This window comes from Kangiella sp. M94, from assembly GCF_054926195.1.
In genome coordinates, this window is the sequence record NZ_CM142903.1 from 916,158 (window position 1) to 973,828 (window position 57,671).

47 protein-coding genes and 1 tRNA gene (2 of these 48 cut by a window edge) are annotated in these 57,671 nt (G+C 44.0%); 26 read left to right on the plus strand and 22 right to left on the minus strand.

Annotated features, from left to right (window positions below; all coding sequences use genetic code 11):
- The 3 genes in view from ACYTXU_RS04235 to ACYTXU_RS04245 are tightly spaced (at most 11 nt apart) and all read left to right on the plus strand, a layout consistent with a single transcriptional unit that may run on beyond the window.
- Positions 1–113: the 3' portion of an RNA polymerase sigma factor gene (locus ACYTXU_RS04235; RefSeq protein WP_462208600.1), read on the plus strand. Its footprint begins 454 nt before the window's first position; only the last 113 of its 567 coding nucleotides appear in the window; the start codon falls outside the window, past its left edge; the stop codon is at positions 111–113.
- A complete protein-coding gene (locus ACYTXU_RS04240; RefSeq protein ID WP_462208601.1) occupies positions 106–642 on the plus strand; it encodes a hypothetical protein in 537 nt (178 codons plus the stop codon). Before ACYTXU_RS04235 ends, ACYTXU_RS04240 begins: the two co-directional genes overlap by 8 nt.
- A gap of 11 nt (positions 643–653) precedes the next feature.
- A complete protein-coding gene (locus tag ACYTXU_RS04245; protein ID WP_462208603.1) occupies positions 654–1,520 on the plus strand; it encodes a PDZ domain-containing protein in 867 nt (288 codons plus the stop codon).
- 33 nt (positions 1,521–1,553) lie between these two features.
- Here ACYTXU_RS04245 and hflD read toward each other — a convergent pair whose 3' ends face one another.
- Genes hflD through ACYTXU_RS04265 form a run of 4 tightly spaced genes read right to left on the minus strand, consistent with a single transcriptional unit; the run spans position 1,554 to position 4,440 of the window.
- The gene (hflD, locus tag ACYTXU_RS04250; RefSeq protein WP_462208604.1) at positions 1,554–2,168 is read right to left on the minus strand and encodes a high frequency lysogenization protein HflD; all 615 of its coding nucleotides are present in this window, start codon (positions 2,166–2,168) and stop codon (positions 1,554–1,556) included.
- 1 nt (position 2,169) lies between these two features.
- The gene (mnmA, locus tag ACYTXU_RS04255; RefSeq protein ID WP_462208605.1) at positions 2,170–3,273 is read right to left on the minus strand and encodes a tRNA 2-thiouridine(34) synthase MnmA; all 1,104 of its coding nucleotides are present in this window, start codon (positions 3,271–3,273) and stop codon (positions 2,170–2,172) included.
- A gap of 7 nt (positions 3,274–3,280) precedes the next feature.
- On the minus strand, positions 3,281–3,784 hold the full coding sequence (locus ACYTXU_RS04260; RefSeq protein ID WP_462208606.1) for an NUDIX hydrolase: 504 nt from the start codon (positions 3,782–3,784) through the stop codon (positions 3,281–3,283).
- A 44-nt stretch (positions 3,785–3,828) separates the two neighbouring features.
- Positions 3,829–4,440, minus strand: coding sequence for a pseudouridine synthase (locus tag ACYTXU_RS04265; RefSeq protein ID WP_462208608.1), 612 nt, complete (start codon positions 4,438–4,440; stop codon positions 3,829–3,831).
- Positions 4,441–4,702: 262 nt separating this feature from the next.
- On the opposite strand from ACYTXU_RS04265, the gene ACYTXU_RS04270 reads away from it, so the two are divergent.
- Positions 4,703–6,925: an NADP-dependent isocitrate dehydrogenase gene (locus tag ACYTXU_RS04270; protein WP_462208609.1), complete on the plus strand. Its 2,223-nt coding sequence runs from the start codon at positions 4,703–4,705 to the stop codon at positions 6,923–6,925.
- A gap of 83 nt (positions 6,926–7,008) precedes the next feature.
- Here ACYTXU_RS04270 and ACYTXU_RS04275 read toward each other — a convergent pair whose 3' ends face one another.
- Both ACYTXU_RS04275 and ACYTXU_RS04280 read right to left on the minus strand, forming a co-directional pair.
- The gene (locus ACYTXU_RS04275; protein WP_462208610.1) at positions 7,009–8,277 is read right to left on the minus strand and encodes a Y-family DNA polymerase; all 1,269 of its coding nucleotides are present in this window, start codon (positions 8,275–8,277) and stop codon (positions 7,009–7,011) included.
- A complete protein-coding gene (locus tag ACYTXU_RS04280; RefSeq protein ID WP_462208612.1) occupies positions 8,277–8,699 on the minus strand; it encodes a LexA family protein in 423 nt (140 codons plus the stop codon). The genes ACYTXU_RS04275 and ACYTXU_RS04280 overlap by 1 nt, the downstream gene beginning before the upstream one ends.
- Before the next feature lie 219 nt (positions 8,700–8,918).
- Between ACYTXU_RS04280 and ACYTXU_RS04285 the strand changes: the two genes are divergently transcribed.
- The 3 genes from ACYTXU_RS04285 (at position 8,919) to ltaE (ending at position 11,834) form a co-directional block, all read left to right on the plus strand.
- Positions 8,919–9,731 (plus strand): oxygen-binding di-iron domain-containing protein, encoded by an 813-nt coding sequence (locus tag ACYTXU_RS04285; RefSeq protein ID WP_462208613.1) that lies wholly within the window; start codon positions 8,919–8,921, stop codon positions 9,729–9,731.
- A 344-nt stretch (positions 9,732–10,075) separates the two neighbouring features.
- On the plus strand, positions 10,076–10,834 hold the full coding sequence (locus ACYTXU_RS04290; protein WP_462208615.1) for a hypothetical protein: 759 nt from the start codon (positions 10,076–10,078) through the stop codon (positions 10,832–10,834).
- A complete protein-coding gene (gene ltaE / locus ACYTXU_RS04295) occupies positions 10,827–11,834 on the plus strand; it encodes a low-specificity L-threonine aldolase (RefSeq protein WP_462208617.1) in 1,008 nt (335 codons plus the stop codon). Before ACYTXU_RS04290 ends, ltaE begins: the two co-directional genes overlap by 8 nt.
- A 64-nt stretch (positions 11,835–11,898) precedes the next feature.
- On the opposite strand, the gene fabR is transcribed toward ltaE, so the two are convergent.
- Positions 11,899–12,507 (minus strand): HTH-type transcriptional repressor FabR, encoded by a 609-nt coding sequence (gene fabR, locus ACYTXU_RS04300; protein ID WP_462208618.1) that lies wholly within the window; start codon positions 12,505–12,507, stop codon positions 11,899–11,901.
- Between the two features lie 148 nt (positions 12,508–12,655).
- Between fabR and ACYTXU_RS04305 the strand changes: the two genes are divergently transcribed.
- A complete protein-coding gene (locus ACYTXU_RS04305; protein ID WP_462208620.1) occupies positions 12,656–13,792 on the plus strand; it encodes a fatty acid desaturase in 1,137 nt (378 codons plus the stop codon).
- 86 nt (positions 13,793–13,878) lie between these two features.
- On the opposite strand, the gene trxB is transcribed toward ACYTXU_RS04305, so the two are convergent.
- The gene (gene trxB / locus ACYTXU_RS04310) at positions 13,879–14,826 is read right to left on the minus strand and encodes a thioredoxin-disulfide reductase (protein WP_462208621.1); all 948 of its coding nucleotides are present in this window, start codon (positions 14,824–14,826) and stop codon (positions 13,879–13,881) included.
- A 225-nt stretch (positions 14,827–15,051) separates the two neighbouring features.
- On the opposite strand from trxB, the gene ACYTXU_RS04315 reads away from it, so the two are divergent.
- The gene (locus ACYTXU_RS04315) at positions 15,052–15,222 is read left to right on the plus strand and encodes a hypothetical protein (protein WP_462208623.1); all 171 of its coding nucleotides are present in this window, start codon (positions 15,052–15,054) and stop codon (positions 15,220–15,222) included.
- Here ACYTXU_RS04315 and ACYTXU_RS04320 read toward each other — a convergent pair.
- Positions 15,219–15,647: a DUF1801 domain-containing protein gene (locus ACYTXU_RS04320; RefSeq protein ID WP_462208625.1), complete on the minus strand. Its 429-nt coding sequence runs from the start codon at positions 15,645–15,647 to the stop codon at positions 15,219–15,221. The two genes, ACYTXU_RS04315 and ACYTXU_RS04320, sit on opposite strands and share 4 nt — an antisense overlap.
- A gap of 340 nt (positions 15,648–15,987) precedes the next feature.
- Here ACYTXU_RS04320 and cspE point away from each other — a divergent pair, with 340 nt between their 5' ends.
- From cspE to ACYTXU_RS04335, 3 genes are all read left to right on the plus strand, one after another.
- Complete coding sequence (gene cspE, locus ACYTXU_RS04325) at positions 15,988–16,194, plus strand: transcription antiterminator/RNA stability regulator CspE (RefSeq protein WP_012801047.1); 207 nt, start codon at positions 15,988–15,990, stop codon at positions 16,192–16,194.
- 104 nt (positions 16,195–16,298) lie between these two features.
- A complete protein-coding gene (locus ACYTXU_RS04330) occupies positions 16,299–16,652 on the plus strand; it encodes a putative signal transducing protein (RefSeq protein WP_462208626.1) in 354 nt (117 codons plus the stop codon).
- 171 nt (positions 16,653–16,823) lie between these two features.
- Entirely contained in the window at positions 16,824–17,240 is a 417-nt protein-coding gene (locus tag ACYTXU_RS04335; protein WP_462208627.1) for a hypothetical protein, read from the plus strand.
- A 69-nt stretch (positions 17,241–17,309) separates the two neighbouring features.
- On the opposite strand, the gene ald is transcribed toward ACYTXU_RS04335, so the two are convergent.
- Positions 17,310–18,443: an alanine dehydrogenase gene (gene ald, locus ACYTXU_RS04340; protein WP_462208629.1), complete on the minus strand. Its 1,134-nt coding sequence runs from the start codon at positions 18,441–18,443 to the stop codon at positions 17,310–17,312.
- A 141-nt stretch (positions 18,444–18,584) separates the two neighbouring features.
- On the opposite strand from ald, the gene lrp reads away from it, so the two are divergent.
- From lrp to ACYTXU_RS04390, 10 genes are all read left to right on the plus strand, one after another.
- Positions 18,585–19,082: a leucine-responsive transcriptional regulator Lrp gene (gene lrp, locus ACYTXU_RS04345; protein WP_012801051.1), complete on the plus strand. Its 498-nt coding sequence runs from the start codon at positions 18,585–18,587 to the stop codon at positions 19,080–19,082.
- A gap of 94 nt (positions 19,083–19,176) precedes the next feature.
- Positions 19,177–21,513: a DNA translocase FtsK gene (locus tag ACYTXU_RS04350; protein ID WP_462208632.1), complete on the plus strand. Its 2,337-nt coding sequence runs from the start codon at positions 19,177–19,179 to the stop codon at positions 21,511–21,513.
- 211 nt (positions 21,514–21,724) lie between these two features.
- Positions 21,725–22,408, plus strand: a complete 684-nt coding sequence (lolA, locus tag ACYTXU_RS04355; protein ID WP_462208634.1) for an outer membrane lipoprotein chaperone LolA — start codon at positions 21,725–21,727, stop codon at positions 22,406–22,408.
- A 6-nt stretch (positions 22,409–22,414) separates the two neighbouring features.
- Entirely contained in the window at positions 22,415–23,758 is a 1,344-nt protein-coding gene (locus tag ACYTXU_RS04360) for a replication-associated recombination protein A (protein ID WP_462208635.1), read from the plus strand.
- Positions 23,755–24,138: a fluoride efflux transporter CrcB gene (crcB, locus tag ACYTXU_RS04365; RefSeq protein ID WP_462208637.1), complete on the plus strand. Its 384-nt coding sequence runs from the start codon at positions 23,755–23,757 to the stop codon at positions 24,136–24,138. Before ACYTXU_RS04360 ends, crcB begins: the two co-directional genes overlap by 4 nt.
- 37 nt (positions 24,139–24,175) lie before the next feature.
- Positions 24,176–25,444, plus strand: coding sequence for a serine--tRNA ligase (gene serS / locus ACYTXU_RS04370; protein ID WP_462208639.1), 1,269 nt, complete (start codon positions 24,176–24,178; stop codon positions 25,442–25,444).
- 297 nt (positions 25,445–25,741) lie between these two features.
- Complete coding sequence (locus ACYTXU_RS04375) at positions 25,742–28,618, plus strand: TonB-dependent receptor plug domain-containing protein (protein ID WP_462208641.1); 2,877 nt, start codon at positions 25,742–25,744, stop codon at positions 28,616–28,618.
- Positions 28,619–28,694: 76 nt separating this feature from the next.
- Positions 28,695–28,771, plus strand: a tRNA-Arg gene (locus ACYTXU_RS04380).
- A gap of 72 nt (positions 28,772–28,843) precedes the next feature.
- The gene (locus tag ACYTXU_RS04385) at positions 28,844–29,515 is read left to right on the plus strand and encodes a rhodanese-like domain-containing protein (protein WP_462208643.1); all 672 of its coding nucleotides are present in this window, start codon (positions 28,844–28,846) and stop codon (positions 29,513–29,515) included.
- A 2-nt stretch (positions 29,516–29,517) separates the two neighbouring features.
- Complete coding sequence (locus tag ACYTXU_RS04390; RefSeq protein WP_462208644.1) at positions 29,518–29,904, plus strand: VOC family protein; 387 nt, start codon at positions 29,518–29,520, stop codon at positions 29,902–29,904.
- Positions 29,905–29,977: 73 nt separating this feature from the next.
- On the opposite strand, the gene aguB is transcribed toward ACYTXU_RS04390, so the two are convergent.
- From aguB to speD, 5 genes are all read right to left on the minus strand, one after another.
- Positions 29,978–30,835 (minus strand): N-carbamoylputrescine amidase, encoded by an 858-nt coding sequence (gene aguB / locus ACYTXU_RS04395; RefSeq protein ID WP_462208645.1) that lies wholly within the window; start codon positions 30,833–30,835, stop codon positions 29,978–29,980.
- Positions 30,836–30,873: 38 nt separating this feature from the next.
- Positions 30,874–31,857 (minus strand): agmatine deiminase family protein, encoded by a 984-nt coding sequence (locus tag ACYTXU_RS04400; RefSeq protein WP_462208646.1) that lies wholly within the window; start codon positions 31,855–31,857, stop codon positions 30,874–30,876.
- A gap of 6 nt (positions 31,858–31,863) precedes the next feature.
- Entirely contained in the window at positions 31,864–33,798 is a 1,935-nt protein-coding gene (gene speA, locus ACYTXU_RS04405; RefSeq protein WP_462208647.1) for a biosynthetic arginine decarboxylase, read from the minus strand.
- Between the two features lie 157 nt (positions 33,799–33,955).
- The gene (gene speE / locus ACYTXU_RS04410; RefSeq protein ID WP_462208649.1) at positions 33,956–34,819 is read right to left on the minus strand and encodes a polyamine aminopropyltransferase; all 864 of its coding nucleotides are present in this window, start codon (positions 34,817–34,819) and stop codon (positions 33,956–33,958) included.
- A 21-nt stretch (positions 34,820–34,840) separates the two neighbouring features.
- Positions 34,841–35,314, minus strand: a complete 474-nt coding sequence (speD, locus tag ACYTXU_RS04415; protein ID WP_012801063.1) for an adenosylmethionine decarboxylase — start codon at positions 35,312–35,314, stop codon at positions 34,841–34,843.
- Positions 35,315–35,639: 325 nt separating this feature from the next.
- On the opposite strand from speD, the gene ACYTXU_RS04420 reads away from it, so the two are divergent.
- Together ACYTXU_RS04420 and ACYTXU_RS04425 are read left to right on the plus strand one after the other, a co-directional pair.
- Positions 35,640–36,512: a DMT family transporter gene (locus ACYTXU_RS04420; RefSeq protein WP_462208650.1), complete on the plus strand. Its 873-nt coding sequence runs from the start codon at positions 35,640–35,642 to the stop codon at positions 36,510–36,512.
- A 323-nt stretch (positions 36,513–36,835) separates the two neighbouring features.
- Positions 36,836–38,062, plus strand: a complete 1,227-nt coding sequence (locus ACYTXU_RS04425) for a hypothetical protein (RefSeq protein ID WP_462208652.1) — start codon at positions 36,836–36,838, stop codon at positions 38,060–38,062.
- A gap of 78 nt (positions 38,063–38,140) precedes the next feature.
- Here ACYTXU_RS04425 and ACYTXU_RS04430 read toward each other — a convergent pair whose 3' ends face one another.
- From ACYTXU_RS04430 to mfd, 7 genes are all read right to left on the minus strand, one after another.
- Positions 38,141–39,178: a Glu/Leu/Phe/Val family dehydrogenase gene (locus tag ACYTXU_RS04430; protein WP_462208654.1), complete on the minus strand. Its 1,038-nt coding sequence runs from the start codon at positions 39,176–39,178 to the stop codon at positions 38,141–38,143.
- Positions 39,179–39,248: 70 nt separating this feature from the next.
- On the minus strand, positions 39,249–40,769 hold the full coding sequence (amaB, locus tag ACYTXU_RS04435; protein WP_462208656.1) for an L-piperidine-6-carboxylate dehydrogenase: 1,521 nt from the start codon (positions 40,767–40,769) through the stop codon (positions 39,249–39,251).
- A 285-nt stretch (positions 40,770–41,054) separates the two neighbouring features.
- Positions 41,055–41,294 (minus strand): EF-hand domain-containing protein, encoded by a 240-nt coding sequence (locus tag ACYTXU_RS04440; protein ID WP_462208658.1) that lies wholly within the window; start codon positions 41,292–41,294, stop codon positions 41,055–41,057.
- A 48-nt stretch (positions 41,295–41,342) separates the two neighbouring features.
- Positions 41,343–41,918, minus strand: a complete 576-nt coding sequence (locus tag ACYTXU_RS04445) for a plasmid pRiA4b ORF-3 family protein (protein ID WP_462208659.1) — start codon at positions 41,916–41,918, stop codon at positions 41,343–41,345.
- Between the two features lie 33 nt (positions 41,919–41,951).
- Positions 41,952–43,094 carry a saccharopine dehydrogenase family protein gene (locus tag ACYTXU_RS04450; RefSeq protein ID WP_462208661.1) on the minus strand — a complete coding sequence of 381 codons (1,143 nt, stop codon included), beginning with the start codon at positions 43,092–43,094 and terminating at the stop codon, positions 41,952–41,954.
- A 40-nt stretch (positions 43,095–43,134) separates the two neighbouring features.
- Positions 43,135–43,830: a CsiV family protein gene (locus ACYTXU_RS04455; RefSeq protein WP_462208663.1), complete on the minus strand. Its 696-nt coding sequence runs from the start codon at positions 43,828–43,830 to the stop codon at positions 43,135–43,137.
- A 172-nt stretch (positions 43,831–44,002) separates the two neighbouring features.
- Positions 44,003–47,425 carry a transcription-repair coupling factor gene (gene mfd, locus ACYTXU_RS04460; protein WP_462208665.1) on the minus strand — a complete coding sequence of 1,141 codons (3,423 nt, stop codon included), beginning with the start codon at positions 47,423–47,425 and terminating at the stop codon, positions 44,003–44,005.
- Between the two features lie 528 nt (positions 47,426–47,953).
- Here mfd and ACYTXU_RS04465 point away from each other — a divergent pair.
- Complete coding sequence (locus ACYTXU_RS04465) at positions 47,954–49,282, plus strand: hypothetical protein (RefSeq protein ID WP_462208667.1); 1,329 nt, start codon at positions 47,954–47,956, stop codon at positions 49,280–49,282.
- Positions 49,283–49,557: 275 nt separating this feature from the next.
- Positions 49,558–57,671, plus strand: the 5' portion of a protein-coding gene (locus ACYTXU_RS04470; protein ID WP_462208669.1) for a fibronectin type III domain-containing protein. 3,661 nt of this gene lie beyond the right edge of the window; 8,114 of the gene's 11,775 nt are visible here — the first part of the coding sequence; it begins with the start codon at positions 49,558–49,560; the stop codon falls past the right edge of the window.

Genomic DNA, 57,671 nt, shown 5'->3' on the forward strand with positions numbered 1-57,671 from the left:
TGGATATCAGTGAGAGTAATTCCAAACAGATTTATAGTCGTTCATTACAAAAGTTATCCCAGTTGGCTCAATTAGAGCGTTACAGCGGTAACAAGGTTAATTCTTATGAGTAAAAATTCATCAACCGAACATCAATTTGTTTCTAAATGGCATCAGGCCAAGGAATTACCTTTGCCTGAGACTACTGATCAATCCATAGAGAAGTCCATCTTGGAGGCTTTTGACAAGCATCACTCCAATGCCGACTACGCTCAAGATAAAGCTAGTCATGGTTGGCTTTATGCTATTGCTGCTAGCCTGTTTATTGCGATTATGTCTTGGCAATTTGTATTCCAGGATCAGTTATCGAACAATGAGTTATCACAACCAAATAAGCTGTTGCTATCAGCTATTGCCGAGTCGAAACAGCTCGAAGCTTCGCTTGAAGAGCTGAAAAGTCAATCTCTTAGTGAGTTTGTCTATGTTCAAAAATTCCAATTGGAAAAAGAACTTTTGCTAATTAATCATAAGCTAGCTGAAGCCTATAACAGTCAAGATAATGTGCAAGACAAGTTGCAACTTTGGCATCAAAAAAACCAAAAGCTTTCTCAATTGAATGCACTTATGACAACTGTTAAGAATACAGCTGCCACTCATATATAGGAGTCTACTTAATGTTGATAAAATTTATTTTGATATCAATCTGCTTGTGCGGTTCTTTGAGTGCATTAGGCCAAGCTAATGAGCTTAAAAGTACTGAGGCCCAGATCCTCGCTGATGATCTGAAGCGAGAAATCAGTAGCACGCTTGCAGAAATTGGCCGCTTAGAAAAGCAGCAAAATCCCGACAGAAACTCTTTATCCATAGTGTTATCCCAGCCGGCCTATAATGTCATTAACTTCGGTGTGGTTATTGATCCCGACGTTGATACTGTCCTTTCTGTTACACCATATTCAAATGCTGAATCTCTAGGGCTCAAGGCTGGTGATGTTATTGCAAGATTGAGTGTTGATGGGACTGTTGTAACGAGTTTATCTGAAGGCCTTCAATTAAAACCTGGCAGTCTAATTGAAGCGCAGGTTAAAAGAGGGGACAACTCTTTAACATTAGATACTATCGCCCAAAGCAAAACGATTCCTGCTTGGAGTTTACAAGTTTCCTCCAATGGTTCAGCTCACACGGGACCTGAGTTGACTGGCTGCGGCTATATTTCTGTCTTCTTTAGTCCGCCAACCACTAAATACCAATATCCTGCTAAAGTATTTGAAGTGGACGGGGAAAGTGGCTTTCATTTAAGAGAGACTATAAAGCTGCCAGCAGGCTCTCATTCTCTTAAAGTTCATGAGTATATTCCTGACAACATGATGTCCCGTCGTAAGCCGAGTATTGAAAAAGCAAAAGAATTAGAATTGGTCGTAAAGCCGAACAAAACCTATCATATTGCGGCACAGTTCGAACCAGAAAAGCGGTTAAGCGTTATTAAGGAGGATTACTGGAAGCCAATTGTTTGGAAAGTGTCTGACTCAAAGTGTAAGCCGTAGCAAGCTAAACCCACGAAAGAGCAAAAAGCCTACTTATACTAAGTAGGCTTTTGCAGTTTCTAAGATCTTATTTTTGCTAAAAAGGAATTGTCTTTTTTTGCCACCAACCTGATCCCAAAGCACAGCGCTACGGATCGCTGCCAGCAATAAAGCACGAATTTTTGCTTGATTGGCAGCCTGTTCAAGGTAGCGTCCATTTCCGGTGACTTGAATTTTTGCTGAGTAGGTTGAAATGGTGTCTTTATAAATATTAGCCAACTGCTCAATCAAATCGTGGTTAATACTTTCGTGATACTCATGTAGTCGATTGGCTTGTTTAATTCTGGCCGCCATCACTTCCTGCATTTTGCTATCGGATAAAAAACGTTTTGCTAAATTAAGAACCCCAACCAAATAGCGTCCAAAATCAGCGTCTGCTTGATTGCCTGATAATTGCTCAGTAAGTACTTTAAACCCAGTATGTAAATATTTATGGTTTTTATAAATGTCTTCAGCATTGTCAGAGTTCGTTTTTAAAACACTTTCAAGCATGATTTCAAGGTCAGTTGGATCTACTTCACCTGTTCTAGCAATACTGCGGACACATTCTAACGCCTGGCAAATACCAGCCAGGGCTAGAACAATATTAGGGTAATTCGGTTGATTCATATTATCGTCTTATTTCTTTAATTATGCCGCCACCGAGACAGACTTCGTCCTGATAGAAGACTACTGATTGCCCAGGAGTTACTGCACGTTGTTTGTCGTCAAATTCTACCAGCCATTCGGTGTCATTCAAGCATTTAACCTGACATGGAACATCTTCTTGGCGATAGCGAGTTTTTGCCGTACATCTAAACTCATTAGAAGGCGCTTCTGTCGCAATCCAATCCAGCTTATCTGCAACTAAGCCGTGACTCATTAATAGCGGGTGCTCATGACCTTGGCCGACAATTAATACGTTACGTTCAAGATCTTTGTCTAAAGTAAACCAAGGCTCTTCAGATGCATCCTGTCTGCCACCAATACCTAAACCTTTACGCTGCCCAAGGGTGTGATACATCAGGCCATTATGCTTTCCAACAACTTCACCTTCAGGTGTTTCTATATTACCCGGTTGAGCAGGTAAATATTGCTGTAGAAAATCGGTAAACTTTCGCTCTCCGATAAAGCAGATTCCGGTGCTGTCTTTTTTCTTCGCTGTTACCAAACCTTGTTCTTCTGCAATCTTTCTGACTTCTGGTTTTTCAATATTGCCAACAGGGAACAGAGTCTTTGCTATTTTTTCATGGTTAACGGCATACAAGAAATAGGACTGATCTTTATTAGGATCAAGCCCTCTTAATAAGGTTGTCTTGCCATTGGCCTCACCGCGTCGCACATAGTGTCCAGTAGCGATATAGTTAGCACCTAATAACTGTGCGTAATCGAGAAAAGCTTTGAATTTAATTTCTTTGTTACACATGATGTCCGGATTTGGTGTACGCCCGGCCTTATATTCTTCTAAGAAATATTCGAAGACTCGATCCCAATACTCTGCTGCAAAATTGACTGTCCGTAACCTGATGCCAAGCTTATCACATACGGCTTGCGCGTCGGCTAAATCTTCTGCCGCAGAGCAATACTCATCAGAGTCATCTTCTTCCCAGTTTTTCATAAACAGGCCTTCTACCTGATAGCCCTGTTCTTGCAGAAGGTATGCCGAAACCGAAGAATCTACTCCGCCGGACATGCCGACGATAACGTGTGTGTTTTCTGGTGCTTTTTCAGTCATTATAAAATTACTTAGTTTGAAGCTGTTTTAAGAAGTTAATACCAGCTCTTTGCAAAGCCAACTCATTCTGGCTGCATAGTAGCGAATCAAGAGAGTACCTTTGGCCTTTGAGATAATCCTTCAGACACTGCACGATCAATCCAGTTCTATGTTGGGGCACAATGGCTAAAATATCGTCAATGGTCATCCAGTGCGCGGCAATAATATCATCATCCTCTGGAGCCAGCTCAAAGGGTTGTTCAAATGTTCCGGTAAAGCAGAAACGCTGATAATACTGATTATTAGAAGCTGGATTTAATGTATAGGTACCGACTAGCTCTGTCGGCTTGAACAGCAGGCCTGTCTCTTCTTTTACTTCTCGAATAATGGCGTCGACCAGGCTTTCGTCGGACTCTAAGTGCCCAGCAGGTTGATTAAAGACTATCTCGCCTCTAGAGGTTTTCTCTTCAACCATAAGAAAGCGATTATTATGCTCAATAACAGCTGCGACAGTGACGTGAACAGGTAGCATGCAAGCCTATTAAATACAGGATTGAAATGAGCGCGTATTTTAGCTTATTTATGGCGTTGGCTAAACCTTTTTGATCGAGCGGCCTTGTTTCTTGGTCCAACGGGGGCTTTAGGTGTAACTACTTCAGTGATGGCGTACTCACCTACATTGAGAGAGCCAAGTTGCCAGGGCCCGATTTGCACTCTGATAAGGCGTAAAGTGGGGTATCCAATGGTTGCCGTCATACGTCGCACCTGTCGATTTTTGCCTTCGCTGATAATGATTTCGAGCCATGAGGTGGGAATACTCTTGCGTTCACGTATTGGTGGGTTTCTAGGCCATACATCAGGTGTTTCCAGTAAGCGAACCTTCGCTGGCTTGGTTTTATAATTTTGTATGATAACTCCCTGCCTGAGCGGCTCAAGTTCCTTATCCTCCGGCGCACCTTCAACCTGCGCCCAGTAGGTTTTCTCCATTTTATGCTTGGGACTGGCTATTTGGTTCTGAAGTTGACCGTCATCAGTTAACAACAACAAACCTTCTGAGTCTTTGTCGAGCCTGCCAGCGGGGTAGACATTTGGGATGTCGATATAATCTGCCAGGGTGCTGTCACCAGCTTCTCCGGTAAACTGACATAGGGTATTAAAGGGTTTATTGAAAAGAACCAGTTTGCTCATAAATAGTACTGTGATTGTTTAAAATTTGTTCAAAGTTGAAGCTGCTGAATCAACCCTTGCTTGAATATCAATCGATTGTACCCATTATCTTGACCAATATCAGTATTGCCGTTGTTAAGTTTGTCGCCATTACATGCAGGCAATGAAATTTTCGCGTATAATTTGCGCCACCAACAGTTAGGGTGTACAGATAAATAGCGCCCAGGACTTTAATTCATCACGTGCTAGCTTTTGATCCGCAGCACATAAATTAGGATGCATCATGACAAGTTCAAAGATCATTTATACAAAAACTGATGAGGCCCCAGCATTAGCAACTTATTCTTTGCTACCCATTGTTGAGGCGTTTGCAAAAGCCGCTGGCATCGAAGTAGAAACCAGTGACATTTCTTTAGCAGGACGTGTAATAGCCAGTTTCCCTGAATATCTTAAAGAAGAACAGCGCATTCCTGATGCCTTAGCTCAATTAGGCGAATTAGTGAAAAAGCCTGAAGCTAACATTATCAAGCTGCCTAACATCAGCGCTTCAATTCCTCAGCTGAAAGCTACAATCAAAGAATTGCAAGAGAAGGGCTACGCACTTCCAGATTATCCGGACAGCCCATCTAATGATGAAGAAAAAGACATTCGCAACCGTTATGACAAAATTAAAGGTAGTGCGGTAAACCCAGTATTGCGTGAAGGTAACTCTGATCGTCGCGCGCCAAATGCCGTTAAAAATTACGCAAAGAAGAACCCACACTCAATGGGCGAATGGTCTAAGGATTCTAAATCACACGTTGCCAGTATGCAGTCCGGTGATTTCTTCTCCAACGAAAAATCAATTACTGTCGATGGTAACAATGATGTAAAAATTGAATTCATTGGTAATGACGGTAGCAAGCAGGTACTTAAAGAATCAACGCCTTTATTAGCGGGTGAAGTGATTGATGCCACGGTGTTGAATAAGAATGCATTGGTTAAGTTCCTGGAAGAGCAAGTTGAAGACGCGAAGAAGCAAGATGTTCTTTTCTCACTGCATATGAAAGCAACTATGATGAAGGTTTCTGACCCGATCATTTTTGGTCATGGTGTTAAGGTCTTCTTCAAAGAAGTGTTTGAAAAGCATGCCGATGCATTAGCACAGGTTGGTGCTAATCCTAATAATGGCTTTGGCAATGTTTTATCTGCTATTGAGTCTCTACCAGCAGAAAAGCGCGATGAAATTAAAGCAGATATTGAAGCGGTTTATGCTAAGAATCCAGAGCTGGCGATGGTCAACTCAGACAAAGGCATTACTAACCTGCACGTTCCAAGTGACGTGATTATTGACGCTTCAATGCCGGCAATGATTCGTACCTCAGGTAAAATGTGGGGGCCTGATGGCCAACCTAAAGACACTAAGGCGGTTATTCCCGATAGCAGCTATTCAGGTGTTTATAGTGCCACGATCGATTTCTGTAAAGAGCATGGTGCTTTCGACCCACGCACTATGGGGACGGTACCCAATGTTGGCTTGATGGCGCAAAAAGCCGAAGAGTATGGTTCACATGATAAGACTTTCGAAATGACTGGCAATGGTCATGTTCGCGTTACCGATAAAGACGGTAATGTGGTTCTTGAGCATGCCGTGGAAGAGGGCGATATCTGGCGCATGTGTCAGGTTAAAGACGCACCAATCCGTGATTGGGTCAAACTAGCGGTAACTCGCTCACGCTTAAGTGGCATGCCTGCAGTGTTCTGGTTAGATAAAAACCGTGCTCATGACGCGCAATTGATTCAGAAAGTAGAAACTTACCTGAAAGATCATGATACCAGCGGTCTTGAAATCCATATCATGTCTCCGGTTGAAGCGACCAAGTTTACGCTGCAACGCATGAAAGACGGTAAAGACACGATTTCAGTAACCGGTAACGTATTGCGTGATTATTTAACTGATTTATTCCCAATTCTTGAGTTAGGCACCAGTGCAAAAATGCTTTCGATTGTGCCACTAATGAATGGCGGTGGTCTGTTTGAAACCGGTGCCGGTGGTTCTGCGCCTAAGCATGTTCAGCAGTTTATGGAAGAGAATCACTTGCGTTGGGATTCGCTGGGTGAGTTTTTAGCATTGGCAGTTTCTTTCGAGCATATGGCTCAGACAACTAACAATAAGAAGGCTCAGGTTCTGGCCGATACGCTTGATCGTGCAACCGGTAAGTTCCTTGATAATGGCAAATCGCCATCACGTAAAGTTAACGAGCTTGATAATCGCGGAAGCCACTTCTATCTGGCAATGTATTGGGCACAGGAGCTTGCTAGCCAAACTGACGATGCTGAGTTGAAAGGGCTTTTTGCCAAAGTATCTGAAGCATTGACCAGCAATGAGGCAAAAATCGTAGAGGAGCTTAATGAGGTGCAAGGTCAGCCAATGGATATCGGTGGCTATTACAAGCCTGATGATAACCTCGGCTTTAAAGCGATGCGCCCAAGCGCAACATTGAATACAGCTTTAGAGTTGATTTAATCATCTAAGCTGCAACAAAAGCGAAAGGCGCCAATTGGCGCCTTTTTTATACCTGTAATACTTTCTATGACTACAGCAATAGGCTAACTGACTTTTAATATATCTTGCCAACGTGAAGTGTAGTGGGGTGAACAGGAGTTGGCGCGCATCGCCCAGTTTTTAGCGAATCCCAAACTGCCGAATTTTACGGTGTCTTGTCCATAGCGACGATTAATCTTATCAAGACTTTGCATCAGCTCTGGTCGTTGCGGTACGCCTTCAAAAATATCGGGTTGGAAACCATGACTATCGACAATGCCATTGAGCATGATGCCTGCCTTTTTATAAGATTCACCGGTCTTCACAATATGCCTCAAACCTTGCTCAACAGCCTGTAAGAAAATGCTGGTATCGTCGGTTGGCTCAGGTAGTTGAAGAGTGACGCTTGGTCGGTTGTGGTAAACCTGTTCTTTGCGTTGTCCGTAAAGAAAGACAGTGATGGAGGAAGCCAGCGATGATTGGTTGCGCAGTTTTTCGCAGCAACGACTGGTGTGGTGTGCAACAGCTTCTTTCAAATCAGAATAGGTGCTGAGAGGTTTGCCAAAGGAGCGTGAATTCAGAATTGATTTCTTGGGCTCGGGTAGCTCGGAAAATTTCAGACAGGGCTGGCCGCGTAATTCTAAAATAGTACGCTCCATATTGACCGAGAACATCCGTTGCAAGGTTTTATAGTCAGCGTTATGCAGATCCCAGGCAGTGTGAATTCCTTGCATGATTAGCTTCTTTGATAACTGTCGGCCAATGCCCCATATTTTAGGTATAGCAATTTTTTTTAAAACCCATTCGCGCATTTTAGGAATGGATAGATCGACTACACCATGAGATGTTGCTTTATGTTTTTTAGCAAAATGGTTGGCAACTTTGGCTAAGGTCTTGGTAGGGCCCAGGCCAACACAAATGGGCAGAGATAAGCTGTGCCAAAGTTCTGAGCGAATAGCTTGTGCGCGTTGCATTAGATCATTGGGAAAACCATCAAAACGCATAAAAGACTCATCCACCGAATAAGGTGAGACCTGATCGCAATGTTGCTCCAGTATCCAGTTAAAACGCTTGGATATATCACCATACAGGCCGTAGTTCGATGAAAAGCAGGTGACTTTGTGTTTTTGAATAATTGAGCGTGCTTCGTGATAGGGCGCTGCCATGGGAATGCCGAGTGCTTTGGCTTCATCGGACAGAGCAATAATACAGCCATCATTATTACTCAGAACAATGACAGGCTTGCCATAGAGGTCAGGTCGGAACATGCGCTCACATGACACGTAAAAGCTGTTAACGTCACATAGCGCGTAAGTCGCTTGAGCTTGACTCATTAGCGCAAGCTCCTCGCCAGGCCTGTGACCACGCCCCAAATTACCAGCTCACTTTCGCCGGTAATGGGAATATCCTTATAGGCGGGGTTTTCAGCTTGCAGACGCAAAGGGCCGCTGGTTCGTAATCGCTTTACCGTGAACTCATTATCCAGCATGGCTACCACCACATCTTTATCCTTGGCGGTCAAAGAACGATCGACAACCAAAATATCATTCTGAAAAATTCCAGCCCCCATCATGGAGTCGCCTTCTACTTTGGCAAAAAAGGTCGTGGCAGGGTTTTGAATTAACAGCTGATCGAGGCTGAGCGTATCTTCCATGTGCTCATCAACAACCCCAGGAAAGCCAGCAGAAATCTTGCCCGAATATAAAGGAATCTCAGAATATTGGCCGCTTGGTTTGAGGATGGAAACTTTGCTCATAATGACTCTTAGTGTTGATAATGATTAGACTGAAAACGCTGCTTATAACCCAATTAGATTAGCACACCAGGCTAACTTGAGTCAGCAGTAAATGGCCGTGCAAAATTCATACAAAAGATTACCTTAGTTATCATAGGCTTGATTCAGATCAAGTTTAAAAGTCTGTGCTCGATTATATTAAACCCACTTAAAGTATCGGGCAGAAGCAAGGTTGTTATCATGTTCAAGAGTAAGGCGATTGAGTTATACAATGACGGGCATCATAAGTGTTATGCCTTCAATAATCTGGTCACTGGTGAAGCGGTACAGGCTAACCAGTTTTTAATTATCGATGGCGACAAAACAGCCTTGCTCGATCCCGGTGGCGACCTGACTTATGCCAAGTTAAAGCTGGAAATTGAAAAGCTATCGCCAACCCATCAATTAAACTACATCATCGCGTCACATCAAGACCCGGACATTATCGCTTCGATTGGTCGCTGGATGATGCAAACGCCAGCAAAAGTCATATGCTCCAAGCTGTGGGAGCGTTTTCTGCCGCATTTTGCGTCGTCATTTTATAACCAGGTTAATGAAACTGAATTATCACAACGCATTATTGGTCTGGATGATGAGGGCGGTGCGATACGTTTGGGTGATAATCCTCTATACGCGGTTCCAGCGCACTTCTTACACTCTGTTGGTAACTTCCAGGTCTATGATCCTGTCAGCAAGATTTTATTCTCTGGTGATATGGGCGCCTCTATTGTTGATGACGATGATTTTAGCGGTGTTAAAGATTTCGCCGAACATATGAAATACATGAAGGGCTTCCACCAACGTTATATGGTCGCCAATAAAGCCTGTCGCCTGTGGGCTAATATGGTTGCAGAGATGGATGTCGAGATGATTGTGCCGCAACATGGCTCGCCGTTTAAGGGCAAGTTATGTATTCGACAATTCCTCGACTGGATTTCAAAGCTAGAGTGTGGCTTGGATTTATTTACCCAAAGAGACTACAGCGTCCGTATAGATAAAAGAGAAGTCGCATAGTTTTTATTTATGTTCAGAGTTTGAGAGTGATTGGTGCCTACGGGCGCCTTTTTTATATTTGACTCAGATTTGTGGTGGCAGCATACTTCAGCCTATTGAGTAATCATTGTTCATTTTCTTTGCGCAGCCAAAGAAAACGAACCAAAAGAAAGGCTGCCCCGATATTTAGGTTATGCTCCGCATAACTGCCTTCGCCTATACACGTTACTTAACGCACCATAAAATACATCACATCCCTGTGCTGAATTTTATTATTCAAATCATCCACGATTTGAATTGCTATAACGCTTAATAGGCTCAGCTAAATATAAGGGGATTTGGAAGTGTCTGTTGAAGGAGGAAGTATGGTTGAGAAAAATAAAGAAAAGTACTTTTCAAGATCTGAGATACTATTGGTAGTTATTGGAGTTCTTGGGTTCACCACTGTTGCTTTTAGTTATGTATTCAGTTTCTATGGAAATGTCTCTGGTGATATTAATGATTGGGCAAAGCTGGGTGACTTTTTTGGTGGTGTTCTTAATCCATTTGTAGCTTTTTTAGCGTTTATAGCAATCCTTATGACATTGAGGTACACAAGGGTTGCTTTAAGGCTAACAGAGCAAAGTAATAAGGCAACTATTGAGTCTTTGGATAAAGCCAATCAACTTAATGCTAAGCAATCCCTATTAGCAGAAGAGCAAATAAAGGAAGTTAAACTTAGCTCTTTGTTTAACCATATTACAAGGATAGACTCTGAGCAATCAGAACTTTTTATGAAAGAGTATCCGGAGCTAGGTGGGAATAATCTTAATGACTTGTTTTTTGAAGGTAAATTCTTTAAAAGTGATGTAGAGCTTAGCTCTAAATTTCATTGGGATAGAATCCAAGTCCTAATGAATATTGGCTTGATTTATGCCTCTTTGCTTGAGTATAAAAAATTACTTGGTAAGAAAGACAGTTTTTTCATGAGTATGGCAATGAAATACTTTAGACATATAAAAATTCCTCATGCATTATTCTCCGAAAAAAAAGAGCTTATTCCTGAGGGAATGTTTCAAACTATTGAAATATTGCATGATCTATATTTGAAAGTTGAACCAGAAGTGGGTAGCAACAATGATTGATTTACGAAGTGATACGGTGACTGTGCCGTCTGAGGATATGCGTCGTGCCATGTCGACGGCGGCGGTGGGTGATGATGTGTTTCATGATGATCCGACGGTGAATCGCTTGGAAGCCATGATGGCGGAGATGGCGGGTAAAGAAGCTGCGCTGTTTGTACCGTCCGGAACCATGTCGAATCTGGTTGCGCTAATGGCGCATTGCCAACGTGGGGAGGAATATATCGTTGGTCAGGGCTATCATACCTATCTGTATGAAGCGGGCGGGGCGCCTGTTTTGGGTAGCATCATTCCACAGCCGATTGCGGTTGAGCAGGATGGCACTTTAGATTTTGCCAAGATTGCGGCGGTGATTAAAAAAGATGATTATCATTTCGCGCGTAGCAAATTGCTGTGCCTGGAAAATACTCATAACGGTAAAGTGATTAGCCTTGAATATATGAAGTCTGCCTATGAGTTTGCTAAGTCTAAAAATTTGTCGGTGCACCTTGATGGTGCTCGCGCTTTCAATGCCATCACTGAGTTAAATTGTGAGCTTAAGGATCTGGCTCAATATGCAGATTCAATTTCAATCTGTTTATCTAAGGGGCTGGGTGCGCCGGTTGGCTCAGTTCTATGTGGCAGTAAAGAGCTGATTAAATGGGCTAGACGCTGGCGTAAGATGGTGGGTGGCGGTATGCGCCAAGCTGGCATCTTAGCCGCAGCGGGTATCTATGCCTTAGAGAACAATGTAAAGCGTTTAGCGGAAGATCATCGCCATGCCAAACAACTGGCGCAACGATTGCAGGGTATTGAAGAGTTGTCGATTAATCAGGACTTGGTACAAACCAATATGGTGTTTGTAAAAACGACAATGAATACTGCTGAAGCTCTAGCCAAATTTTTAAACGATAAAGGTATCACCGTTATCCCCGCAGAAACCATGCGTTGGGTGATGCACTTGAATGTTAGTGATTCAGATGTGGATTATATCGAAGAGCAGGTGAAGGCGTTTTTTGCCTAGTTATTGACTTGGTTGGATAGGGGGGGGCTTTTCTCAATGATTAACAGCTTGGCAGTGGTAGCTTTCAGGCTATCTCTTTTACACCAGCTGCACCGAAAGTGATAAAGCGCAATTGCAGAATAGTTCTCTCTTTGAGCTTTTCACGTTCTATGGGATTCAGATCCAGCGCTTCAGCACCTGCATTAAACACTAAGGTGACCAGGCCCTCTGCCAAGGTATAAGCAAATTCCTGCGAATACTCGGACTCGGTCATTAAGTATTCGGTAAGCTCTTCTTTGAAATGATTAATCTCTCGGGCTACTGCTTCGCGGAACTTAACCGAGGTTCCACTGCGTTCTCGCAGCAATAAACGAAAAATATTAGGATTGCGCTCGACAAACTCCATGAATGTTTCTACTGAGGTATTGATCACGCTGCCGTTTATCTCGATTCGCTGACGCGCTTTGCGCATTAATTCACGCAAAGTTAGACCCGACTCATCAACTAAAGTCAGACCTAGTTCATCCATGTCATTGAAATGTCGATAAAAAGAGGTAGGGGCAATACCTGCCTCGCGAGCCACCTCTCGTAAGCTCATGCTGGCGAAACTGTGTTCCGCAGACAGGTGCATTAGTGCCGCGTCAATAATGGCCTGACGGGTCTTTTCTTTCTGTAAAGCACGCGCTCCGGCCATGCTGCTCTCCTCAGTGGTTTCGCCTAGTATAGATAACAATAGATTAAGTGTACAGGTGTACGCTGGATTGCAATTGTCACAATCGGTAGTTATACTAGGCTAAGACTTAGCGTACAAGTGTACGCTATTTTATAGTTAGAGGCATTACATGACAGATTCCACCCAAACACATTCACAGCCCATCTGGACAAACATTATCTTTTTCGGGTTAAGTTTCCTGGCAGCCATTACCCTGGTTCCCTGGTATGGTTTTCAATACGGTTTTCATTTCTCAAGCTGGGCTTGGGGAGTAGGACTATGGTTATTCTCAAGCACAGCCATTTCAATGGGCTATCACCGCCTGTGGTCGCATCGTGCTTATGAAGCCAATCCCCTTTTACGCGTTATTCTTGCAATCGGCGGTTGCTTATCATTGCAAAACAGCGCTTTGCATTGGTCTTCTGATCACCGCATCCACCACAAACATGTTGACCATGAGGAAAAAGATCCTTATTCGGCCAGCTTAGGTTTTTGGCACTCACATATCGGTTGGTTATTAGTACGCCGTGATAATGGTCGTTATGACGAGCAGTATGATCGTTGCAAAGACTTGCAGCGTGATCCGATTGTAATGTTCCAGCATAAGCACTACTGGAAATTAAGTGTTGGTTTAAATGTTCTGGTTCCGGTTGTTTTAGGCTTAGCTTATGGCATCTTTTGGGAAATGATTCTGATCGCCGGTGTGCTACGCCTGGTTTGGTCGCATCATTTAACTTTCTTCATTAATTCGTTAGCCCACATGTGGGGCACGCGTCCTTATACAGAAGAAAACTCAGCGCGCGACAATCTTGTATTGGCAGTATTGACTGGCGGTGAAGGTTACCATAACTATCACCATAAGTTTCAGTATGACTACCGTAATGGTGTGCGCTGGTGGCACTTTGATCCATCAAAGTGGTGGATTAAATCATTGAGTTGGGTTGGCATTACTTCAAACTTGAAAAAAGTGCCGATCGAGAAGATAGAGAAAGCTAAAGCTGAAACCTTGTTGCTTAAAGCGCAAAACCGTGTTGCTAATATGCCTAATGCTGAAGAAATCATGCAGAAGCTACATGATGAGTATGAAAAACTCGTTCAACATTTAGCAGAGGTGTACGAAGCGCAAAAGCAGTGGTTAGAAGCTAAAAAGTGCGAACTAAAAGAAAGTTATGAGCGTTCAGCTTTGATGGAGAACTATCATCAGCTACGTAAGCGTTTTGAAGAGCAGAAGGCATCCTGGGTGACTTTGGCAAAACAGTATGCTTAGGTATTACTGAGTTTATAAGTAAGCAATAAAAAGGCCGTTCGATTGAACGGCCTTTTTTTTCGTGCTAAAAGCACTTCAGAACAGAGTTACTGATCAAGATACTTTTCAGCATCTAAGGCTGCCATACATCCTGTACCGGCAGAAGTGACAGCTTGGCGATAAACATGGTCAGAAACATCGCCTGCAGCAAAGACACCTTCAACTGACGTTGCTGTTGCATTGCCTGCCAGACCACTTTTAACCACGATATAGCCATCCTTCATTTCAAGCTGTCCTTCGAAGATATCGGTGTTTGGTTTATGACCGATGGCAATGAAGACACCTTGTAGCTCTAACTCTTCAATCGAGTCATCTTTAGTGCTTTTAATGCGGATACCGGTTACGCCCATATCATCGCCAACCACTTCTTCAAGAGTGCGGTGCCAATGTAAGACGACGTTGCCATTTTTGGCCTTCTCGAAAAGCTTGTCCTGAAGTATTTTTTCAGAGCGTAGCTCGTCACGACGGTGAACCAAATGAACTTCGCTAGCGATGTTGGATAAATATAGCGCTTCTTCAACCGCAGTGTTGCCACCGCCGATAACGGCGACTTTTTGTTCACGATAGAAAAAGCCATCGCAGGTTGCACAGGCTGATACACCTTTGCCCATGAAAGATTCTTCGGAAGGTAAGCCAAGATATTTGGCTGAGGCGCCAGTACAGATAATTAACGCGTCACAGGTATAGGTGCCGCTATCGCCAGTTAGAGTGAAAGGGCGGTTTTTCAGATCAACCGTATGAATATGATCGAATATCATTTCGGTGCCAAAGCGTTCTGCGTGCTTTTGCATACGGATCATAAGATCCGGACCTTGAACGCCTTCGTTATCTCCGGGCCAGTTATCAACATCAGTGGTGGTGGTTAATTGGCCACCTTGTTGTATTCCCGTGATAATAGCAGGGTTTAAATTGGCGCGTGCTGCATACACCGCAGCGCTGTATCCGGCTGGTCCAGAACCCAAAATCAGGCACTTAATATGGCGAGTTTCGCTCATCAGGTATCTCCGCTAAATTCTTGTCTATTAATAATTTTTAAGGGCAAATTGTAGGGATTTAAAGGCTAAAAATAAACCTTTATTCGATAATCTTAATCTATTGTTTCCATAGAGTCCGGGCCAGCTTGCTAGGCAAGATAAATATGCAGTCAATGCAAATATGCATTGATAATGAGTCAGATTGGCATTAGTCTAGGTAGTAGGCTTACTGCATTGGAGATTCTTATGAATGAAGAGCATCGTATTGAAGAAAAAGAGATTGATGCTGCGATCCAACAAATCGCTAGCGATGTGAATCTATATGGTTTAGACGCTGACAAAGTAAAGAAAATCTGGTTTTCAGCGCTGCTGCAACAAGTTGCCGACAACGAACTAGACAACCAGCAGGCGCATTAACAGCCTGACTGGTTTTCTTCTACGTAAGCTGCTGATAATTCGATCAGTTTCTCAAGTACCGCCACATCAACATCGGCCAGTTTATTGATATACAGGCAGGACTTGCCCGTCTTATATTTACCTAACTTACACATTAACTCCTCATACCGCTTAAAGCCAGCCATGATATAAAGGCTGATGTTTTGCTTGCGGGGAGCAAAGCCCGTTAAGAACCAATCGCCTTCACGGCCGCTGGCATACGTATAATGGTACTGACCAAAGCCTATGATGCTACCGCCCCACATTTTAGGTTCTGCTCCTGTGGCCTTTTGCATCATGCTAAGAATTTGCAGGCAGTCTTGTTGCTTTTGAGCTGGTTCAACTTGCTCTATAAAGCTGGCAACATCTTGCTCGTTTGGCTTGGCTTTGTTCTCAGATCCGGCCATGATTTATCCTTATTAAAGTAATGGGGAAGTAGCTAGGTTTCTGAAACTATTGCATATTTCTGACTATGACAAAAGTGTGACTTTTCAGTTAAATGCTAAAAAAAATCTTTACTTCTGCGGTGTATATAGTATTCTTTTCATCGCTGGTTAAAATAACAGCTATCGAATGGATACATTTTCGATGATACACCGAGTAAATCAGTGAGCCTTAGCTTCATGGATTAACTTCAAGTCGTACCTCGCTATTTGTTACCTAAGTTAGTGTCAATTTTATCTCAGTAAGACCGCCGTTTTTGGCAACAACTTTATTTTTTCAAGCAATTAGCTTTGGAGTTTTATTATGTCTAAGATCACTGGTACCGTTAAGTGGTTCAACGAATCTAAAGGTTTTGGTTTCATCGAGCAAGAGCAAGGCGAAGATGTGTTTGTACACTTCCGTGCTATTCAAGGTGACGGTTTCAAAACTTTAGCAGAAGGCCAACGTGTTGAGTTCGATATCGAGCAAGGCCCTAAAGGCGCTCAAGCTGCTAACGTAACTAAAGTATAATTTTATAGAATTGTATATTTAGATCTAAAAAACCGCGTCAAATGGCGCGGTTTTTTTATGTCCAGAATTTGATTAAGCTAGATGAAAACACACGGTAGACCATTATGAAAATTGTATATCATGCGGAAAATGCTATGGACGCAAATATCCTGGCGGGAGTCTTATCCTCTGCAAATATTTATGCGCAGGTACGTGGTGCAGGACTACAAGGTGCCGTTGGTGAAGCAGCTGCTATGAATAATGTTAAGGTCTGGGTTCACGATGAAGACTATGCTGAAGCTCGCGAAATTGTTGATGGCTGGCAATCCGCAGAATTCACTGCCGACGATGCAGACTTGTTTAATGCAGAGGACGATTATCATCAGGAGCCAGCACAATCAGAAAGCCATCTGGTCAGAGATGTGTGTGTCGCAGTAGCTATTGTTCTGTTGTTTATTGCCGCAACCATTAAGTTTTAATGCTACTCAATAACTATTTGTAAAATCAGATCAGCTTGTGATTTGTTTAGTTGAAATTTAAAGACATATTTGTGAGTCTTGAGTCCATTTTCAACGGACATTTCCACGCAAGTTCAAGACATCCAATTGCCGTCGTATATTTGCGTGGCTGTATAACGCGCAGGAGGTCTTATGTTTCAATCATTATATACAAGCACTAAACTATTTAAGGTCATCCTTTTCTCCTCTCTATTTGCTGTACCCCTGACTGTGTCAGCTGACGACAATTTACTTGACGGGCAAGCCTTCGAGATCGAAATGTTGGCAAAGGGCAGTGATAAACCTGTAGAGAATACGCTGACTTTTAAGTCCGGAACCTTTTTATCCGCAGTATGTGTTAAGCATGATTTCCCACAGTCTAAATATCTGTCGTATGAAAAAGATGGAGTGACTCATTTTGAGGTCGATGCCAAAAGTTACACCAAAGGTAATATGAATTGGAAGGGGACGGTGAACGAGAAGGGTGAATTAGAGGCTAAGGCTGCTTGGCATAAGCCTGATGCTGAGAAGCCAGTAGAGTTTCAAATAAAGGGCCATAAAAAGAAATAGATTTTAATAACAACAAAGCCGCAGATTTCTGCGGCTTTGTTTATGACTTCAAAGTTTAATCTAAAGTCATTACATGGTGTCAGTACTGATACCTAGTGCTGTTGTGGGTTCGACATACTCAAAGCCCAAGTTTTCAGCGACGGAACGCTCAGTGACTTTTCCACGGTACACATTCAGGCCGTTTAACAAATGTGGATCATCCGCCAATGCTTTTTTATAGCCTTTGTTAGCAATATTAATAATGAACGGAAGAGTTGTATTGTTTAGTGCAAAGGTCGATGTGCGGGGCACCGCGCCAGGCATATTAGCAACACAGTAATGCACCACATCATGCAGAATATAAGTTGGATCCGCATGAGTCGTTGCCTTAGATGTCTCAAAGCAACCGCCTTGGTCAATTGCGACGTCAACCAATACTGCGCCAGGTTGCATGCGTTTCACCATATCTTCGGTTACCAGTTTTGGAGCTGCAGCTCCTGGAATAAGCACGCCACCAATAACGAGATCCGCTGAAAGCACATGCTTTTCTAAAGAGTCGTGGCTTGAGTAAACGGTTTCCACTTGTGAGCCAAATTCAGCATCGATGCGACGTAATGCATTAACATTACGATCAAGCACAATAACGCGTGCACCCAAACCAACCGCCATTTTTATAGCGTTAGTGCCGACAACACCAGCACCAATGACTACCACTTTGGCAGGTTGAACACCGGGTACTCCGCCCAACAACATGCCACGACCACCGTTGGATTTCTCTAAACATTCAGCACCCGCCTGAATTGACATACGTCCAGCAACTTCTGACATTGGAGCCAGTAGTGGAAGGCCGCCTGCTGCGCCTGTCACGGTTTCATAGGCGATACACACAGCACCAGACTTAACCAGGTCTTCTGTTTGTGGCATATCTGGAGCCAAATGAAGGTATGTAAACAGAATCTGACCGTCGCGTAAGTGCTTACGCTCATTGGCTAGAGGTTCTTTTACTTTCACAATCATGTCTGCTTTGGCAAACACGTCTTCCGCAGATGATGCGATAGTTGCGCCAACTGCTTCATAATCTTCATCAGTAAAACCGATGCCGATACCAGCATTGGTTTCAACGATAACTTGATGCCCATGAGCAATCACTTCTCGAACGCTTGCTGGCACCATTCCCACGCGATATTCGTGGTTTTTAATTTCTTTAGGGACCCCAATCAACATATTTTTAGCTCCAATAAATCAAGGTTTGCCTCGAAAGAGGGTTGCGCTATTATAATGACGAAATCAAAGAATTGTTTGCTGTTATTGGTTATTTTGTAGTATAAAACACTAAATAAGTATGTTTTTAGCAAGGAAAATACTTTGAAAGTTCAGAGTGATAGCAAGCAGATATTGGACAGAATTGATCTGCGGATCCTGAATGAGTTGCAGCAAAATGGTCGGATCTCCAACGTTGAATTAGCAAAGCGAGTAGGGCTAAGTGCAACGCCATGTCTCGAGCGCGTTAAAAGACTTGAAACGAACGGGTTTATTGAAGGCTATTCTGCTAAATTGAACCCAATGAAACTGGCCGCTTCATTACTGGTTTTCGTTGAGATTCGTTTATCTAGAACCTCGCCTGATGTGTTCGAAGAGTTCAAACAGGCGGTCACCATGCTACCAACAATTTTAGAGTGCCATCTGGTGTCCGGTGATTTCGATTATCTATTGAAAGCTCGGGTAGCGGATATGAAAGCCTATCGTAAGTTGTTGGGTGAAACCCTGCTCATGTTACCGGGCGTCAGCGCATCTCGATCCTATATGGTGATGGAAGAGGTGAAGGAAACTAGCTTGTTGCCTATTAATCCCGATAAGCGCTAAAGGATTGTTCACAGTTCAGAATTCGCCACAATTAACTGCTTGAGATAGCTGAAACATGCTTTAGAATAACTGCAAATTATGAAAGGAAAGTATTTTGAGTAAAACAAAAACTAGACAATCAGCTACTCGAAAGTCTCCGCAAGCGTTGGAGTCTAAAGCGATCCTGCGCAAACGTCTCAGTGAAGGCGGTATGATCCTGTTGGTCACTTTAGCATTATTCTTTTTATTGGCTTTATTGACTTACAATCATAATGACCCCGGTTCATTTACCAATGGTAATGGCGGTCCCATTCAGAATTCTGCCGGTAAGGGTGGAGCCTGGTTTGCTGATTTCTTTTTGCACTTGTTTGGCTATTTAGCCTATTTAATCCCAATTATCTTCGCCTATTCTGGCTATATACTCTACACCGAACGCAACATTGAGCACGAGCACCCCAATGCATTCTGGGCGGTAAAAGGTCTTGGGCTCTTGATGGCGGTAATTGGTGGTGCAGGCCTATGCAGCTTACATTTCTTTGATCCTGAGATTCAGCCAAGCTATACCTCTGGCGGTATTTTGGGCGAGTTTATTATTAGTTTGACAATAGACGGACTGGGTTTATATGGCACCACCCTTATTCTATTGGCGTTGTTTTTGTCTGGCTTGACTCTGTTCACCGGGATTTCATGGTTAAGTATCATGGACAGGGTTGGTGTATGGTTTGTACAAAGTTGGAGCAAGCTCGTTGGTTGGTATGAAAATTTTAAGGATCGCAAACAAGAACAAAAGTCAGTCAAAGAGTCAGTGGTTAAGCGTCAGGAAGCGCTTAAACAAGAGAAAGTGAAACGCGAGACTCGAAGCCCAGTCAGAGTTGAGCCTAGAGTAGTGCCGTCACCAGCCCCAGCCAAAGCGGCGGCGAAAGCAAAGCAGAAGCGTTTGTTCGATGATGTACCTGTTGGGCCAATGCCGGCCATGGAGTTGTTGGACGAGCCTGAACCACCTAAGAACCATTTCTCGGAAGAGGCGCTTGAAGCGATGTCGCGCCTGGTTGAATTGAAGCTAAAAGACTTCGGTGTTGAGGCGCAGGTTATGGAAGTCCATCCAGGTCCTGTGATTACCCGTTTTGAGCTGGAGTTAGCACCGGGCGTTAAAGTTAGTAAGATTTCCAACCTGGCGAAAGATTTGGCACGTTCGCTATCAACGATTTCGGTTCGTGTGGTTGAAGTGATTCCCGGCAAAACTTATGTGGGGATCGAGATTCCTAATGAGTCACGTGAAATTGTGCGCTTACGCGAAGTCCTGGCCTGTGATGAATTTGAAAAAGTGAAATCACCCCTAAGCATGGCGCTGGGAAAAGATATTGCGGGTAACCCAGTTGTCGTGAATATGGCTAAGATGCCGCATTTGTTAGTAGCGGGTACTACAGGCTCCGGTAAATCGGTCGGTGTTAACGCCATGATCATCAGTATGTTGTATAAATCATCCCCGGATGATTTACGACTGATTATGATTGACCCCAAAATGCTTGAGCTCAGTGTCTACGAAGGTATTCCACATCTATTATGCGAAGTGGTCACTGATATGAAAGACGCCGCCAATGCCTTGCGCTGGTCGGTGGGTGAAATGGAACGCCGCTATCGCTTGATGTCAGCGTTAGGCGTGCGTAACCTTGCCGGCTATAACAAGAAAGTGTTAGATGCCATTAAGGCTGGTGAGCCAATTAAAGATCCGATATGGCAACCAACCGATGGGCTGGAAGAAGAGCCGCCAACATTAGAAAAGTTACCATCGATTGTTATTGTTATTGATGAGCTTGCTGACATGATGATGATTGTCGGTAAAAAGGTCGAAGAGCTTATCGCCCGTATTGCACAGAAAGCGCGTGCAGCTGGTATCCACCTGATTCTAGCAACGCAAAGACCGTCAGTTGATGTTATCACCGGCTTGATTAAAGCGAATATTCCTTCACGTATTGCCTTCCAGGTTTCGTCAAAAATTGACTCACGCACCATTCTCGATCAAATGGGCGCCGAGCAATTATTAGGCATGGGTGACATGTTATACCTGCCCGGAGGCTCCAATATTCCAACGCGGATTCATGGTGCCTTTGTTGATGATGATGAAGTACATCGTGTCGTTGAAGACTGGAAGCAGCGTGGCGAGCCAGATTATATTGATGAAGTTATCACCGGAAGCAGCGAAGTGCCCATTCCAGGTATGCCAGGGATGGATGGTGATGAAGACAGTGAACAGGATGAGCTCTTTGATCAAGCAGTTGCCATTGTTACAGAAACACGTCGTGCCTCTATTTCAGGTATTCAGCGTCGCTTAAAGATTGGTTATAACCGAGCTGCACGAATGGTGGAAGCGATGGAGGCTGCCGGTATTGTGTCGGAGATGGGTTCGAATGGGGGGAGGGAAGTTTTGGCTCCTCCACCACCAAAAGACTGATCCAGCTAGTTTGTTTGCCAATACTTTGTTGTTCTTTATTATGTAGTGTCGTCATTTACAAGAGCGTAAACTCCTCACGAAAGAACACAGATGGCTGCACCACTGACGCTGGATGTCGCATAGCCTTCTATAATTGAGAAAGATGTTAAGGCCTAATTCAGTATGATTAGGCTATAAAGTAGTTAACTTTGACCAGATTATGGTATCTATAATGATTAAAAGTATAAAAAATCGATTAACCCAACTTTTTTCTGCGGGTGCTTTATTATGTTTTAGTACTTTGGCGGCTGCTGATGCGCCACAGGAATTGGAAAAAAAGCTAACTGCGATTGATAGCTTTAAGGCCGACTTTAGTCAGGTCATCACGGATGAGTTCGGTACTTTGATTGATGAGTCTTCAGGTTATTTCGAACTGCAAAGACCTCAGTTATTTCGCTGGGTGGTGAAAGAGCCATTCGAGCAGCAAATTATCGCTGATGGCGTTAACTTGTGGCAGTTTGATATTGATATTGAACAGATTAATGTGTCGAGTCTTGATCAAACTTTAGCTAATTCACCAGCTGCTTTATTAAGCCAGGCGCAACTTGATGTAGCAACGAATTATGAAGTGGCTGCAGTTAAGGGCCAACAGGAAGGTGTGATGATTTATCATCTTATGCCTCGCGACCCTGATGCTTTATATGAAGTATTAATCATTGAGTTTAATGGCGATAATCTGGTTGCGCTACAGGTTAAAGACAATCTAGGCCAATCAACCTTGGTAGATTTCACCAATGTGGTTATGAATCCTGAGTTTGAAGAAAACCATTTTGAGTTTGAAATTCCGGAAGGTATCGATGTTATAGACAGTCGCGAATCAGCCGAAACTCAAGAGCTTGAGGAAGAGACTTTCTAATATCTCATGAGCGGGCAATCAAACTTATTTTCAAACTCTCCACTCAATGCTCCATTGGCTGACAGGCTACGTCCAACATCTTTAAGTGATTATGTTGGGCAGGAGCATCTTCTTGCATCAGGAAAACCTCTACGCCAGGCCATTGAAACACAACGTCCATTTTCCTTGATTTTCTGGGGACCTCCCGGTACCGGCAAAACCACCTTGGCGCGCTTAATTGCACAAAGTTCTAATGCCCATTTTATTACTATTTCAGCAGTTTTGGCTGGCGTAAAAGATATACGCGCGGCAGTGGATGAAGCGCGTCAATATCAGTCACAGGGTAAGCCAACTATTTTATTTGTTGATGAGGTGCATCGCTTCAATAAAGCACAGCAGGATGCTTTTTTACCTTATGTAGAAGATGGGACGCTGACTTTTATTGGTGCCACAACCGAGAACCCTTCTTTTGAATTAAATAATGCACTGCTGTCCAGAGCACGCGTATTTGTGCTAAAGGATCTGTCCAAAGATGCTTTAGACAAACTGATCAGTCGCGCTTTGTCTGATGAGGAACTTGGCCTTGGCAAATATCATCTATCAATTGCTGATGACAGCCGAAAATATTTAATTGATGCTGCTGATGGTGACGGCCGTCGCCTACTAAATTTTTTGGAGTTAGCCAGCGAACTTGCCCTAGCCAAAAACGAAAGCTCTCCAGTTATTGATGATGAAGTTTTAGAAGAAACTCTGACTCAATCGTTACGTCGTTTTGATAAAGGTGGTGAGCACTTTTATGACCAGATTTCAGCGTTGCATAAGTCAGTGCGTGGTAGTGATCCTGATGGGGCGCTTTATTGGTTTTGCCGCATGATTGATGGTGGTTGCGAGCCATTGTATGTAGCGCGTCGTGTTGTGCGTATGGCCAGTGAAGATATTGGTAATGCCGATCCGCGAGGTCTGACGCTAGCGCTGAATGCCTGGGATGTTCAGGAGCGCTTAGGTACTCCAGAAGGTGAGTTAGCCATAGCGCAAGCGATTATCTATCTTGCCTGCGCTCCAAAGAGTAACGCAGTCTATAAGGCTTATAACAATGCGTTGCGTGATGTCAGAAATGAACCGACCTATGAAGTGCCGCTACATATTCGTAATGCTCCAACCAAGCTGATGAAAGAATTGGACTACGGAACTGAGTATCGCTATGACCATGATGAGCCTGATGCTTTCTCTGCCGGACAAACTTATTTGCCCGCAGAAAAGGGCGATACTCGGTATTATTACCCCGTGGATAGAGGGCTGGAGAAAAAGATCGCTGAAAAGCTGGCCTGGCTCAAAACTAAAAGCGCTCAATACAACAAGGGGAACTCATGAATATAGCCGTAATTGCTAGCATAGGTCTTGGCGGAGCTCTTGGAGCCATCGCTCGATTCAAGTGCCGTGATCTGGCCGAGTGGCTCTTTGGTGAACATTATCTATGGGGAACCTTGCTTGCCAATGTCATTGGTTGTTTTATTGCTGGTTTCCTATTAATCTTTTGGCAAGCAGCACAAGTTTCCAATAGCGTACGTTTTGGCATTGTTATTGGTTTTCTTGGTGCTTTGACCACTTTCTCAACCTTTTCCGTGGAAACCTTCCAGTTGATGCAACAGCACTTGTGGCTCAAGGCTGGGCTTAATATTAGCGGCAATTTACTACTTTGCATGCTTTTCGTGTTTTTTGGTGCTTGGCTTGGTGGTAGAATGGCCGCCTGAAATTTACGGCAAACCTATAACGGATTCAAAAAAGACAATGCTTGACCCTAAACTATTACGTACCGACATTGATGCTGTTGCTAAGAATCTGGCAAAGCGTGGTTTTGAGCTTGATGTGGAGCAATACAATAAACTTGAAGAAGAGCGTAAAGCTATTCAGGTTGAAACTCAGGAATTGCAGAATGAGCGTAACTCAAGCTCCAAGTCGATAGGGCAAGCCAAAGCGCGTGGTGAAGATATTCAGCCTTTGTTAAATCAGGTTGCCGACTTAGGAAGCAAGCTTGATGCTGCTAAAGAACGCCTCAATCAAGTGATGACTCAGTTAGATGAGATTCACTACGGCATCCCAAACCTGCTGGATGATTCAGTCCCAGAAGGCAAAGACGAGAGTGAGAACCTTGAGATTCGTCGTTGGGGCGAACCGCGCCAGTTTGATTTTGAGCCTAAAGACCACGTTGAAGTGGGCGAAGCCTTAAACGGCTTGGATTTTGCCAGTGCCGCAAAAATTGCTGCCAGCCGTTTTATCGTAAAAAAAGGTCTGGTAGCCAAGTTACACAGAGCATTGATTCAGTTTATGCTCGATTTACACAGCAAAGAGCATGGTTATGAAGAAGTATACGTTCCTTATATGGTCAATGCCGAAAGCTTAACCGGTACTGGTCAGCTGCCTAAATTTGAAGAAGATTTATTTAAGGCACAAGGCAAAAATCAGGATGACCGTCCTTTGTACCTGATCCCAACCGCCGAAGTGCCAGTTACTAACCTGGTTCGTGATGAAATTGTTGAAGCCGACCAGTTACCTTTGCAGTTTGTGGCGCATACGCCATGTTTCCGCAGTGAAGCCGGTTCTTATGGTCGTGATGTACGCGGTCTTATTCGTCTTCACCAGTTCGAAAAGGTTGAATTGGTCCATATCACTAAGCCTGAAGATTCAATGGATGCGCTGGAACGCTTGATTAGCCATGCTGAGAAAGTGTTGCAGTTACTTGAACTACCATATCGAGTAGTGACACTTTGTTCTGGAGACATTGGCTTCGGTGCTACAAAAACCTACGATATCGAAGTATGGTTGCCAAGCCAGAATACCTACCGCGAGATATCCTCTTGCAGTAACACCGGCGACTTCCAGGCAAGACGCATGCAAGCTCGCTGGCGTAACCCAGAAACCGGCAAACCAGAGCTGCTGCACACCTTAAATGGCTCGGGATTGGCTGTGGGGCGTACTTTAGTGGCGATTTTGGAAAACAATCAAAATGCCGATGGGAGTATTACTGTTCCAGAAGCTTTAAAGCCTTATATTCGTTAACAGTTACTATTAGCTCGACTACCAAGCCCAGCATTGCTGGGCTTTTTTATGCTTTGGCTAATTGAATATCTTGTAGATATCTTATACCAACGCCTTAAAATTTAGTTCGATAGTCAATGAAAACATAGAGTTAGATACTTATGCCTTAAAAATCTAATGGTTTTCATGAATTTATCTTATTTTATATTCACATTTGCATTTAATTTGCTTAGACTGTCGGAGTTTGTTTTTTTAGGTTAGTGGCGAAAAAACAAGCTGTTTAGGATTTTAATAACTTATTAAAAAGAGAGGGTTCTGATGACAATTAAAAATAGTCGCATTGCTAATGCTGTCAAAATGGCTTTATTAGCAACCGCTTCTGCCTCTTTAGCTTTCAGCGTGCAAGTTAATGCTGCGGAAGAGCAGGAAGAGGGAGCAGAGGAAGATAAGGTCGAGAAAGTAACAGTTATTGGTTCTCGTATTAAGAGAACTGCGATTGAGGGGGCTCAGCCTGTAACCGTCATTACTAACGAAGACATGGCTGAGCAGGGGCATGTTACGGTTTTTGACGCTCTAACAAACTTAACTCAAAACAGCAGTTTCCAATTTGAGGGGCCTGAGTTCTCCAGTGGCTTTACTCCAGATGTGCAAACATTAAATTTAAGAGGTATCGGTGTTGGTAATACCTTATTGCTACTTAATGGGCGACGCATTTCTTCTTATCCAGCTGCATATCAATCTGATACATCTGTATTTAACTTTGGTGCTATTCCGGCGGCAGCTGTTAAAGAAATTCGTGTATTGAGCACAGGTGCTTCTGCTATTTATGGTTCTGACGCCGTTGCAGGGGTTGTTGATATTATTCTTAGAGATGATGTCGATAGTACTACAGTCAACTTGATCGTTGGTACCCCAACAGAAGCAGATTCCAATCCATTGGATACTCAATTCAAGCTTGTTACCGGTAAGACTTTTGATAATGGTAATGTAACCCTTGCTTATCAGTATACCGATAGAGACTTGATTACTTCTGGGGAGTTCGATGATTACGACTCAGATCTTGACTACCCATATGGAGACGGTGTCCTTACACGCTATGTACTGGGCCTAAACTGGTGGGATAACCTAAATGGTCGTGAGTATTACGTCGACCCTCAGGCGGGCACTTGTGAGTCAATGGAAAATGGCACGGAGCGAGCTTTTAGGCCAGTTGCCGGTTACTTCTGTGGTGATGATGGTGCCGCTCAATCTTCTTTCAGAAATGCCAAGGAGTCTCACTCTTTATTTGTGCATGGCGATTACCGATTAAATAATGATGTGCAGCTATTTGCCGATATTTTGTATTATCAAAGTGAGTCAGCTAATAACAGTCATTACTTATTCATATCAGAAGATATTCTTGATACTTCTACTATTGTAGATACAGGGTTTGGTTTCAATTATTACGATTGGTTCCTTGCTCAGCGCTTATTTACTGAAGAAGAATTAGGTATGAATTTGGATAGTCAGTTCGAAGATGAGTCTTTGAGCTTTACTGTCGGTGCCAATGGTTTCTTAGGTGAGCACCAGTGGGAAGCTGCACTTAATCGTTCTGATTATGAATATAATTCAGCGAGCCCTTGGTGGAAAGCTGAAGAGGTGTTAAATGTATTCCTTGGCGACTACCTGGGAACTGGCTTCTTTGGGGATGACTGGTGGTCTGGAACAGGGGTTCCATTTGGTTTGCGTGATAACCTTTTTGCGCCTCTAGACGACACAACTCGTCCTTTAGTTCAAAATGCTATCGGTACGCATACTTACGGTAATGAAACATCATCAACCAGTGCAAACTTCAATATTACGGGTGATTGGTTTGATAACTGGGCTGGAACGGTAAGTTATGCTGCAGTTTTTGAGTATGAAAAGCAGGACTTCAAATTTGTTCCTGATGAGCGTATCTCACAGGATCCGCCATTACCCAACCTAACAGGTTCTGGTTGGTGGAAGCTAACAGGTTATCAAGGTGGCGGTGACAGAAGTCGATATGCAGTAGGTGGTGAGCTATTGATTCCGCTACACGATACTTTTGAGCTGAACTTAGCTGCTCGTGTTGATAGTTATGATAGCCAGTCATCATCAATTGGAACAAGAACGACTCCTTCCTTGAGCTTTACTTGGAGACCAATAGATGAGTTCTTGCTTCGTGGTGGTTATACCGGAAGTTTCAGAGCGCCTGACCTAAATCAGGTGTATACAACCACAGGTTTTTATACCGGAGGCACTGATTTAGTGCAGTGTTATGAATCGTTCCTATTTGAGAATGGTTTAACCCCAGGCGATCTTCCTCCATCAGACTTTGATATCAGTGGATGTACTTCATCAACGATATTTGCTGAACGTGTCGGTGCCCAAGAGCTTGGCGGTGAGCCACTTAAAGATGAAACAGGCTACTCAGCATGGTTTGGTTTCTCAACGGATTTGACAGACGATCTTACTATTATGGCTACTTTGAACCGTATTCGTTTGGAGGACCGTGTTTTAACTGAAAGTGCTTCTGGTCTGTTAAGAGAAGAGTGGAACTGTATTACTGGCGATGTACCAGCTGAACAGTGCGCAGACAACAATGCTAGAATTGATCGTGAGGTAGATCCAAATACTGGTATTTCTTACATCTCAAGATTAAATGTTACGCCATTTAACGCGGCTGTAACCGAGATTGATAGCTTAGATGCTAGCCTTCGTTGGGGGCATAGTTTTGATACTGGACGACTTGAGTTTAATGTTGATTATAGTCATATGTTATCTAACAAGTATCAGTCGAGTGAGGATAGCCCTGAAGTCGATCTAAGAGACGATGAGTTTCTTGGCGGGTGGGATCCTCGTTCTCGAGTTACTGCTACTATGGCATGGGCAGCTGATGACTACCGAGTGGCACTTACAGCGTTCCGCCGTGGTGGTGTAACAGCATGGCGACCAAGTCAACGTGATCCTGACAGTGATTATCGTATGCGTCCTTATATCACCTATAACTTCACGGCTAATTATAACTGGTCTGATAGTTTCTCAACTGGCTTGAGAGTTAGAAATTTGTTTAACGCTAAGCCGCCTAAAGATGAAACTTTCCAATTCTTCGATTACCCATGGTATAACCACTTTGTGTATGCCGGTGCTGGTATTGGAAGAGAGCTTTATCTTGAAGCTACTTATAATTTTTAATAGGTAAGAAGGATAAAAACGCCCCGTTATGGGGCGTTTTTTTGTTTGAGATACATTATAATCATTTGTTCCCTTAACCCCCGTAGCTCATCTGGATAGAGCGTCCCCCTCCTAAGGGGAAGGTAACAGGTTCGAATCCTGTCGGGGGTGCCATTCTTCCTTGATTCTATTTATCTCTCGTATCACAATGACTTTTATTGATGACATAAATTCATAGGATCGAGTATGCAAAATTTAAAGTTAGCTTTACTATTATCTATTACCTACTTTCTTGCATCCTGTGCCTCTGGGCCAACTGAGGATGCTGAACAGACTAAATTACAAGCTGCAGAGTTTATCGTTTCAGTTGGTGAGAAGGTTGTTTTTAAAGATTCTTCGATAGAGTTTTTAGAGATAGCCAATGATTCCAGATGTCCCAAGGGAGCCCAGTGTGTAACGGAGGGACAGGCAACGCTTAATTTTATTTACTCAACACCGACCTCAGCGGAGTCTTTCGCTGTGAATACTTCTGATGATTCCGTTCGTCAATTTGGTGATGTGACCATCGGGTTGGTGTCATTCGATCCGCAACCTTCTGATGATGCCAAACTTGATCCGCAAGATTTTGATACGCGTCTGATTGTGTTTGAAGAGGGGGCTTTGGATGATGTGACCATTATTGATGTTCGCACAGAAGGTGAATATAACAATAGTCATTACTCCGGAGCTGTTAACCTACCGGTGGATACTGTCGCTGAGCGAATTTCGGAGCTGGATTTAGAAAAAGACCAAGTCATAATTGTTTATTGTCGGTCTGGGAATCGAGCCGGTAAGGCTAAAGACGCTTTAAAGGAACTGGGTTACACCGATGTTTTAAATGGTGTTAATGAAGATAGCCTGGATAAGTTATTGGATTGATTATGAATGGAAAAGTATTAGGTATCGGTGGTGTTTTCTTTAAGTGCAAAGATAGAGAAGCACTAGGCGAATGGTATGATAAAGCTTTGGGTTTTAAGATCGATCCCAGTTATGGCGGTACCAGTTTTCCTGCGACAAATATCCCTAAAGAGGGCTATACCGTTTGGGGAGCGTTTAAATCGGATACCGATTATTTTGCACCGTCGCAAAAAGACTTCATGATTAACCTAATGGTCGATGATGTGGCAGCCTGTATTAAGCAGGTTATCGCTAATGGTGGTAAGCAAGTTGGCGATATTGCTGTGGAGGACGGTTTTGGTAAGTTTGCCTGGTTTATGGATCCGGAAGGAAACAAAGTTGAATTATGGCAAATGCCAGAGCAACAATAAGTAGCTCCTCTTGTTACGAAAGTGTTACGAAAAAGCCCAGCGAGTTGCTGGGCTTTTTTATTGAAGTAGGGTGTCAGAACTGAGTAATACGTCCGTAATACTCCGGACGACGGTCTCTGAATAAGCCCCAGCTAGCACGTTGTTTCGCTACCTGGTCTAAGTCAAACTCCTGACAAAGAACTCCTTCACTGGTTTTATCCATTTCTTGGACTTTGGCACCAAATGGATCCGTGATAAATGATGAGCCATAGAAAGTGATGCCACAGGTTTCACCCTGTTCAGTGCCTATACGGTTTGAAGCCACTACAGGAATCATGTTGGCGCCACTGTGGCCTTGCATTACGCGTTGCCAGTGCTCACGTGAATCCCAGTTTGGGTCTTGTGGTTCAGAGCCAATCGCAGTGGGGTAATAAATCACTTCAGCACCTTGCAAGGCAAGAATGCGAGCTGCTTCCGGGAACCATTGATCCCAGCAGATAGCTGAGCCCATGCGGCCAAACTTGGTGTCCCACACTTTAAAACCTGTATCACCGGGTGAGAAATAAAACTTTTCCTGATAGCCGTGTCCATCTGGGATGTGCATTTTGCGGTAGTTATCCATAATGGTACCGTCAGCATCGATCATGGCCAGAGAATTAAAATGGGCATTACCGGCTTTTTCAAAGTAGCTGATTGGTAAAACGACACCTAACTGTTTAGCAACCGTAGAAAAATGCTGTAGTACACGGCTGCCAGGGTATGGCTCAGCCCAATCGAAATATTTAGGGTCCTGATCTTTGCACCAGTAATAGCCTGCAAACAATTCCTGCAAAAGAATGGCGTTTGCGCCTTGTTCTGCTGCTTGCTTGACTAGCGTTTCGCCTTTAGCAATGTTCTCATCAAAGTCTGCACTGACCGCAAACTGGGTTGCTGCAAAAGTTACTTTTCTCATAGTGTTTTCACCTATAAAGACTCGAATGTATGAGCTGATTAAATTTGGGGTTGCTGCATAGTTATGCAGTGAATGCCACCGCCACCGACTAGAATTTCGTTGGCATTAATTTGATGAATACTTCGATGAGGAAACAAGTCTGTTAATACAGATTTTGCTTCATCATCTTGTTTGCAATCGAAAGACGGCATAATGATTGCATCATTGGCAATATAAAAGTTTATATACGAAAGAGGTGCGCGAAGCCCATCTTCATAACGCGCTTCAGGCTCAGAGATCTCAATCAGTTTCAAATTATTGTCGCGAAGAATCCTGCGGTTGTCTTCGTAGATACTATAGTTTTCGCTCGATGCGTCACAGTTTTGACTGATGACTAAATCACTCTCAATAAAGCAGGCAATATTGTCGATATGCCCATCAGTATCCACATCGCCAGCAACACCTTTCTCCAACCATACGATCCGGTCAGCACCAAACTGCTCCAGTAAAACCTCTTCAATCTGTTGCTGGTTCATTGATGGGTTACGGTTAGGGTTTAGCAAACACTCTTTGGTCGTCAAAATAATACCTTGCCCATTTGAGTGAACCGCACCGCCTTCTAACACCATATCCAGCTGACGCGATTGGCTACCGCTATAGTTGATGATTTTGTCAGCAACTTTGGCATCATTATCATAAGGTGAGAACTTATTGCCCCAGGCGTTAAATTGAAAATCTAAAGCCAATGGTTTGCCGTTTTCAGCAATCCAGATTGGAGCTGTATCGCGCGTCCAGCTATCATCAATTGCCATCTCCACCAAAGTAATGGAGCTACTGAGTTTTTTTGTGGCAAAAGCTTTATGCTCAGGCTTAACCAGCATAAACAATGGCTCATAGTCAGCAATTGTATTAGCTACTTCAGCAAAAGCTAATTGTGCTTTCTCTAAACCATTAGTCCAAATTTCAGTGCGACACGGCCAGGCCATCCAGGTAGCTTGGTGAGCTTCCCATTCTGCTGGCCAACGTCTATTCAACTGAGTCATTTCAGTCTAATCCTCTAAATAGCTGTAGCCATAAATACCTTCACGTAATTCTGCCAGGTATTGACGTTGTTGTGCTTGCTCAAGGTTGCTTGCTTTGAGCTGGCGACGGTAAGATTCCAATATTGATTTTGCATCGAAATCGACATACTCGAGCATTTCATCAACACCAGAGCCGTAGTCAGTGCCGGTGATTTTGATTTCGCCACTTTCAGTAAGTATCAGATCGATGGTGTGGGTATCACCGAACAGATTATGCATGTCACCTAAAATTTCCTGATAGGCACCGACCATAAAGAAGCCGAGCAAATATTCATCGCCTGGTGTGTAAGTAGGCAGTAGCAAAGTAGGGGTAATGCCCTGTGCATTAACATACTGCTCCAATACGCCATCACTGTCACAGGTGATATCCTGAATAATCACGCTTTCTTTTGGCTCATCTTTCAGACCGACTAACGGCATCACTGGGAATATCTGATCAATCGCCCAAGCGTCGGGCAAGGACTGGAATATTGAAAAGTTAACGAAATATTTGCTCGCCAGTTTTTCATTTAATTCGTCTAACGTATTTTGATGCTCCTGAATTTCGGGCACTAATTTTTCTTTCACCAGCATTAAAATCATACGGTGCAGGCGCTCAGCCATCGCTCGTTCGGCCAAGGACAATACCTGGTGGCTGAACATGCCTTGAGCTTCTGTCAGCAAGTATCCGGCATCATGGAAGCTTTCCATCAGCTTACGATTATCTTTTGGGTTAAGTGCTTCTTGATAGCTTTCCCATAGATTCTGCAAAATCAACGGCGCATCTTCGGAAGGGGCTTCTAACTCGACTTTTTCAGGAGCCTCAGAATCAATCACATTGGCAATCAGTACCGCATGGTGTGCAGTTAGAGCGCGTCCAGATTCTGTAATAATATTTGGATGCGGCAGGTCATTCTCATTAGCAACATCATAAAAAGCCCACACCACGTTATTGGCGTATTCAGACAAGCTATAGTTGATTGAGCAATGGCTTTGGCTGCGAGTACCTTCATAATCAACACCAAGACCACCACCAACGTCTACGGTTTCGACAGGCACGCCAAGCGCATGCAGCTCAGCATAAAAACGAGCACATTCCTTAAGTGCATTCTGGATGTCACGAATTGAGGTGATTTGTGAACCCAGGTGGAAGTGCAATAGTTTGAATATGTCCACTTGGTCGCTGGCTTGAAGCGTCTCAACCAAACGCAAAATCTGGCTGGCGGATAAACCAAACTTTGAGTGATCACCGCCCGAGGTTTGCCATTTCGATTCGCCCTTAGAGGCTAAACGAGCGCGCACGCCAATAGTTGGCTTAACGCCCATGCTTTCTGCTTCTTCCAGCACTAACTGAAGCTCTGTCAGCTTTTCTACGACGATATAAACCTTATGACCAAGTTGCGTACCAATTAAAGCAGTACGGATGTACTCACGGTCTTTATAGCCATTACAGACAATGGTTGAGTTGGTGTGCTCAGATAGAGCAAGAACAGCCATCAACTCTGGTTTACTACCAGCTTCAAGTCCAATCTGCTTGTCGTTGTTATTGTTAATTGCTGCCTGGCTTTGCACAATTTCTTCGACCACGCGACGCTGCTGATTGACCTTTATCGGATAGCAGATGGTATAGCGGCCCTGAAACTCGTATTCTTTGATCGCCTGATTAAAAGCTTCGCACAAACTATTGACGCGATTATGCAAAATATCACCAAAGCGAAGCAGGGCAGGCATCTGAAAGCCTTTCTTTTGCAACTCTTTGCAGATATCTGAAAGCTCAAAGTTAAACTCTGGACGGTTGCGATTTGGCTTTACCACCAGATTTCCTTGCTCATTCAAGTCGAAATAGCCTTCGCTCCAGTAAGGAAGGTTGTAGTGGGCGCGGGCTTTGTCAATTGACCATGCGTCTTGTAGCTCTAATGGCATTAGATTTCGATCTCCTTAAAGTCCGACAGAGTGCTGTCGATACCGTGAAAATAGATAAACTTTATATACCTTGTTAGCACATAAAACTATCATTTCTATACATCAGATACAAAAAAGGCGAACTGTCTAAGTTCGCCTTTTGGTCTTCTTGCACGCTTTACTTGAGCGCCTCAATCACATATTGGGGCAGGGCAAAGCTGGCGACGTGCAGTTCAGGGTTATAGTACCTGGTACTAAAGTTAGCCTTACTAAATCGCTCTCGAATGGTCTCGACCGAATGCTGACGTAACGTTGCATCATCACTACCCCAGGAAAGCGTCATATTACCACCGATATAAGTCGGTACCGCAGTAACATAGAACCAGCGATCCTGGAAAATACCCTGGAAGCGATTGTAAGTCGTTTTGACTTCATCAATCTGCATGAAGCTAACACCGTTCTGGGTTGCTAATACGCCACCTTCATTCAAGCTGTTTTTACAGCCTTGATAGAAACGTGAGCTAAAGAGCACTTCGCCCGGGCCTTCCGGATCGGTTGAGTCAGAAATAATGACATCAAACTTTTCACCGTTCTCAGAAGTAGCATTATTCACAATAAAGTCAACGCCATCAGCAATCACAAGATTAACCCGCGGATCATCAAAAGCACCGTCAGAGTGCTTCGGAAAGTATTGCTTACACATATCCACAACGGCAGCATCAATCTCTACCATCGTGACCTGTTCAACTTCAGGGTGACGCAATACTTCGCGTAGGATACCGCCATCGCCGCCACCGATAATCAAGACTCGTTTTGCATTGCCATGCGCAAAAAGCGGCACATGAGTCAGCATCTCGTGATAAATGAACTCGTCTTTCTCAGTGGTTTGAATAACCCCATCCAGCGCCATCACATTGCCAAACTGATCATTTTTAAAAATGATCAGGTGCTGATGATCGGTTTTACTTTCGAACAAAACTTCATCAACAATGAAGCTCTGCCCGTAAGTACTGTACAGGGTTTCGATAAATCTTTTTGCCATGTCGATTAATTGCCTTAGGCTTTATTTCTCAACTTGTCCACGCAAGATTTCACTCACTTCGATTTTCGAAGGGTGGAATGCTTTGCGCAGGATTTCTACCGCTTTATGAGGTTCAGCGTCACCACACATAAAGACATCGAACGCAGCATAATCGCGCTCTGGCCAAGTGTGCACACTGATATGTGATTCTGCTAAAACGGCAACACCTGAAATTCCGCCATTAGGTGTGAAGTGGTGCATGTGGATGTGCAACAAAGTTGCGCCACATTCAACTACAGACTCACGGAAAGCTTGTTCCATCAGTTGTAGGTTATCAAGCTTTGACGCGCCCCAAAGATCAATGATCAAATGAGTGCCCGCAAAAATTTTGCCGTTTCTGTGTATGAAATGATCGTTTCGCTCATCGTTCTCGTTGACGTTCTTAAAAGAAGGCCACTGAGTTTCTGTTGCGCCAGTAGGATCAATCTCTTGGTTATAGTCGAAGTCTTTATACACTTCTTTAATCTCCTATACAGGGAAGCCATAAACAAGCTTATTTACAAATTTCTGGGGGCGTAACGATAGAAACTTCCCAGACCTACCAGGCGTGCTGACTATGTCATGTTGGCCCGAAGGGCTCATCATGCGCAAAAAATAATCAATCAGCACAAAATGGAATGTGCTTTATACTTTGTTTAGCGAAAAATGCAAGAAAATTCGAGTGGAAATAATGAAAAAACTACCGGTTATAAATTGGTTGTGAAAGAATGCAGCCTTTGTATCCCGATAAAATTTAAATGCATTTATCAAGATATCTAAATAACTAGTTGATTTTAAAAGAATGAATACGCACTATTGGCGCTTGGTTTTGTTGGCTGTTTTAGCTGTCTTTTTGATGGCTATGGTGCCGGTTATTATCAAATATATTGAGGTCGATCCGTGGCTGATCGGAGCTTTTCGGCTTGCAGTCAGTGTCGTTGGCCTGGTGTTGCTTGCCGGGTTAACCCGAAAGCCTCTTATTGCACGTCGTGAGAACTGGATATTCATCTTTTTATTGGGTTTAGTGTTCGCCACCCACTGGCTCACTTATTTTTATAGTATTCAACTTTCAACAGCTTCTATAGCTGCGATTGGCGTTTCCACCTTTGGTGCGCATTTACTGCTGTTGGGCTGGCTTGTACATAAGCAACCTCCACACTGGCTGGAGCTTTTCTGTGTATTACTGGCTTTTGTCGGCGTTTATATGGTTGTGCCTGAATTCGATATTAATGACGGCATGACTATCGGACTTATCCTTGCGGTGATATCCGGTTTCTTATATGCCTTGCTACCCCTCATGCATCAGAAATATCGTCATATTAATGGTGAGCGACGAACTTTTGGTCAGTTCTTTGTAGCTATGGTTATTTTCAGCTTTGGTCTACCACAGGTTGAATGGGGGATTCCCAAAGAGAGTTGGGTAGGGCTAATAGTGTTGGGCGTTGTCTGTACGCTGGTAGCTCATAGCCTTTGGATTAAGGTAAGTACCGAGTTGAATCATGTAGTCACTTCGGTGGTTTATTATCTTTATGTTCCTATCGCCATGCTGTTCAGTTTTGTCTTTTTGGATGAGCTTCTATCACCCCAACAGCTATTTGGAGCTGGGTTGATTATTTTTGCCAATATTCTTGGTATTTGGTTCCGTTCCAGCCGTAAGCATAGTTCTGTTTTATAGGCAGATACTCCAAGCTATTTTGGGAGCAGCATATGTTTATCCAGTACTATATCTTTTTGTATTTTGTTGATATTCTTCACATCATTATTCTGCACCGTTCCTTGCTAAACGTGAAGATATGGTGCATTTAGACATGACAGAATGTTATTCATCAGGGCTAAGTTGTTAAGGATAAATAATGATATGATGCGTGTACGACTTGTCATGTAAAGACATTAATGCAAATTTGCTGTTTTTTATCTTATAGTATATGAGATAAACAATAGATTATGTCATAATGTACCGATTTATATGACAGTGTATCAAAACAAGAAGGCAGTACTGTGAGTAAAACATTATCCCGCTCAGAATTAGCTCTCATTGACCGCGAAGGCGAGCGAATTAAAAACGGCCTATCCAATTTAGTCGATGACTTTCCAAATCATGCCAAAACCATCACCGGTATGGCTAATTGGCTCAATGCTAACAAATCTACCTGTCAGAGAATGGTAGAAACTATCAATAAAGCAGTGGATGGGCTTCAGGTCATTCACTCACTCCCTGGTCCCGCAGGTTTACGAGGTTTTATTGATTTGGCAGAGGAACATAAAGTGAATGCCAAGTTAGTAGAAGAAGCCAGAGCTATGGTGGTTCGCTTTGAAAACCTGATTTATGAATACTCTCGAAGTCACTCAGCACTGAAAGCACTTATCAAATCTTCTGATAAGAGTGCCCAAACTCAGGGTAATAAGTCCGATCAACGAAAAGCACTTTTTGAAGCATCTCGAGCGGTTACAGGGGAGCAGATGGAAAATCTGTTCTTTGCCTGTATTCTTAAGGAGAATGAGCTAGACCATAAGTTCTTGCAGCAATATACGTTGACCTTTTTTGATAATTGCGAAAAAACTGAAACTGCACGTCCTTTGGTCATTCCGGTTGGTCCTTCTGAGCAAAAGCTTGAGTTAGGAAAGCCAGAACTTATTTCTCAGGATGATAAAGTGGCGGATAAACTGGCTAGCGTCTCATTAATCGAAGAACTGACAAGTCCCAGTGTCGTTAAGAGCATCGATGAGTTCACTCGTGGAGAAAACTCAGTCATTATTCCGGCAACACCAGAACAAGCCGATGGTTTTAACATTGCAGCCATGAAAAATTATCCCGAAGAGCAATTGGGTCCTTTTTACGGCGGTAAGAAAGCTAGCTGCGTTAGTGTGCAAGTAAGAACGCCAGTTAAGAGTTTGTATATGGTGTGCTTCCTGGAGCGTAGTTATGCCATGCGCAGTGTCGCTAACGCGGGTATTTATTCGATGAATACTCAGCTGGCAACAATGATTACGAGTCCTGACGCTCTGTGGTATGACCGTTTTCATGATGAAGCTGATTTGGTTCTTTCGAGCAACGATACAAATTTTTCAGAGAAGCTAAAGTATCCAATGGCCAATGAGCTTGTGGATACGCTATTTACCGTGACCGGATGTGATCGCAAAGATTACGCTGCTTATCTGGTGAGAGTGGATTATCCAATCTGGTCGACGGCTTACCGTATTTATTTCCAATATGCGATTGATTAGCGACTATTTTTAACAGGCATAAAAAAAACGGGCTATAAAGCCCGTTTTTTTATTCAAACTTCTTTAAAAGTGTCTGAATTATTTGTTTTTTGCATCTGCTACACGTTGACGTGCTAATTCATCAGCAATCACGTTAGTAGGGCGTCCGCTAAGCTTCGAGGCTTCGAACACTTCAGTTAGAGTGCCATAAATCTCATCAACTTTGGTCAACGCAGCATCACGATTATAGTTTTCTTCGAATGATACGTTAATGATACCACCAGCATTGATGACATAATCAGGTGCATACAAGATACCTTTGCTAAGCAGAATGTCGCCATGACGATCTTCGGCTAGCTGGTTGTTTGCGGCACCGGCAATGACTGATGCTTTAATCTGTGGAAGAGTGTTGTCATTAATGACTGCACCTAAAGCGCAGGGTGCATAAATATCAACATCTAAACCATAGATATCATCAATACCTACTGCAGTCGCATTAAACTCGCTTACTACGCGTTCAATGCTTTCTTTGCTGATATCGGTAACAAATAATTTGGCACCTTCTTCATGCAAGTGTTTGCACAGGTAATAACCTACATGGCCTAAACCCTGTACGGAGATTTTACGACCATTTAAATCATCGCTACCAAATTTATGTTTGGCTGCTGCTTTAATACCTTTATAAACGCCGTAGGCAGTTACCGGAGAAGGGTCACCTGACTTGCCTTCCAAACCTAAAACGTAATTGGTTTCTTTATTGACGATGGCCATATCGTTTGGATTGATACCCACATCTTCCGCAGTAATGTACTTACCGCTTAACTTCTCAACAAAGCGACCGAATGCACGGAATAGCTCTTCAGATTTCATGGTCTTAGAGTTACCGATAATGACAGACTTGCCGCCACCCATTTTCAGGCCAGCCATAGCATTTTTGTAAGTCATGCCGCGCGATAGGCGTAAAGCATCAATCAGTGCGCCTTCGTCAGAGTTATAATCCCACATACGACAACCGCCAACCGCTGGACCCAGGTTGGTGTTGTGAACACAGATAATGGCCTTCAAGCCAGAGTCAACATCACGACAAAAAACGATTTGTTCGTGATCGTCGTATGCACGTAGATTAAAAACTGCCATAAAGAACTCCTTTAATAAGGATATAAACAAGGGAAGCCGCAAAAATTGCGGCTTCAATTAAATACAATGATTAACCCAGGTCGAACTTGATGCCCTGAGCCAGAGTGGGTTGGTCACCCCAGAAGATGGTGTTAGTTTGACGACGCATGTACGCTTTCCATGCATCAGAACCAGCTTCACGACCACCGCCAGTTTCTTTTTCACCACCGAAGGCACCACCAATTTCAGCACCAGAAGTACCGATATTGACGTTAGCGATACCACAGTCAGAACCTAGCGCAGAAAGGAACTTCTCAGCAACTTTCATATCACGTGTGAAGATAGCTGAAGAAAGACCAGCTTTAGAGTGATTTTGCATCGCAATAGCTTCTTCAGTCGTTTCGTAAGTCATGACGTAAAGAATAGAAGCAAAAGTTTCTGTTTGTACAACATCCCAGTGGTTTTCGGCGCGAATAACCGTAGGCTCGATGAAGAAACCTGGGCCATCAATCGCTTTACCACCAACTAGAACTTCACCGCCAGCTTCTTTAGCTTTAGCGACTGCATTCTCGAAATTCTTAACGGCATTAGCATCAACTAGCGGGCCCATCAATGTATTAGTATCTAATGGGTTGCCAATTTTAACTTGCTTATATGCATTAACGATTGCTGGGATAACTTGATCCGCAACATCTTTGTGTACGATTAGGCGACGCGTTGAAGTACAACGTTGACCGGCTGTACCAACCGCACCAAATACGATTGCAGGAACTGCAATGTCCATATCTGCTGTTTTATCAAGGATAAGTGCGTTGTTACCTGAAAGCTCAAGCAAGCTTTTACCCATACGCTCAGCGACTTTAACGCCAACCATACGACCAACTTCACTTGAACCTGTGAAAGACATTTTCTTAACGCGAGCGTCTTCAATGAAACGCTGTGATAACTTATTCTCTTCAGTATCGATGAACAAACAGAAGATGCCTTTAAGGCCTGCTTCTTCTAGAACTTTGTTACAGATGTTTTGTACAGCGATTCCTGTAAGAGGAGTCTTTGGAGATGGTTTCCAAACCACTGTATTACCACAGATAGCTGCGATGAAAGCGTTCCAGGACCAAACGGCAACCGGGAAGTTAAACGCCGACATAACACCAGTGATACCTAGTGGATGCCATTGCTCGTACATGCGGTGCTCAGGGCGCTCAGAGTGCATGGTTTTACCATACAACATACGAGATTGACCTACGGCGAAATCTGCCATATCAATCATTTCCTGAACTTCGCCATCACCTTCGGCTTTGATTTTACCCATTTCAGCAGAAACCAGGCTACCTAAAGCATCTTTGTGGTCGCGTAAGGCATTACCAATTTTGCGAACAAGCTCACCGCGTAGAGGGGCTGGAACTTTACGCCACTCGTCAAAAGCAGCTTCAGCTTCTTGCATAACTTTATCGTAATCTGTTGCAGAACTGGCGTTAACTTTGGCAATTACTTCGCCAGTTGCAGGATTGATCGATTCAATTACCCCTGCGTCTTGAGTGTCGGTGTAACCTTGGCCCCAACTTGCTGACTGGTTGACGGCTTCGATACCTAGCTCTTTCAAAAAATCCATAAATACCTCTAAATTCAGTTAAAACTACACTAAAGTAACTAAGTTTAGACTACTTTAGCGATAAATAATTTTGCGGCGCTACCATACCACCAGAGGGCAATTTTCGCCAGTTAATTTTGGTTTTGCTGGTTAAAGATTAGTCAATGATTGCGCTGGTCAGAGCTGTTATATCGGCTGGGGTTATGGGTGGTTGTTAATTGATTAGATTTATTAATGAAAAGGCGCATTTTTGTTGAAACACGCCTTTATAGCTCAAGGGGTTAGCTCGATGAGTTGATTGGGAGCTTAGAACTCCCACCAGCAAGTTTCCCACCACTCCAGGAACTCATCGAACTCAATATGGGTATCGTGGTTTTTATCTACCAAATCAAAACCGCGCTTAACCTGTTCAACCGTTGCATCGGGTGACAAAACCCTCAGCAGGCGTTCGAACTCCTTGAGATCGATTTGGCCGTTATTATCCGTATCGAAATAATCAAAATGTTCTTTAACGTCTTGAATATATTGATCCGTTAATGGCTTCATTGGGTCTCCTTAGCCGATTTGGGGTTAGCAGGATGTGAATGAATTGAATTATTCGTCTTCATAGGCAAAGCTGTCTTGAAGATTGGCGTTAGCCTCCGCGACACTAAAGTGATTTGGGGAGAATCCTTCACCGAACCATTCTTTAACTTCTTCATGCTCAAAATGGTTAGGCGAGCGCAATACATTGAGCAGGTGCTCGTAACCTTCCACACCACCTGCGTCTTCAGGAGGGCAGTTATTTTTACCACCAATGCACTCAACGTAGGTATCGGGTTTAGCTTCTAAGAATTCGATGAGAGTGATTTTATGATGCCAATGGTCAGCAAAGTCATAGGTATACTCAATACTGTCATCTTTGTTTTTAAAAACATCGGTGATAGTAATGTTGGCCTCATTTTGCCACTCTTCATCACCATCTCCTTCCGGGTCGATATATCCATAACGTTTTCCGTTTATCAGAAATTCGTGTTGCTGATAATCTTCCCAACCAAAAATGGCTTGAATGGCATAATGAAGGTCTTCGAGGTTAGCGTTCGGATCAATGATGATATCCCGCCAAACCGGAAGGTTAAGGTGTTCCAGTTCGATATGCAGGTGAAGCATGTTTTGCGTTTTAGTTGACATGTTGTCGTCTCACAAATGAAGCCGTCTATGGCCTCAGGTTGATAAAACATTTTCTTCTAAACGGTAGCGGACCTTGCGTTCTTCTAGATAATCCAAAACCGTTTTACAGCAGTCGGTGTGACCACCAATATGCTCAGGAGCGAACACACCTCTTTTATCAAATTTTTCTTTCACTAGCAATTGGCAAACGGCGTTGGCTGTGAAGCCTGTCGTACGCGCCATTGAGGTTTCGTGTTTAACCTTGTCATACTCGTCATACATGGTGTAAACATACTCTTTATGTTTTTCACCTTCCTGACCGCGGATAGTGACACGCATAATGGTGAACTCTTCTTCTTTCGGTTTAAGCTTCCACTCATTAATTAATATTTCAGAAGTGACTTCGAGTGGCGTAACCTCAAGGCCACGAACGGACACTTTATCTCTGCTGAAAAAACCACTGGCTTTGAGGGTTCTGATAGCATCGACATGTCCTGGATAGCGAAGTGTTTTCTCTTTCATGTTTGGCACATTATTCATGGTGAACATCAAAGAGCGTAAACCATCTGTGTTAAAGGCTTCGAGAGTTCCTATCCTATCGAACTCAACCAACTCACGATCACTTAATGCGTCGCGAGTCATCATGCGGCCTTGCTCAAAAAAGCGGGCAGGACGAGTATATTCTTCAATGACATCAATAGGGGAGAAAGCGGCTTTGTACTCAAACGGCTTTTTGCGAATTTTGGGTAAGCCACCGACCAAACATTCAAAGTGACTGACCTGCATGCGTTTATTGTGGAAGCCCAACAACAGATTATCCATTCCTGGGGCAACGCCTGCGTCTATTACAGCGGTAACCTTATGTTTCTTGGCAAGGTAGTCCAACTCTAAACAGTTTTCAGGGGAAAAAGATATATCGACAACATTTTTGCCGGATTCAATGATGTTCTTAAGAGCTTTAAAACCTAAGTGCCCGGGTACGCCACAAACGACTATATCAAAAGGCTTTACCGCATTTTTCACATCATCAAGATTAGTAACATCAAGCTCCATCGTAGTGAATGAAGGATGTCTTTTTTTAAGAAGCTTCAAGCGTGTATTACTAACATCTGCAATAGTAACGTCGAACTTTTCTGACAAGTCACGTGCAATCACGCTACCGACCATACCACCACCAATGACTAAAATATTACTCATGGATCTTCCTGATTAAATTCTTGTTCTGTGTCATGTGAGTTTAAGGGTTTTGTAATGCTTCTTGTTCTTCCAGGCTTGCTTTATGTGGGGTGACCTTAAGTAAAACCCCCATGTTAGGGTGGTCAAAATAATGTAACTCTTCCAGTTTGATTTTGCGACTTTCCGATAGCACAAAATAGCCGTGCAGTTGCTCTGGCATTTGCTGGTCAACCATGGGCTCCTGGTTCTCAGTAAACGCGAATGCTTCAACCGCATCATAGTCATACGATGGATCTGCTTCTTCGCTTTGTCCATAGTCATAGCCCGTTGGTAAACTGAGTGGCTTAAAGCCTATGACTTTATGTTCAACCAGTAAGCCTTGATTACGACTGAAACGAATAACACCATTAAATTCATCTAATCCATTTTCGTCTGGATTATCCGTTGCTGTGTAGCCTAACCAGGGTGTTTCAGCTTTATCCAGGAGCGGTTGACGCCAACCGATATGTAATAACGGACGGATATTTGGACTGGTCTTTAAGCGATCATAAACGCCATGCAGTTTTAACTCGGAGTCTGTTAATAGGGTAAATTCTTCCGGTAGCTGACTGAATAGATACTCGGTTTCAATATCGGGCAGCTCAGTTTCTTTAACCTGCGCGGAGTTATCTTGTTGGTCAATACGCTTAAAGAAGACAAATTCAATATCAAAGACACTTTGAGCAACGGAACTATTAGTGCTGAATGCTAAGCTCAAAAAGAGAGCTAAGGTAATGATTTTTTTACACATAAGTCTAATGGGTTAATGCGTTTAGTGGTTAGAGTTTACCATGAATAAAGGGAAAGCCCAGCCATAATTTTAGCGACTGGGCAGGGCGTCAAACTTTGGGATAATTCATCTGAATGTCTTTAGAAGAGGCATGAGCGAACTATGAAAGATTGTTAATAATACTGTCAATTTCTTTTAGCAGCGGCGCTATTTCTTCTTCATCAGTCAGAATCTTCAGGATAACATTTTGCTCAAATCGATAGCGCGATGGATTGAGCTGAATCAAGCGAATGAGCTTAGCCGGGTCAATTTTAGAGTCCTGGGCAAAACGAATGCGGATACCGCTGCGCACTAAGTCAATTTTACTGATACCGAGTGGTTGAACCCTCAAGGCTAATTCAGTAATGGTGAACAGGTTTTTAAGCGGTTCTGGCAATAAACCAAAGCGGTCAATAAACTCGACCTGTAAAGCATCCAATTGTTCTTTTGTTTTGGCGCTGGCGATTCTTTTGTAGAGCGATAAGCGCGTAGCCACATCACCAATATAGTCATCCGGTATCAAGGCTGGAACACTCAGATCAATTTCGGTTTTTTGCTTTAAACTTTGTTGCAAGGAAGGCTCTTTGCCTTCTTTAAGTGCTTTAACCGCATCTTCGAGCATATCCATATAAAGATTGAAACCAACCGCCTGCATCTGTCCTGATTGTTCATCGCCTAATAGCTCACCGGCACCGCGGATCTCTAAGTCGTGAGTTGCCAGCGTAAAACCAGCGCCCAGGTCTTCTAAGGAGGCGATGGCATCCAAGCGCTTCTCAGCGTCTTTGGTGATCTTGCGTCCGGCAGGAGTTAACAGGTAAGCGTAGGCCTGGTGATGCGAACGACCAACGCGGCCACGAAGTTGATGCAGCTGTGCTAAACCAAATTTATCAGCACGGTCAATAATCATGGTATTGGCATTAGGATTATCAATACCGGTTTCGACAATGGTGGTGCAGACCAGAACATTAAAACGCTGATGATAAAAGTCACGCATCACCTGTTCCAGTTCGCGCTCGCGCATTTGGCCATGGGCTAACTGAATGCGCGCTTCGGGTAGTAGTTTTCGAAGCTCTTCCGCCGTACGTTCAATGGTATCGACAGAGTTGTGCAGAAAGTAAACTTGGCCACCACGCAAAACCTCACGCAATATAGCTTCGCGGATAAGCGGCTTATGATATTCGCGAACAAAAGTTTTGACTGACAAACGTCGCGCAGGCGGGGTGGCGATAATTGACAGGTCGCGCATACCCGACATTGACATATTCAGGGTTCGCGGAATCGGTGTAGCGGTTAATGTCAAAATATCCACTTCGGTACGGAATTTTTTGAGCTGTTCTTTTTGACGCACACCAAAGCGATGTTCTTCATCAATGATTAATAAGCCAAGACGTTTAAATTTAACATCCTGCTGAATCAGTTTATGAGTGCCGACAACAATATCGACAGTGCCATCTTCAAGGCCTTTTAAGGTGGCTTGTACTTCTTTATTAGTCGCAAAGCGCGACAAGCTGGCCACTTTCATCGGCCAGTCTGCAAATCGATCACTGAAAGTCTCGAAGTGTTGTTGGGCGAGCAGGGTGGTTGGCACTAATACCGCAACCTGTTTGCCGGATTGAGCTGCGATGAAGGCAGCGCGCAAGGCCACTTCAGTTTTACCAAAACCAACATCACCGCAAACCAGACGATCCATCGGCAGGTGTGAGGTCATATCTCGAATCACAGCATTAATTGAAGTGGTTTGATCAACCGTTTCTTCAAATGCAAACTCAGCACAGAACTTACGATACTCGGTTTCGTCCAGTTGATATTGAATACCTTCCTTAGCAGCACGACGTGCATAAATATCGAGCAACTCAGCCGCCACATCTCGCGCTTTCTCGGCTGCTTTTTGGCGAGCCTTATCCCACTGTTCAGTGCCCAGTTTATGCCACGGTGCCAATTCTGGATTGGTTCCTGAATAGCGGCCTATGAGGTGTAATGACTGAACCGGCATATACAGCTTGTCGCCGCCCGCATACTCAATCATCAGGTATTCCGCTTCGATGTCGCCACTTTCTAATTTAACCAGCCCGCGATAACGACCAATGCCCTGTTCAATATGAACGACCGGATCGCCTTCTTTAAGCTCGGCCAGATTGCGGATCATGTCCTCCGCTTGATCGGCGGCTTTAGTATCGCGACGGCGAGTTTTAATGATGTGCTCGCCAAATAATTCGGTTTCAGTAACGACCGCCAAATCTGAGAGCGCGAAACCTTTGCTTAAGGGCGCAACACCAATAACCAGGTCTTTGGCTGCTGTGGCCTCATTCCAATCCTCAACCACAGAAGATTGAATGTTATTTCGTGCTAGCAAATCCTTTAAAGCTTCTCGACGACCGGGCGATTCGGTAGCGATAAAACATTGCCCAGTCCATTGCTGTAGAAAACTCCTGAACTGATTGACCTGATCTTTGGCTTTGTGATCAATCGCCATCATCGGCATCGGGCTGGCCTGATAATCAGCATCGGGACGTTCTTGCTTGATATGAACACGGATGTGTTGTTTTAGCTGTGAGTTAAGTTCGTCAGCCTCAAGGTAAAGCTTTTTGGGTTCCAGAATTGGACGCTCAATATCATGACGACGTTGTTCGTAGCGCTCGGTGATTTCGTCCCAGTAATGTTCCGCATGTAACTGATGATCACCCAAGGTGCAGATCAGTGATTGCTGTGGCAGATAGTCAAAGAAGGTATCCAGTTGTGCAAAGAACAGCGGCAAATAGTATTCAATACCGGCAGGAGAGTTGCCATTGCTGACTTCCTGATAGAGCCAGACACGTTGTAAATTAACTTCAAATTCAGCGCGGAAATTCTGCCTAAAAGCGGCGATACCTTCTTCATCCAGCGGAAATTCTTTAGCGGGCAGCAATTCGAACTTGTTAATCTTTTCATCAGAGAGCTGACTTTCCGGATCAAAGTAGCGAATGCTATCAATCTCATCATCAAAGAAATCCAATCGTAACGGCTGCTCTGAACCCATTGGGAAGACATCCAGGATCGAGCCTCTGACGGCGTATTCGCCGTGTGAAAAGACCTGATTCACGGCATGGTAGCCACTTTCTTCGAACAGTCTGCGCACTTCGTGCATATCCAGTTTTTGTCCGGTGTGGACAATCAGACTGTTTTGTTCGATGTATTCCTGAGGTGGTAAACGTTGCAGAAGCGTGTTGACGGCAATTAACACAATGCCTTGCTTTAAACGCGGCAAGTTATAAAGCGTCAGCAAACGCTCTGAAACAATGTCCTGATGCGGCGAAAAGTTGTCATAAGGCAGAGTTTCCCAGTCAGGGAACACTAATACCGGAATGTTCGAATCTTTACCCAGAAAGTAGCGAATTTCTTTTTGCAATTGCCATAACGCAGGCGTGTCATCGCTGATGACCACAATCGGCTGATCGCGTTGTTCGGCGAGCTTGGCAAAAGCTAGCGCACGGCTGGAGCCGGCCAGGCCATCCAGATAATGGACAAAATTGGTTTTATCAGTGATCTGAGGTAAATCGAGCTTCATGCCAAATGACTAGTAATTGTTAGAATTGCCGCGGAATTATAGCGATCTTGACCGGATCTTGATAGTGGGCATGAATATATCCAATAACTCGTGTCAGGAATGCGAATGCTTTCATAGGATGGGTTAACGAAGTGTAACCCACGGCGGTATTGGTGAAAGTTCTGATTGATGGGTTACGCCTTTGGCTAACCCATCCTATATTCCTGTTACTTTAATAGCTATCGTAGGCTGGTGATGAGCGAAGCGAATCCCAGCAAAGCCTTTTAGAACATTCAAAAAAGCTGGGATTCGCTTCGCTCATCACCAGCCTACAATTAAGAGCACATCCCAACGAGCCTGTGTTTAGACAGGTACATAGGCGAGCGCCTATCAAATTCTGTGCTCATCATAGGATGGATTAGCCTTTAGAGCGTAACCCATCAAATAATTAAAGTTTATTGTTGCCAAGCTGGCTACGCTTTATATTTGCAGAAGTGCGGCAATACAGCTATCTTATTTATTACTAAAAAGTAATCACTTAGGGAAAGTATGAGAGTCACATTCAAACAGGCCGAAGACTTCGAAATCAGTGCTGGATTTTTTATAGCAGCCTGGAAAGTTTGGTTTAAACGGTTCTCGCCTACCCATGATGCACAGCGCCATGCCTGGAAATACGGCAAGATGCCAATTGGGCTAAGCGACAGCAGCCTGAGTGATCTTATTCGTGAAGATAGACGCTTTACCCTCGAAGTTCTCGCCCGAATGATGGTGCCCTGGGCTTATCGTAATAATGCACAAGTCAGTGATACTTTCCTGCGCGACCATATCGAATTTCTTCAGCAAACCACCATTGGCTATGACTCCGGAAGTGAAGAACCGGCTGCTTGCCTCAGTGATCATGCGTTGGCCTTGTGGGATAGCATGAGTTTTGCCGAGCAAGATACCTATATGAATTACGCAGAAGCGCGTGTTCAGGCTGATATTGAAGTAAAATCTGATGATCCGGTGGTACTTGACGATCAAGGTATCGAATTGATTGGTGAAGATACTTATCCGCCTTATGTACCTGAAAAAGATGCGGACGATTTAGAGTTTGTTCGTGCGCTGGTACGTTGGATTGAAGATGCACCTTATCAGGCCTATTACCTGAAGAAGCCAGCAGGAGAGGCTGTCGCTGGCTGGCATGATCGCTTGCTTGCTTACTTCTGGCCCAAGCCACGCATCAGTTATGCCTTGCACTATGCTGCTGTTGATCCCTTGTCTTACCGAGCCAATGAGTTGGCTAAAACCCTGGAACGGGGCGAAGATTGGGATGAGGAGTGGCGCGAGATGGCAGTTAAAACTGCGACAGAGCTATTTAATGTTAGCGGTACACCACAGAAAGACGTCACCGTCGACAATGTCAAACAGGTGATTAAGGCAGCCATTAACGCTGATGCAAATTCCAATGCAAAAATGAACAGCGGCTGGACTTATTTAGCAGGGTTATGCACTGCACACCTGGAAGGCCAGCAAGGGCGTTTGCCACTGATAAGCTGGAACAGTCGTGTTGCCAGCTCGGTCATATCCCGGCTCGATTTCCTGCTCGCCGAAGCAGGTGTCACTGAACTTGGCAGTCGCTTCAAAAATATTGGCACCGTTCCCGGCTGGGGCGGCACAAGACCACGCCAATACACCCTCGAATGGCCAAAAGGCTATCGCTCATGGAAAACGCAAATAGCCGCCAGCAAATTGGCTAACCAAATCGTTCATATACTTAATACTGAAACCAAGCCCAGCGGTGAAAGACGCTACCGATTAATGCCACTTGCCGGAGGTGGGAAAGGGCCCTGGACAGTGAGAGGAGTTCAAAGAGTATTGTTTTCGGATGGGTATTAATCAGCTCTAGCAAATCTTAGATAAAAAAAGAATACAAATGGATACAAAGATCTACAGATTATATAAGTATCCATTAGTTGTTTTAAAACATAAGCTTATTTGGCTTCGTTATATCCGTAGATAAATGCGAGATTGCATTGATTTGGCAAAAACTATAAAATCGCTCACAATTTTAAAACATCAATTAATATCCTGCATGGAAGCTAAAGATTCCCTTAATAATTCTTATCTTAAATAAGCCTTCCATCTTTTAATATTTAGCTGTTGGGGAAAAAATGGACAACTCTATCCGCATTGCATTCATTGCAATTCTTCTATCTATTTGTTCGATAGTTTCAGCCGAGATCGTAGACTCAGATAATGATGGCTTAGACGACAGTTGGGAAATAGAGCACTTTGGAAACCTAACCCAAACCTCTGAGGGAGAAGTAGACGGTGATGGTTTTACCAACCTGGAAGAGTTTTACGCGGAGACCGATCCGTCCGATCACAGCAGCAGTCCAGCGGTCACACGGGTGGACTTTGAGTCGGGTGCCAAGCCAGTGTACTGGGGGCCTTATTCGAGCTATAACCGCTGGGCGTTGACTCAGGACAACCCCATATCGGGTAGCCAGTCGTTACGCTCCTACCCGCAGGCCGTTAGCCAGCGTAGTTCAGAAGTTGAGATTAAGGTGACCACCGAAAAAGGTTTTATCAGCTTTGATTACTCGGCGCAGAACCCAGACTATTGTTGCGACCAATATAACCTTTATATCAATGGTAACCACGTAAAGAGTTTCTCCCAGGGCGAAGGGCGTGCGGTCTTTCCGTTAGAAGCTGGCGTCAATAAAGTTCGTTGGCGTTACTATCGTGGTAATAACCCTAATGGTACCTTCATCATCGATAACGTGGTAATTACAGCGGTAGAGCCCAGCGCTGATGTTGACACTGATAATGATGGTCTGAGTAATCTAGCAGAATGGCAGCTCGGTACGGATGCAACTGACGCGGATACCGATAACGATGGCATGCAGGATGGCTGGGAACATACGCATGGCTTTGCGCTGTTAGATCCTTCTGACGGTGTCCAGGATCGAGATAATGACGGCTTTACCAATGAAGAAGAGTCTTATGCGGAGACCGATCCTTCTGATCCCAACAACAGTCCGGCAGTCACACGGGTGGATTTTGAGTCGGGCGCCAAGCCGATGTACTGGGGGCCTAACTCAAGCTATAACCGCTGGGCGTTGACTCAGGACAACCCCATATCGGGTAGCCAGTCGTTACGCTCCTACCCGCAGGCCGTTAGCCAGCGTAGTTCAGAAGTTGAGATTAAGGTGACCACCGAAAAAGGGTTTATCAGTTTTGATTACTCAGCGCAGAACCCAGACTATTGTTGCGACCAATATAACCTTTATATCAATGGTAACCACGTAAAGAGTTTCTCCCAGGGCGAAGGGCGTGCGGTCTTTCCGTTAGAAGCTGGCGTCAATAAAGTTCGTTGGCGTTACTATCGTGGTAATAACCCTAATGGTACCTTCATCATCGATAACGTGGTAATTACAGCGGTAGAGCCCAGCGCTGATGTTGACACTGATAATGATGGTCTGAGTAATCTGGAAGAATGGCAGCTCGGTACGGATGCAACTGACGCGGATACCGATAACGATGGCATGCAGGATGGCTGGGAACATACGCATGGCTTTGCGCTGTTAGATCCTTCTGACGGTGTTCAGGATCGAGATAATGACGGCTTTACCAATGAAGAAGAGTTTTATGCGGAGACCGATCCTTCTGATCCCAACAACAGTCCGGCAGTCACACGGGTGGACTTTGAATCGGGCGCCAAGCCGATGTACTGGGGGCCTTATTCGAACTCTAATCGTTGGGTCTTGACTCAGGACACTCCTATTTCAGGCAGCCAGTCGTTACGCTCCTACCCGCAGGCCGTTAGCCAGCGTAGTTCAGAAGTTGAGATTAAGGTGACCACCGAAAAAGGTTTTATCAGCTTTGATTACTCGGCGCAGAACCCAGACTATTGTTGCGACCAATATAACCTTTATATCAATGGTAACCACGTAAAGAGTTTCTCCCAGGGCGAAGGGCGTGCGGTCTTTCCGTTAGAAGCTGGTGTCAATAAAGTTCGTTGGCGTTACTATCGTGGTAATAACCCTAATGGTACCTTCATCATCGATAACGTGGTAATTACAGCGGTAGAGCCCAGCGCTGATGTTGACACTGATAATGATGGTCTGAGTAATCTAGAAGAATGGCAGCTCGGTACGGATGCAACTGACGCGGATACCGATAACGATGGCATGCAGGATGGCTGGGAACATACGCATGGCTTTGCGCTGTTAGATCCTTCTGACGGTGTCCAGGATCGAGATAATGACGGCTTTACCAATGAAGAAGAGTTTTATTCGGAAACCGATCCTTCTGATCCCAACAACAGTCCGGCAGTCACACGGGTGGACTTTGAATCGGGCGCCAAGCCGATGTACTGGGGGCCTAACTCAAGCTATAACCGCTGGGTATTGACTCAGGACACTCCTATTTCAGGCAGTCAGTCGTTGCGCTCCTATCCGGAAGCGGTCAATCAACGCTATTCAGAGGTTGTGGTTAAGGTCGCGAACGAGAAGGGTTTTATCAGCTTTGATTACTCGGCGCAGAACCCCGATTACATGCATGATAGCTATCAGTTCTTCGTGAATAACAGAGTGGTAAAGGCCTTTAGCCGTGGCGAAGGGCGTGCCGTTATTCCGCTAGCAGCTGGAACTAACTCGTTACGGTGGCGTTATGTACGAGGCAGTACTCCAAATGGTTCCTTCACCATTGACAATGTGGTAATTACAGCGGTAGAGCCCAGTGCTGATGTTGACACTGATAATGATGGTCTGAGTAATCTGGAAGAATGGCAGCTCGGTACGGATGCAACTGACGCAGATACCGATAACGATGGCATGCAGGATGGCTGGGAACATACGCATGGCTTTGCGCTGTTAGATCCTTCTGACGGTGTCCAGGATCGAGATAATGACGGCTTTACCAATGAAGAAGAGTTTTATGCGGAAACCGATCCTTCTGATCCCAACAACAGTCCAGCGGTCACACGGGTGGACTTTGAATCGGGCGCCAAGCCGATGTACTGGGGGCCTAACTCAAGCTATAACCGCTGGGTATTGACTCAGGACACTCCTATTTCAGGCAGTCAGTCGTTGCGCTCCTATCCGGAAGCGGTCAATCAACGCTATTCAGAGGTTGTGGTTAAGGTCGCGAACGAGAAGGGTTTTATCAGCTTTGATTACTCGGCGCAGAACCCCGATTACATGCATGATAGCTATCAGTTCTTCGTGAATAACAGAGTGGTAAAGGCCTTTAGCCGTGGCGAAGGGCGTGCCGTTATTCCGCTAGCAGCTGGAACTAACTCGTTACGGTGGCGTTATGTACGAGGCAGTACTCCAAATGGTTCCTTCACCATTGACAATGTGGTAATTACAGCGGTAGAGCCCAGTGCTGATGTTGACACTGATAATGATGGTCTGAGTAATCTGGAAGAATGGCAGCTCGGTACGGATGCAACTGACGCAGATACCGATAACGATGGCATGCAGGATGGCTGGGAACATACGCATGGCTTTGCGCTGTTAGATCCTTCTGACGGTGTCCAGGATCGAGATAATGACGGCTTTACCAATGAAGAAGAGTTTTATGCGGAAACCGATCCTTCTGATCCCAACAACAGTCCAGCGGTCACACGGGTGGACTTTGAATCGGGCGCCAAGCCGATGTACTGGGGGCCTAACTCAAGCTATAACCGCTGGGTATTGACTCAGGACACTCCTATTTCAGGCAGTCAGTCGTTGCGCTCCTATCCGGAAGCGGTCAATCAACGCTATTCAGAGGTTGTGGTTAAGGTCGCGAACGAGAAGGGTTTTATCAGCTTTGATTACTCGGCGCAGAACCCCGATTACATGCATGATAGCTATCAGTTCTTCGTGAATAACAGAGTGGTAAAGGCCTTTAGCCGTGGCGAAGGGCGTGCCGTTATTCCGCTAGCAGCTGGAACTAACTCGTTACGGTGGCGTTATGTACGAGGCAGTACTCCAAATGGTTCCTTCACCATTGACAATGTGGTAATTACAGCGGTAGAGCCCAGTGCTGATGTTGACACTGATAATGATGGTCTGAGTAATCTGGAAGAATGGCAGCTCGGTACGGATGCAACTGACGCAGATACCGATAACGATGGCATGCAGGATGGCTGGGAACATACGCATGGCTTTGCGCTGTTAGATCCTTCTGACGGTGTCCAGGATCGAGATAATGACGGCTTTACCAATGAAGAAGAGTTTTATTCGGAAACCGATCCTTCTGATCCCAACAACAGTCCGGCAGTCACACGGGTGGACTTTGAATCGGGCGCCAAGCCGATGTACTGGGGGCCTTATTCAAATACCAATCCATGGAGTGTTACTCAGGAACAACCATTATCGGGTACTCAATCCTTGGCAACTACCGGCTCCGGTTCGACATACACATCAAGTACAGAAATTAAGGTTCTGACAGAGAAAGGGTTTATCAGTTTTGACTATGCTTCAGAGAATGACGGTTATGCTTATGATCGCTACTATGTCTATCTCAATGGGAATTATGTAAAGCAATTTTCCAGAGGCAGCAGTGGACGAGTTGTACTCGAACTCGGTGCAGGCGTGAATACTCTCCGTTGGTATTATCACAATCGGACAGGTGCTCCTGATGGACGCTTTGTAATCGATAATGTGGTGATTACTGTTGCTGATACTGATACCGATAATGACGGTATGGATGATAGTTGGGAGCTATATTATTTCGGAAAGCTGGAGCAAACAGCAGAAGGTGATCCCGATAGTGATGGCTTAACCAATATAGAAGAATTTCAAAATGATACACATCCCAAAAAGTTAGATACAGATGGTGATGGGATATCAGATGGTTGGGAAGTTGAGCATGGTTTTGATCCTAATGACTCCACCGACGGAGTTATGGATTCTGATGGAGACGGCTTTACTAACCAGGAAGAGTCCTATGCCTTGACCGATCCGCATGATGCCTCTAGCTATCCTGCGGTCACGCTGGTGGATTTTGAGTCGGGTGCAAAGCCGATGCACTGGAGGGCTTATTCTAATACTACCCCCTGGAGTTTGACGCAGGAACAGCCACTATCGGGTAGTCAATCCTTGGTAGCCACTGGATCTGGCTCAACGTACGATTCATCAAGTATAGAAATTAAGATTCTATCAGAGAAAGGCTTTATCAGTTTTGATTATTCTGCAGAGAATGACGGATATGCTTACGATCACTACTATGTCTACCTGAATGGCAATCTCGTAAAGAGTTTTTCTAGAGGTAGTAGTGGGCGCGCCGTAATAGAACTCAGCGCGGGAGCGAATACTCTCCGTTGGTATTATCACAATCGTAGCAGCGCTTATAATGGACGCTTTGCAATCGACAATGTGATGATCACAGCGGTAGAGCCCAGTGACGAGGCTGACAGTGATAGTGATGGTTTAACTGATAATGAAGAGTGGCAACTAGGAACTAATGCCGAGAGTTCTGACACTGACGATGATAGTATCCCTGACCCTTGGGAAGTCACCCACGGTTTTGATCCATTAGATTCTAATGACGCTTATGATGATCCTGATTTAGATGGATTTACCAACGCAGATGAATTTTGGGGCAATACAGATCCCAATAGTGATTCCAGTTTTCCTAAAGGTGTTCAAGTTGGCTTTGAAGGCACAGAAATTCAGCCTCTAGAATGGTCCATGGGAGGCAATACAGATTGGTTCATCACCGATGGGCTAGCATCTTCAGGGCTACAAAGTTTGCAGTCGGGTGAGGTCAGTGCTGGGCAAACATCTGAAGTTCAGGTTATGCTGAACTCTTATGACGGATTTGTAAGGTTCGATGCGAGACTAGAGAACTCTTGCTTCTATAATAATAAGCTTACCGTCTATATTGATGGAGAGCTTGAATATTCAATCATAAATAAAGATGTCACTCACTTTAAAGCCCATTATATAAAATTGGAGCAAGGGCTTAGAGAAATTCGATGGGTATATGAGGCAGACAGAGTTTGTGACAGCTCTGCCAACAGAGCCTTTATCGATAACATTTTCATCACTGCTGACAGTGAATATGACGCCACGCCTCCCGGTCCGGTAGCAATTAATCTATCATCTGCAACAAGTGGAACCGAGGTGGATATTAATTGGGGCGATTATGATGAGCTGTCTAACGGTGGCGATATTGCATCATTCTCAATCTATCAATCTGATACCGCATTCAACAATATTGCTGATGCAACTTTCGTTGCAAAAATCAGTGGCAACTCAAGGCAATATCAAGTTCAAAATTTAACCAGAGATACTGAATATCACTTTGCTGTGGTTGCTACTGATATTTCAGGAAACGTTGATCCTAATGTTACGTCATATTCAATAACAACAGTTGATACTCAAGCACCGATGGATGTTGGAGCTATTAACGTTGTCTCTTATAAAGATTCTGCAGCTTTAACATGGGCGGCATCGGCTTCTGACGATGTTGCTTCATACCAAGTTATTGTTAATAACACTAGCACAGTGTCGGTTCCATCCTCGCAGCTGTCTTACACCATCACTGGTTTGTCTCCGAGCACAGTGCATGATGTCCGTGTAAAGGCAGTAGATAATCACGGCAATATAAGCTCGGGTACTTATAAAAGAGTTGCTACTTTATATAACAATCCAGAAATCAACTACGCCGAAGCGTTAAGCGGTAAAGTTCATTTAACTTGGAATTCAGCCGGACCTGCACTTGGTATTTGGAATTATCGAATTTATGTCAGCGAGCAGCCGATAACTGACATTTCAAAAATCAGTCCTGTACTGTCACGTTCTTCAAGCTATACAGACGCAACAATTGCACAGCTGACTAATGGCAAGACTTATTACTTTGCTGTTGCGGTTCGTAACATTAATGGATATGAAGACTCAGTAGTAACCAGTGTTTTGGCCACTCCTGGTGATGACACCCAAGGTCCAAATATTACGTCCATAAAATGGAACGGTGCTGAATTAGCAGATAACACTACCTTTACTAACAATGGTGTGCTTTCTGTAGCTGCCTCCGATCAAAGTGGTGTATCACGAGTTACCGTCCATATCGATGGTAATCTTCATAGCACAATATTTAATTCAGGAGCTTCTTTTGATACCTCGATATCAATGGAGTCATTGACAGATGGTACGCACATAATTGCGATTACAGCGTACGATACTCTTGATCTGACTAACGAAGAAAGTCGCTCAATTATCGTTGACTTGGCGCCACCAGCTGCTCCTGAAATCACTAGTCCTGCAGCTGACATTGCTACTAATGAAGAGACCTTGAAGCTTGAAGGGCAGGGTAGCGGTTCCGACTATCAGGTGTTCAATAATGGGCAAAATGTTTCTGACTGGACTTCTTTCAATGATGGAACATTTAGTCACGATGTTACTTTAACCGAAGGTGAAAATAAGCTTACAGTTAAAACACGCAACCGTGGTGGCGAAAGCCCATTGAGTAATGTTCGTACCATTACTTTAGATTCAACGGTACCAGAATCGCCAACGGGCTTAATAGCTCAAAGTAAAGAAGCTGGTCAAATTACTTTGACCTGGAATCCGGTTAATGACACCAATGTGGCTGGTTACGATATTTATCGTAGCGATGTTGAGTTTGTCGATATCAATAATGCCCAGCGCATTAACAATAACCATCTTACAAAAACGTCATTCACTGACTTACCGTTCCATGACGGTAATTATTTCTATCGAGTTGTTGCTATTAACGATATTGAAACACCGAGCGTACCATCAAATATGGTCACAGGTATTGCTGATTCATTAGCTCCAACTGCATCGATTTCTTATGAGCCTCTTGGTAAGCATGATGGCGTCAACAATGTTTATGGACAGGGTGATGTTAAAGTTACCTTGGATGTTTCTGAACAGTTACTGACAACACCATTCTTGGCAATCAAGCCTGCCAATGCGAGCATCAGAATGCTTAACTTAGAAAAAGTATCTGATACGCAGTATTCTGCAGTCTTTACGATTGATGACTCAAATCAAACTGGCCAAACCGTAGCAACTTTCTCAGCCAGAGATCGTGTTGGTAATCAGGGAACAGAGGTTGTTGAAGGAAAGAGCATTGTTATTGATGCATCGGGCCCTGCTGTTGCAGAAATGACTTTGTCACCAACGCATCCGATTAAGAATAGCGAGCAAGAGCCTGTTAGCATTACGATTAATTTAAAGCTTAGCGAAGCAATCAAAGCAGGTGAGTTCCCAACATTGCAATATGCTTTGAGCAATTCAGCTCCTGACTTTGTTGAGATTAA

Coding starts and splice junctions, on each gene's coding strand:
- mnmA (WP_462208605.1), bottom strand. CDS start 3,273: ATGACTGAAAAAGCACCAGAAAACACACACGTTATCGTCGGCATGTCC.
- ACYTXU_RS04335 (WP_462208627.1), top strand. CDS start 16,824: ATGTTTCAATCATTATATACAAGCACTAAACTATTTAAGGTCATCCTT.
- ACYTXU_RS04390 (WP_462208644.1), top strand. CDS start 29,518: ATGAATGGAAAAGTATTAGGTATCGGTGGTGTTTTCTTTAAGTGCAAA.
- serS (WP_462208639.1), top strand. CDS start 24,176: ATGCTTGACCCTAAACTATTACGTACCGACATTGATGCTGTTGCTAAG.
- ald (WP_462208629.1), bottom strand. CDS start 18,443: ATGTTGATTGGGGTCCCTAAAGAAATTAAAAACCACGAATATCGCGTG.
- hflD (WP_462208604.1), bottom strand. CDS start 2,168: ATGAATCAACCGAATTACCCTAATATTGTTCTAGCCCTGGCTGGTATT.
- ACYTXU_RS04440 (WP_462208658.1), bottom strand. CDS start 41,294: ATGAAGCCATTAACGGATCAATATATTCAAGACGTTAAAGAACATTTT.
- ACYTXU_RS04430 (WP_462208654.1), bottom strand. CDS start 39,178: ATGGCAGTTTTTAATCTACGTGCATACGACGATCACGAACAAATCGTT.
- ACYTXU_RS04245 (WP_462208603.1), top strand. CDS start 654: ATGTTGATAAAATTTATTTTGATATCAATCTGCTTGTGCGGTTCTTTG.
- ACYTXU_RS04305 (WP_462208620.1), top strand. CDS start 12,656: ATGACAGATTCCACCCAAACACATTCACAGCCCATCTGGACAAACATT.
- ACYTXU_RS04240 (WP_462208601.1), top strand. CDS start 106: ATGAGTAAAAATTCATCAACCGAACATCAATTTGTTTCTAAATGGCAT.
- ltaE (WP_462208617.1), top strand. CDS start 10,827: ATGATTGATTTACGAAGTGATACGGTGACTGTGCCGTCTGAGGATATG.
- amaB (WP_462208656.1), bottom strand. CDS start 40,769: ATGGATTTTTTGAAAGAGCTAGGTATCGAAGCCGTCAACCAGTCAGCA.
- ACYTXU_RS04270 (WP_462208609.1), top strand. CDS start 4,703: ATGACAAGTTCAAAGATCATTTATACAAAAACTGATGAGGCCCCAGCA.
- ACYTXU_RS04290 (WP_462208615.1), top strand. CDS start 10,076: ATGGTTGAGAAAAATAAAGAAAAGTACTTTTCAAGATCTGAGATACTA.
- ACYTXU_RS04420 (WP_462208650.1), top strand. CDS start 35,640: ATGAATACGCACTATTGGCGCTTGGTTTTGTTGGCTGTTTTAGCTGTC.
- speE (WP_462208649.1), bottom strand. CDS start 34,819: ATGGCAAAAAGATTTATCGAAACCCTGTACAGTACTTACGGGCAGAGC.
- fabR (WP_462208618.1), bottom strand. CDS start 12,507: ATGGCCGGAGCGCGTGCTTTACAGAAAGAAAAGACCCGTCAGGCCATT.
- aguB (WP_462208645.1), bottom strand. CDS start 30,835: ATGAGAAAAGTAACTTTTGCAGCAACCCAGTTTGCGGTCAGTGCAGAC.
- ACYTXU_RS04285 (WP_462208613.1), top strand. CDS start 8,919: ATGTTCAAGAGTAAGGCGATTGAGTTATACAATGACGGGCATCATAAG.
- ACYTXU_RS04450 (WP_462208661.1), bottom strand. CDS start 43,094: ATGAGTAATATTTTAGTCATTGGTGGTGGTATGGTCGGTAGCGTGATT.
- trxB (WP_462208621.1), bottom strand. CDS start 14,826: ATGAGCGAAACTCGCCATATTAAGTGCCTGATTTTGGGTTCTGGACCA.
- ACYTXU_RS04465 (WP_462208667.1), top strand. CDS start 47,954: ATGAGAGTCACATTCAAACAGGCCGAAGACTTCGAAATCAGTGCTGGA.
- ACYTXU_RS04265 (WP_462208608.1), bottom strand. CDS start 4,440: ATGAGCAAACTGGTTCTTTTCAATAAACCCTTTAATACCCTATGTCAG.
- ACYTXU_RS04275 (WP_462208610.1), bottom strand. CDS start 8,277: ATGAGTCAAGCTCAAGCGACTTACGCGCTATGTGACGTTAACAGCTTT.
- lolA (WP_462208634.1), top strand. CDS start 21,725: ATGATTAAAAGTATAAAAAATCGATTAACCCAACTTTTTTCTGCGGGT.
- ACYTXU_RS04400 (WP_462208646.1), bottom strand. CDS start 31,857: ATGACTCAGTTGAATAGACGTTGGCCAGCAGAATGGGAAGCTCACCAA.
- ACYTXU_RS04445 (WP_462208659.1), bottom strand. CDS start 41,918: ATGTCAACTAAAACGCAAAACATGCTTCACCTGCATATCGAACTGGAA.
- mfd (WP_462208665.1), bottom strand. CDS start 47,425: ATGAAGCTCGATTTACCTCAGATCACTGATAAAACCAATTTTGTCCAT.
- ACYTXU_RS04385 (WP_462208643.1), top strand. CDS start 28,844: ATGCAAAATTTAAAGTTAGCTTTACTATTATCTATTACCTACTTTCTT.
- ACYTXU_RS04260 (WP_462208606.1), bottom strand. CDS start 3,784: ATGCTACCTGTTCACGTCACTGTCGCAGCTGTTATTGAGCATAATAAT.
- speA (WP_462208647.1), bottom strand. CDS start 33,798: ATGCCATTAGAGCTACAAGACGCATGGTCAATTGACAAAGCCCGCGCC.
- ACYTXU_RS04330 (WP_462208626.1), top strand. CDS start 16,299: ATGAAAATTGTATATCATGCGGAAAATGCTATGGACGCAAATATCCTG.
- ACYTXU_RS04320 (WP_462208625.1), bottom strand. CDS start 15,647: ATGGCCGGATCTGAGAACAAAGCCAAGCCAAACGAGCAAGATGTTGCC.
- ACYTXU_RS04360 (WP_462208635.1), top strand. CDS start 22,415: ATGAGCGGGCAATCAAACTTATTTTCAAACTCTCCACTCAATGCTCCA.
- ACYTXU_RS04315 (WP_462208623.1), top strand. CDS start 15,052: ATGAATGAAGAGCATCGTATTGAAGAAAAAGAGATTGATGCTGCGATC.
- cspE (WP_012801047.1), top strand. CDS start 15,988: ATGTCTAAGATCACTGGTACCGTTAAGTGGTTCAACGAATCTAAAGGT.
- crcB (WP_462208637.1), top strand. CDS start 23,755: ATGAATATAGCCGTAATTGCTAGCATAGGTCTTGGCGGAGCTCTTGGA.
- ACYTXU_RS04280 (WP_462208612.1), bottom strand. CDS start 8,699: ATGAGCAAAGTTTCCATCCTCAAACCAAGCGGCCAATATTCTGAGATT.
- ACYTXU_RS04375 (WP_462208641.1), top strand. CDS start 25,742: ATGACAATTAAAAATAGTCGCATTGCTAATGCTGTCAAAATGGCTTTA.